Origin of the sequence: Allobosea sp. BE125 (assembly GCF_031456075.1) — a bacterium.
GTDB lineage: Bacteria > Pseudomonadota > Alphaproteobacteria > Rhizobiales > Beijerinckiaceae > Allobosea.
On sequence record NZ_JAVDTY010000004.1, the window covers coordinates 336,217 to 390,576 of the forward strand.

Here is a 54,360-nt window from a genome sequence, read left to right on the forward strand (position 1 = left end):
CGTTTGGCAGGCTGAGCGTGGTTTCGTCGACATGCACTGCCTCGCCCGTGGCGGGCACCTCATGGATTCCCTTGTCGCCGGCATTGGCGGCCTGCGCCTGCGTGATCGCGGCCTCGAAGGTGGTGAGGCGGTTGATCGAGGCGACATATTGGGCGATCGTCTGATAGCGATCGATGAAGAAGGACATCGCGGTCTGGACACGGTCGAAGGCCGAGGCGACCTGCGTCATGATGCCGAGCGTGATTGTACCGGCGAAGTAATGCGGAGCTAACAGGATATAGGGGACGACGACGTTAGCTTGGCCGAATGAGTAGATGAAGCTGTTCAGTTTAAGTCGCGCCCAGACCAGCCGGTAGAAATTGGAGACGATGTCGCCAAAGCGCTGGCTAAGGTGGCGCTGCTCCGAGCCCTCGCCGCGCATCAGCGCGATCTGTTCAGAGTATTCGCGCAGGCGGGCCAGCGAGAAGCGAAAATTCGCCTCGCGTCGCTCTTGTTCGAACTCCAGCCCTATCATCGGTCGCCCGATCATGTGAGCGATCCAGGTCGCGGCGACGGAATAGATCAACGCCATCCAGAAGATGAAGCCCGGAAAAGCGATGTCGGTGCCTGGCACCTTGCTTGCCACAGGGATCGACCAGAGGATGATCGAAAACGAAACCAACGTGGAAACTTGCGTGAGTAGGGGAAGAGCGAATTGATAGGTCTGGTTGACGAAGGAGCGCGTGTCTTCGGCGATGCGCTGGTCGGGGTTGTCGGCGCTGCCGGCCAGCGCCACCCGATAGTGGGTGCTGTTGTGCAGCCAGGCAGCGCTGAACTTCTCCGCCATCCAGCGGCGCCAGCGGATCAGCAGCGTGTAATTGGCGAAGAGCTCGATCAGATTCGAGACGACTGAGATTGCTGCCCAGACGCTGAACACCCAAATGAGCTGATACCAGAAGCTCGCGGCATCCTTCTCCTGAATGGCATTGTAGAAATCGCGGTTGAAGAAGGAGAGCCGCAGCGAGATGCCGACCTGTGCCTGGTTCAGGACAATGAGGAAGACGAAGAGCAACACACCGAGTAAGCCCTGTCGGATTCGAAACTCGCCGATGGGCCATAGCTTCGCGACTGTCGTCTCGTCGGATTCGAAATAGGGTGAGGCGAGACGCGAGATTCGTCGGATCGCGGGAATGAAGGATATCGCATAGATCAGTACGCCGAAGACGGCCACGGTCGTGGCGAGGCTGATCGGCGGCGCGATCGCTCCCCAGGCAGACGGCCAGATGCCAAGCGCGGCGGCAGATGCGCCAGCGCTAAACAGCACATACTCGATGCCGAAGATGACTAGGAACATGCGCAGAAAGTAGCCGATGCCGGCCGAGCGGAAGGTAGCGAAGGCGAGCAGTAAGCCCATCACACCCATGCCGATGATGCCGGTGCTTTCGAGACGCTGGCCCACGATGAGGGCGATCACGGCAAGCACGGCGACGGCGATGCTCAAGGGGCGCATGGGCGAGGATCCTGCGGAAATGGCTGGGGATGACGAGATGCCATCGCGATTCTGACCATGTCGCAGAGGATGCGGCCATTCAATGGCGGCACCGGAAGATCAGCAAATTGTCATCTGCCGGACATGAAAAAGGCCCGGCTTGCGCCGGGCCTTTCCCATTAACAGTTGGATGGAGGCTTGGATCAGAAATCCATGCCGCCCATGCCGCCGCCGCCCATCGGGGGCATCGGGGCGTCCTTCTTCGGCAGCTCGGCGATCATCGCCTCGGTGGTGATCAGCAGGCCAGCGATCGAAGCCGCGTCCTGGATGGCCGTACGCACGACCTTGGTCGGGTCGATGATGCCGGCCTTGACCAGGTCGCCGTAGACGCCGGTCTGGGCGTTGTAGCCGAAGGCGTAGTCCTTGGACTCGAGCAGCTTGCCGACCACGACCGCGCCGTCATCGCCAGCGTTGTCGACGATCTGCTTGGCCGGGGCCATGATCGCCTTGCGGACGATCTCGACGCCGGTCTTCTGGTCGTCATTGGCGGTCTTGATCGCCTTGACGGTCGAGAGGGCGCGCAGGAGGGCGACGCCGCCGCCCGGCAGGATGCCTTCTTCGACCGCAGCGCGGGTCGCGTTCAGGGCATCGTCGACGCGGTCCTTCTTCTCCTTGACTTCGACTTCGGTCGCGCCGCCGACGCGGATCACCGCGACGCCGCCAGCGAGCTTGGCCAGACGCTCCTGGAGCTTCTCACGGTCGTAGTCCGAGGTGGTCTCCTCGATCTGCGCCTTGATCTGCGCGACGCGGCCCTCGATGTCCTTCTTCTTGCCGGCGCCGTCGATGATCGTGGTGTTCTCCTTCTCGATGCGCACCTTCTTGGCGCGTCCGAGCATGGCGAGCGTCACGGTCTCGAGCTTGATGCCGAGGTCTTCCGAGATCATCTGACCGGCGGTCAGGATCGAGAGATCCTCAAGCATCGCCTTGCGGCGATCGCCGAAGCCCGGAGCCTTGACGGCCGCGACCTTCAGGCCGCCACGGAGCTTGTTGACGACGAGCGTGGCCAGAGCCTCGCCCTCGACGTCCTCGGCGATGATCAGCAGCGGCTTGCCGGTCTGAACTACGGCCTCGAGGATCGGCAGCATCGCCTGGAGCGAAGACAGCTTCTTCTCGAAGATGAGGATGTAGGGATCCTCGAGCTCAGCGACCATCTTCTCGGCATTGGTGATGAAGTAGGGTGAGAGATAGCCACGGTCGAACTGCATGCCCTCGACGACGTCGAGCTCGGTCTCGGCGGTCTTGGCTTCCTCGACGGTGATGACACCCTCGTTGCCGACCTTCTGCATGGCGGTCGCGATCATCTTGCCGACCGACTCGTCGCCGTTCGCCGAGATGGTGCCGACCTGCGCGACTTCCGCGTTGGACGTGACCTTCTTGGAGTTCTTCTTGAGGTCGGCGACGATGGCTTCGACAGCCAGATCGATGCCGCGCTTCAGATCCATCGGGTTCATGCCGGCGGCAACCGACTTCAGGCCTTCGCGCATGATGGCGGCGGCCAGAACGGTGGCGGTCGTGGTGCCGTCGCCGGCGGCGTCGTTCTGCTTCGAGGCCACTTCGCGCACCATCTGGGCGCCCATGTTCTCGAACTTGTCGGCGAGCTCGATCTCCTTGGCGACGGTGACGCCGTCCTTGGTGATGCGCGGGGCGCCGAACGACTTGTCGATCACGACGTTACGGCCCTTGGGACCGAGCGTGACCTTGACGGCGTTGTTGAGGATTTCGACGCCGCGCAGCATGCGGTCACGTGCGTCGGTGGAGAACTTGACGTCTTTGGCAGCCATAAGAGCTACTCCTTACATGAAAACGGGGATGGGCGGTCGCTTGGCGTTCAGCCGATGACGCCCATGACGTCGGATTCCTTCATGATCAGGAGATCCTGGCCATCGATCTTGACCTCGGTGCCCGACCACTTGCCGAACAGGACGCGATCGCCCTTCTTGACGTCCAGCGGGGTCAGCTTGCCGGCTTCGTCGCGGCCACCGGGGCCGACGGCGATGACTTCGCCCTCTTGGGGCTTTTCCTTGGCGGTATCGGGGATGATGATGCCACCCTTGGTCTTCTCTTCGCCATCAAGGCGACGGACCACAACGCGGTCATGCAGCGGACGGAACTTCATGGTTCTGTCTTCCTCTTGGATCTAATTTCGATGCGGGCGTCATCTAGAGAACCCGCGATGGGCACCTGTTAGCAGTCTCGGGTATCGAGTGCTAACCGATGGCGCGGAGATAGGCGCGTCCCCCCGGAGAGTCAAGAAATCATCCAGCCATAAAGTGAATGCGGGCGTGACGCCGGGGGCTTGCTGCCAAAGCTGGTTGAACACGCTAGCATGGCGAAATGACGACAAATGCGCCCGATCCCCGGCTCGACGATATCGCCCGCTCCTGCGTGGCGCTGCATGTGCGCATGACGGCGCGGGCCGTGACGCGCGCCTATGACGAGGCGATGCGCCCGAGCGGGTTGAAGATCACGCAGTTCGTGTTGCTCTCCGCGCTCAGCACCGGCGCCTGGCGCTCCGTCACCGAATTGGCCGAGCGCTTCGCCCTGGAGCGCACCTCGCTGACCCGCAATCTGCAATTGCTGGCAGCCGAGGCGCTGATCGTTCCCGTCGCGTGCAAGGGCCGCGCCTCGGTCTATGCCGTCACCGAAAAGGGCAGGGCGGCGATCGAGGCCGCCATCCCTTATTGGCGAGCGGCGCAGGAGCGGATCGAGGGTGGGCTCGGCAAGGAGCGCTGGAGCGAAACCCGCGAGGGGTTGAAGGCGCTGCGCCGCGTGGCGCGCCTGGCGGACTGAGGCGAGGCTTGACCGGCAGTCCTCAAGCCACTTAACGTGTATCTACACAATAAGTGAGGGGCGGCGATGGCGCGCAAGTTCGGAGTGGTGACGCGGGACGTGCTGCTCGCCGAGGACGGGCTCGGTTTCCTGCGCGGCATAATCGAGGGCCGCCATCCCGGCCCGCCCATCGCGGAGGCGATGGATCTCGATCTCGTCGAGGTCGAGGAGGGCCGCGTTGTCTTCGTCGGCAAGCCCTCAGTGCGCTTCTTCAATCCGCTCGGCACGATCCATGGCGGCTGGACGGCGACGATCCTCGATTCCGCCATGGCCTGTGCCGCGCACAGCACGCTGAAGCTGGGCGAGGGCTACACGACGCTGGAGATGAAGCTCAACTATGTCCGCCCGGTCATGCCCGAGACCGGCACGCTGCGCTGCGAGGGCAAGCTGATCCATCGCGGCGGCACGGTCGCGACGACCGAGGGCCGCCTTGTCGACGAGCGCGGCAAGCTGCTCGCGCATGGCACCGAGACCTGCCTGATCTTTCCGGCGAAAACGCTCTAGCTAGGTCACCTTGGCTGCCTCATCGGGGCCTGGCCGGAAAGGGCGTGCCTTTTGCGTTGAAGCGGCGGCTTGAGCATCGGCGATCAGTTTCATTGCGAACCGACGCAACCATACGGCTGCAGGGCAGTTGGGAGGAGGCAACCTGGAGCTGCCATGTCCACCCCCGTCGTCCTTGTCGTCGAAGACGACACCTTGATCCGCATGGATGCTGTCGCGATGATCGAGGACGCGGGCTACGAGGTCATCGAGGCGATTGGCGCCGATGAGGCCGTCATCCTATTGGAAACCCGCTCGGACATCCGGGTTGTCTTTACCGATATCGAGATGCCCGGATCCATGGACGGCCTGAAGCTGGTCCACGCAATTCGGCAACGCTGGCCACCTATCGTCCTGATCGTCGCATCAGGACGCTCGCGGCCTGCGCCTACCGATATGCCTCAAGATACCGTGTTTCTGCAAAAGCCCTATCGGGCGGCGCAGATTTTGGAGGTCCTGGCGGGCATCAAGTAGAAACACGGCTTATTTCGCGAGTTTGGTCGTTCCCATCTCGAGGGTCACGATGACCCCCTCAGTCGACCAGTCATAGCTGATGGAACCGCCGAGCTGGCTCGATATGCTTCGAATGACGAGCTTGCTGCCGTACCCGCCGGCTCCATTGGGAGGCTCGACGGAAGGCCCGCCCCGTTCCGTCCAGACGATCGTGGTTTCGTCGTCGTCGGAGGAACCTGACACGTCGAGCGTACCCGTATCGGCTGAAAGCGCGCCGTATTTAAGCGAGTTTGTCGCCAGCTCATGAATGATCAGGGATAAGGTCGTGGCGGCTCCCTCGCTGACCCCCATGCGAGGAACGGCGACGCGGATCCGCCCGCTGAAGGCCCCCATGTCCTCATAAGGCGAAAGCAGGATCGAGAGCAGGTCGCGCAGAAGCGCTGCCGTGCCCTGATGGCCAGGCAGGGGGCGAAGCAGGTCATGAGCCCGGCCGAGCGCCGCCAGACGCCCATCGCGAACCCGTCATCGTCGACGTTCCACGACCACAGAGCAACGCCGGCGGCGCGAACCGCCCGGCGCAGGCTGGCGGCGTCCCACTCGAGAGAGGTGTCTCTTGGCGCGGGCGAACTCATTGAAGGATGACGGTTACGCTGATCTCTGAATCCGTCTCTCATCAAAAAGTTAGAGCAGGATCGGCGCGAAAGACCGGTTCCCACTTTTCGCGCAATGTTTTAGGCGGCGCGGCTACCCCGACGATAGGCGCTGGGGCTTTTGCCCATCGCCAGGCGGAAGTGGCGATTGAAGGTCGAGAGATCGCCGAACCCGCAATCGAAGGCGATCTGCGCGACCCCAAGCTCCGAGCGGTGCAGCAGGAGCGCCGACCGGTTCAGGCGCGTCCTGAGCAGGAACTGGTGCGGCGTCATGCCGATCAGCGCCTTGAACGTCCGCAGGAAATGATACGGGCTCATCGCCGCCTCGCCGGCGAGCTGGGTCAAGCTCAGCGTCTCCTGGGAGCGCGCCTCGATGCACCGCAGGGCCCGGGTGATGCGGCTGGTGTCACGCGCTGTCGGCGCGGCGGTTGCGGGCGGCTCGTCTGCGAGCCTTGCCGCCACGGCGCCGGCCAGCCGGACGGCGAGCTCCTCATAGGTGGCAGTGCCGCCGTCACTGGTCGCCATCTCGGCCATCAGGTCCGCAAGCGCCGGGGAGGGCGGCAGATGGGCGCGCGAGAAAGCAAGCCGCCGCACGCCCGGAACGCCGGCAAGGATGTCTTCCAGATAGGCCGGGTCGAACTGGAAGGCGAGGCAGCGGTCGCCGGCCGCATGGTCGTGGCCGCACTCGAAACAGGCCCCTTGATTGCCGAGCAGGAGCGCGCCCGGCGCGAGCAGCGCAGCGCCCTGGGCGGAGCGGTAGCTGAAGCTGCCGCTCGTCACCGCCGCGATGCAGCAATGTGCGTGTTGTTCCTCGAAGGCGCGGTCGCCCGGCCCGGCGGTGCAGATGATGTCCCGCACGCGCCAGCCGGGACCCGAGGCCAGAAGATGCGAGGTCGCAGTCATTGCCGCAGTTTAGCAATTTTCCCCAAGCGCCGGGAGGGGTGGGGGCTCTATCTCGGGAAACATGTCCTCAGCGGGAGCCCGAACATGGCAGCAGCGTCAGCGCCCTTCCTCGACATGCTTCACGCGGGTGCGCCCGCGCCTGACGGGGTCGGCGGGAGGGCGCTCTATGGCTGGCTCATCGGTGCCTGGACGATGGACGCCGTCATTCATGCCGATGATGGCGCCCGGCACGAGGCCAAGGGAAGTATCGGCTTCGGCTGGGTTCTGGAGGGCCGCGCGATCCAGGATGTCTGGATCCTGCCTGGCTTCTTCCACGGCACGACGCTGCGGGTCTACGACCCGGCGCTCGATGCCTGGCACATCCTTTGGAGCGACCCGCTGAAGCAATATTACGCGCGCCAGATCGGCCGCGCCGACGGCTGTGACATCGTCCAGCACGGCAAGACCGGGGAGGGCGTCGCGATACGCTGGCGCTTTACCGAGATCGCGCGCGATTCCTTTCGCTGGCTTGGCGAATCTTCGCCCGATGACGGTGTGAGCTGGAGGCTGCAAGCCGATGTCCAGGCACGCCGTACGACTCCCTGATCCGCTCTGAAAAGGAGATGACCATGCTTGATCATGTTTCCATCGGCGTTGGCGAGATCGCCCGCTCGAAGCGCTTCTACGATGCCGCGCTCGGCGCGCTCGGCTATCGCTGCCTCAGCGAGGACGAGGCCTCATTGGGCTATGGCCGGGACGCCGTCGCCTTCTGGCTCGGCGCGGTCGCGATGCCGGTGCCTCCCGACCCCGGCTCGAACCTGCATTTCTGCTTCATTGCACCGACGCGGCAGAGCGTGGATGCGTTCCACGCCGCCGCGATCGCGCAGGGCGGAGCGGATAACGGCCGGCCCGGCCTGCGGGAAGCCTATGGTCCCAACTACTATGCGGCTTTCGTGGTCGACCCGGACGGCTATCGCATCGAGGCTTACTGCGCCGCTGCTTGAAGTCGAGATCGCCGGCCTCAGCGCCGGCTGACCGCGATCGCGCCCGCGACGATCAGCAAGGCGCCGGCGAAGGTCGTGAACAGCGGCACCTCGCCGAACATCAGGTAGCCGAGCAGGCTCGCCCAGATCAGCGCGGTGTATTCGAGCGGCGCCAGACGTGACGCCTCGGCGCGGGCATAGGCTGAAACCAGCATCAAATGCCCGCCGACGCCCAGTGCGCCGGCCAGGGCGTAGCTCCCGATGTCGGCCCAATTCATCGGCACGAAGGCGAGCGCGGCGGGAATGGCGAGGCACAAGGCCGGCCCGCCATTTTGGAACAGCACGATGATCGCCGGATGCTCCTTCTGCGCGATGCGCCGAAGCAGGACCAGGTTGAAGGCATAGGCCACGGCTGAGAACAGGGCGGCCGCGACACCGAGCTCGGCGTTGGTGACATGGCCCTGCAGGCGCGGCCAGACCATGATGAGCATCCCGGCGAGGCCGAAGCCGAGCGCCTGGTAGACCCGTCCGCTGAGCTTTTCCTTGAGCAGGAGGGCGCCCAGCAGCGCGACGAAGACGGGCGCCAGGAAAGCGAGCGTCAGCGCCTCCGCCAGCGGCAGCAGCGAGACCGAATAGAAGAAGCTGCCGGCGGTGAGCACGACGATCGGCACGCGGATCGTATTGCCGATCACGCTTGCCCGCGTTGGGCGCGGCGGGCGGGCGATCGCGACGAAGATGAGCGCGAACAGGCTGCCCATGGCAAAGCGCATGAACAGTGCTGGGAAGAAGGGGTGCTCGCGCATCTGCCCCTTGACCACCGCATCCATGGCGGTGAGCAGCGCGATGCCGAGAATGCCGCGGAGCGCCGTTGGAAGCGTCATGCCGAGACGCCGGTCAGGCGCTTGCGGAAGTGGTATTCCCAGGTCTCGGAGACGTCGGCGAGATAGCGCGCGGCCGGCCAGCGCACGAAGCCGAGCTTCTCGTAGAAGCGGTGGCCGCGCGCGAAGCGCGTATCGGACCACAGCATCATCTCATCATAGCCGCCGGCCTGCGCGAAGCGCAGCGCCTCGGTGAACAGCGCCTGCGCCAGGCCGGAGCCGCGAAAGGCGGGGTCGGCATAGACCTTGGTGATCTCGACCGCGTTCTGCTCCGGCACGGGCGTGACGCCGAGCGAGCCGGCGATACCGCCGCCGGGCGCCTCGGCGATCCAGAGCCGGCCGCCTTTCCCGGCGAAGTGGCTGGCGGGCGCGCGCAGTTCGGGAAATTCCGACCATTCGAAAAAGCAGTTCGGATATTCCGCAAAGCTCGCGGCGATGAGGGTGGCGAGCGGCTCGGAATCGGAATCGCGGGCGTCGCGGATGGGCGGGAGCAGGGCGGTCATGGCGATCGCTTACGGCTTATGCGGCTGCACGAATAGAGTGCAGTCCCGCAAGTCGGCATTCCCTCAGCGCAACAGCGCCAGGGCCGCGTCGACCGAAAGCTTCGCGGCGGCGACCGCCAGCAGGCCGTAGCACCAGATGAACAGGGTTTTCTGGTCGAGCTTGCGATGCACGACATGCCCGAGCCAGATACCGATCGGCACGGCCGGCGCGAGTGCGAGCGCGCCCCACAGGGCCTCGGTATGTTTCAGCCCGAGCGCGAAATAGGGCGGCAGCTTCAGCCAGTTGCCGAGCGTAAACAGCGCGATGGTCGTGCCCACCAGCGTGCTCTTGGGCAGGCCGCGCCCGAGCAGATACATCGCGACCGGCGGCCCGCCCGCATGCGCGACGAAGGTGGTGAAGCCCGAGGCCGTGCCGGCGAGCAAAGCGAGCTTGCCCGAGACCGGGCGCGAGCCCGGAGCCGCGAGCCGCCCCTTCAGGAACCATTGCGCGGTGAAGGCGAGCGTCGTCAGCCCGATCACAAGCGTGACGATGCGCGGATCGATCCGGACGAAGACGAGATAGCCGATGCCGATCCCGGCGACGAGGCCGGGCAGGAGCCAGACGAGATCGGGCTTCGACCAGGTCGAGGCGCCGAAGCTGCGCAGCGCCATCATGTCCATCAGCGAGACCAGCATGGCGACCATGATCGCGGCATCGAGCGGCTCGGTGACGATCGCCAGCAGCGGAATGCCGAGAATGGCGAGTCCGCCGCCAAAGGCGCTCTTGCCGATCGCGATCACGAGCGTCGTCGCCCAGCCGACGAGGTAGAACAGCGGTTCGCTCGGCATCAGGCGGACTCGAGGCCTCGTTGCGCGGCTTCCGCTTGGAAAACCGCCCCCGGCCCGCTAGGCCAGTGAGACGGCATGATTCCGGCGCTTGCCTGAGTCGAAGGACCCTTGCCGCATTGGCGCCGAGACCGAGACGACATGACCGTCCTGCTGCCCTTCGTCATCAATGCCGGGCTGAACTTCGTCCTCGGTCTGCTCATCGCCTTCTTCCTCGGCCCGGCCGAGTTCGGCCGTTACGCCATAGGCGCGGCCATCATCGTGCTGGTCAATACGGCGCTGCTCGACTGGCTGAAGATATCGGCCTTGCGTTTCTACTCGCTGAAGACGCGCGAGACCCAGCCCGAGATCCGCGCGACGCTCGACCTGCTGGTCGCGGGCATCAGCATCTCGCTTTGCGGCCTGCTCGTCGTCGCCGTCGCGGTTGGCATCGACTTCAAATTGCCCGCGATGCTGCTCGCGGCCGCTGTGCTGGCCGGGATCGGCGCCGGGCTGTTCGACTATCACGGGGCGATCGCCCGGGCGCGCTTCCTCGACGCCGCCTATGCCCGGTTGGTCATCGTCAAGAACGTGATGGCACTGATCCTGATGGTCGGCGGGGCCTGGCTGACGCGGGATCCGACCGTGGTGCTGCTCGGCGGACTGCTCAGCGCCGCAGTCTCGCTCCTGGCGGTGCGCCGCGCGCTTGCCGATGCGCCGCTCTCGTTCGCCGCCGCGCGCAAGGACGTCGCCTGGAGCTTCTTCGTCTACGCGCTGCCGCTCGTCGCCGGCAATGCGATCTATTCCTTGATCCCGCTGCTCAACCGTTCGCTGCTCGCCGATGCGCAGGGCTATGCCGAGGCCGGCTATTTCTCGCTGGCCTCCGATATGGGCTTGCGCCTGTTCGGGACGCTGGGGGCGACGCTCGAGATCGTGCTGCTGCGCGAGATCATCCGCCTCGACGAGACGCGTGGCCGGATCGCTGCGCAAAAGCGCATCGCCAAAAACGTCCTGCTCGTGCTGATGGTCGCCTTGCCGATCGCGGTCGGCCTGTGGATGGTGCTGCCGGCCTTCGACCGGTTGATCGTGCCGCCGAGCTTCCAGGGCAGTTTCGCCAACTATATGGCGATCCTGATCCCGGGCTTCGCGGCGATCACGATCTTCCAGGCGGCCTTCTATCCGGTCTTCCTGATCGGCAAGCGCACCGGCATCGCGACGCTCGCCGCATTGCTTGGGCTTGGCGTCAATCTCGCGCTCGGGCTCGGCCTGGCGTCGACGATCGGGCCAGCCGCCTATGCCTTCGGCCAGACGGCCGCCTTCCTCGTCGTGCTCGCGGTGATGGCGACGGCGGCCTTGCGCGTGCTGCCGGTTTTGCCGCCGCTACGCGATTGCGCCCTCGTCGTTCTGGCGGCAGCTGTGATGGCGGCCGTGATCTGGCCGCTGCGACGGCAATTCTCCGCCCCGGTCGAACTGGCCTTGCAGATCTCCGTTGGTGTTGCGGTCTATGGCGCACTCATCCTTGCCTGCGATGTCGCGCGCTGCCGCACGACGGCGCGGCTCTGGTGGGCGACCCGGCGAATCGGGCGCAGCTGAGAGGCCCCTTGGACGCTTGAAGCGAGAGCGAAGCGTACAGCGCAACGTGGCGTTGCGCCGCGTTTATAAAAAGCCGGAGAACATCAAATTCGATGGCACCTCGCTCGAGATCGGCGGCGTCATCGCCAAATTGTCGTCGGCCGTGAGCCTTTACGCTGCAGGCGGCTACACAACTGCGCTGGACGGCAAGGACCGGCGCTCGGTGCAGGGCAATCTCGGTCTGCGCGTGACCTGGTGAGGAAGGCTTTCAGACGCAACGTCGCCGCGTTCCCGGTCAAGGCAAAGCAACGCTTCGTTCACCCTGTCCCTTGCCGGATCGCTAAGGTTAATTCGTTGATTTAACAGAATTAACCGCCCGCCGCGCGCCGCAGAGTCAACGATTCACCATTCCTTCTCCTGCTGCTCGGCAGGCTCTCCGGCAGGTTGATGTCGAGAGAGTTGCGTCATGCGTCCAGTCCTTCTCCTGCCGCTCGCCGCCCTTGTGCTGAGCGGGCCGGCCCTGGCCCAGAACTATGCCCAGCCGCTGCCGGGCGATCCGATGGCGACCGCCGCCTCGGGGCGGGGCAGTTACGGCGGCGGTTTCATCGAGATGCTGATGACCGGCCGCGATCCGACGCCGATGGGCCGGGGTGGGGCGGTCTATAATCGCCCGGGCGCCTACGCCACCTATGGCCGCGGTACCCAGTCGTCGGCCTATCCCGCCGATCCCTTCGAGCCTGCGGCCCAGCCGCGAGCGCCCGGCCGCCGCATGGCCGCGCTCGGCGAGCCCGCCGAGATGGAGCGCCCGATCGAGCGCGTCGTCGATCCGCGCTTCCGCAAGCAGGAGGTCGCCTATGACGGCCCGCACAAGCCCGGCACGATCATCATCGACACGCCGCAGCGCTTCCTCTTCCTGGTCCAGCCGGGCGGGCGCGCCTTGCGCTACGGCATCGGCGTCGGCCGCCCCGGCTTCTCCTGGGCGGGCATGAAGACGGTCAGCCGCAAGGCGGAATGGCCGAGCTGGACGCCGCCGGCCGAGATGCTGAAGCGCCGCCCCGACCTGCCGCGCTTCATGCAGGGGGGGCCTGAGAACCCGCTGGGCGCGCGCGCCATGTATCTCGGCTCCACGCTCTACCGCATCCACGGCACCAACGAGCCATATACGATCGGCCAGGCGGTCTCTTCGGGCTGCATCCGCATGACCAATGACGATGTCACGGATCTCTATGAGCGCGTCCGCGTCGGCGCGAAGGTGCTGGTGATCTGAGGCGCACTGCCTTCGAAGGTTAGGAAAAAGCGGAAGCCCGCCCGGCGCGAACCGGGCGGGCTTCCATTTTTATCGACGCTGCGCTTCAGCGGCGCGCGCGATCAGGTCCAGCTATCGTCGTCGTCCCCGGCGAAACTGGAGCCGTCGTCATAGCCGTCATCGGCCGGTGTGTCGGTGCTGGCGTTCTGGTAGTTCGCCGGGTCGGACGAGCCGTCATTATAGTTGGCGTTGTCGCCGGCATTCTGCGTGCTGGCGGCATCGTTGCCCTTGGTGGCGTCGGGCGTCGGCGGGTTAAGCTTGGCACTATCCGAGATCGAGTTCAGATCACCCGCCTTGGCCGCTCCCGCGCTCGCGCCGTGACCGCCGAAGGCGTTGGTCAGGACATTACCCAGCACCATGCCGCCGGCGACGCCGGCTGCGGTCGTCAGCGCGCTGGCCATGAAGCCGCCGCCACGCGCAGCGGGAGGTTGCTGCGCCGCCTGGCCGGCCCAGGGACCGGGCTGCTGCGGCTGCATTCCAGGCTGCATCGGAGCAGACTGCATCGCATTGGGCTGGGGACTGTTCCAGGCCGGTGAAGGCTGCCCGGCTCCGCGTTGCGGAAAGGCGGGAACGGAGCCAGGGCGCTGCGACGCATCCGGGGGCTTCGTTCCGCTGCCGAAGATGCCGGAGAGGAACCCGCCGGATTGCGGCGGAGCCTCTGCTGGCCGGTTCTGCAGATCGCGGATTTGCGCCTGCAGATCATCGACCTGCGCCTGCAGGTTGGTCAGCGCTTGTTCCTGCACATAGACGGCCTGCGCCATGGCGTAGGGCGCATAGGGCTGCTCGCGCAGGCGGTCTGAGATGAAGCGCTCAGCCTCGGGGTCGCGGGGCTGGTTGGCCGCCTGTTTCAGGCGGTCGAAAATCCCGGCGATCACGTCGCGTTCTTGCGGCGTCATCGTCATCTCCTCTCGTTCTGGGCGGCGCGGTCGCGCCGCCGCATCAAGAGGTGGTGGGTGCGTGTGACGGTATCAAGGCGGCGCCGGAAACCGTCATCTGGAGAGCCTTCGAGCGAAGTCGATGCCGGTCTCGTGAAGAAAGCGCGTCAAGGTGAAGTCTGGTGGCAATGTCCGATCCGGTTTGATCGGACATTGCCCTCGCCTCACATCGTGTCGGAGGTGAACTCATCGAAGTTCTCGCCGGGTTCCGGCGTCAGCAGAGTGCCGCGGTTCAGCACGACGACGGTCGTTCCCGTCGGCACGCGGCTATGCAGGTCGATGATGTCCTGGTTGAACATCCGGATGCAGCCGCTGGAGACCGACTGGCCGATCGACCAGGGCTCCGAGGTGCCGTGGATGCGGTACATCGTGTCGCGGTCGCCCTGGTAGAGATAGAGCGCGCGCGCGCCGAGCGGGTTGTCGAGGCCGGCCTGCATGCCGCCGGCCCAGGGGCGGTTCTTTTCCGGGTCGCGCGCGATCATCGCGGGCGTCGGGGTCCAGCGCGGCCAGGTTCCCTTGCGGCCGACGGTGGCGCGCCCGCGCCAGGACATGCCCTGCTTGCCGACGCCGATGCCGTAGCGGATGGCGCGACCGTTCTCGCGGACGAGATAGAGGAAGCGGTTGTCGGTATCGACGACGATCGTGCCGGGCCGTTCGCGGGTCGGATAGGACACCTCCTGGCGCAGGAATTTCGGATCGACCTCCGAAACATCGGTCGCCGGCAGCGGATAGGTCTCATCGGGCTGTTCGCCATACATGGCGAGGTATTCGGGGCTGACGCCGGGCGCGTGCGCCGCCTCGAAGGGCTCCTGCCGCGTGCTCACGCAGGCCGCGAGCAGAAGGGGCATCAGCAGCGCCGCGAGGCGCTTCAGGGGGAGGCTGGCGAAGGCGGAGGGCACGAAGGACATGGATGGGGGCTCGATGCGTGAATCTGGCGGGCGGCGACGGAAACCTAGAGCATTGCGCAAAAAAATGGGTACCGGTTTTTCGCGTGAGCAATGCTCTAAACTTTTAGAATCGATCACGTTTTCTCGCCTTCGGGCGGAACCGTCCGAATGCGACCTGATCTAGGAGCGACGCGAAGTTCCACGCCATACCCCGATGCCTCTTTCAAGGTGTGCGAGATGGCCGTGGGGTGAACAGTGCGTGGCGAAATTGTGGCGGATACGAGCTGTGACGAATCAGCAACAATCGCAGTCTCTATGCGGGTGGCGCAGAACGTCGCGCACTCATTGCGGGAAATTGCTGACCGTAAACGGTTTCATCGGGCTTCGAACAGGGGGAAGAGCTCTGATTTTAAGCGTTTGTTTAGCGATTTCACCGCGAATCCTAATGATGTCGCAACGTCACGGCGGCGATCGATGCTCCGGCTTCCGCCACAGAGGCGGGGGGTCGCGCATGGCTCGGATCTCCTGGACGCATTGCGGCAGCGACCATGCCGATGCCTAACCATCTCAAAAAATCCGGCTGGGTCAGATGCGCCAGAGATGCGCCCCGATTCAGCGGACCAACAGGCCGGGGAGGCCGGGTCCTTGAAGTCCATTCGCATCAAGATCGTCGCGATGCTGGCGATCGTCGCAGCCGGCGCCATCGCCTCGGCCGGGCTCAGCCTCTACGCATTGTCGCGGGCCAACAACCTCAACCAGCGCTCGAGCGTACAGGGCGACATCGCGCTGCTGACCGAGAGGCTCAACGGCCTCGTCACCGGCGTGGTGATGGATGCGCGCGGCATCTACATGTCGAAAACCGCGGCGGAGGCAGAGCCTTACGCCAAGGGCATGGAGAGCCGCTTTGAGCCGTTGCGCAGGCTGACTGTCGATCTGAGACGGCTTGCTTCCGCAGATGAGCGTGTGGCGCAGATCGAAAAGGCGATCAGTGAGTTCATCACCTTCCGCTCGGAGACGATCCGCCTTGGCCGCGAGGTCTCGACGACGGCGGCGAATGCCCAGGGCAACAACGAGCTCAACCGCGCCAACCGCAAGGCGCTGAACGACGTCCTCGTCGCGTTCGGCACGCAGAATGAGACGGTCGGCAATGCGCTCGGACAGGAGGCCGATGCCTTCACCAAGCAGGTGCAATGGATCTTGCCGACCGTGCTGCTGTCGGCGCTGCTGGCGTCACTGGCCGCGGCGTTGCTGTTCGCACAGCGCTCGATCACACGGCCACTGGTTGATCTGAGCGGTGTCATGCAGCGCCTGACCGCCGGCGACACCAAGGTCGATGTGCCTCATGTCGTGCGCCAGGACGAGATCGGCGCGATGGCGCGCGCGGTTTCCGTGCTGCGCGAGAGCACCGAGCAGGTCGCGATGCTTCAGGAGCAGGAGCGCTCGGCTTCCGCTGCTCGCCTGGCGCGGGCGCAGTCGATGGAGGCGGTGGTCTCCGATGTCGGCGATGTGGTCGCGGCTGCGGCGTCTGGCGATTTCTCGGCGCGGCTCGAGATCGAGCATGCCGATGAGCAGATGCAGAAGCTCGTCGCCGGCATCAACGAGATCAATGCGGTGGTGGATTCAGCCACATCCGAATTCGCGGCCGCCCTGCAGGCGGTGGCCGGCGGCGACCTGACCTCCCGGATCGAGACCGCCTATCGCGGCAAGTTCGCCGAGCTCAAGGGCGCGATCAACGAGACGGTCGACCGGCTGTCCACGACGGTGCGCACGATCCAGACGACCTCTGCGGATGTCGGCTTGGCGGCGCGCGAGATCACCATGGGCGCCGACGACCTGTCGAAGCGCACGGAAGAGCAGGCCTCGTCGCTGGAGGAGACCGCGGCCACGACCGAGGAGCTCGCAGCCTCGGTGAAGGCCTCGGCCCAGGCCTCGAAGCAGGCGGCCGCGATCGCGACCGAAGCGATGCAGGCGGCGCAGTCGGGCGGAACGATCGCGACTGAAGCGGTCGCCGCCATGGCGCGCATCGAGAGTGCCTCGCAGAAGATCTCCGACATCATCCGGGTGATCGACGACATCGCCTTCCAGACCAATCTCCTGGCGCTGAACGCGGCGGTGGAAGCGGCGCGTGCCGGCGATGCCGGCAAGGGCTTTGCCGTGGTCGCCTCGGAAGTGCGCACCTTGGCGCAGCGCTCGGGCGCCGCCGCCAAGGACATCTCCGGCCTGATATCGTCCTCCAACATGGAGGTCGGCGAGGGTGTCAAGCTGGTGCGCCAGGCCGGCGATGCCCTGACCCAGATCCTGGCGGCTTCGCAAAAGGTCGCGGCCACCATCGCCGAAATCTCGGCGGCCTCGGGCGAGCAGGCCAATGGCATCGACGAGATGAGCCAGGCCGTCGCCCATCTCGACGAGATGACGCAGGCCAATGCGGCGCTCGCCGAACAGAGCGCGGCCTCGGCCGGGTCGCTCTCGGGCCGCATCGTCCAGCTCAACGAGCTGGTCGCCGCCTTCAGGACCGGCCCTGAGGGCGCGACCGCCTCATCGGCCAGCTACGCCCCGGCGCCGCGCCCGGCTGCCAGGGCAAACGCTACCCAGGCTCATGAACCGGCCTCCGAGCCCGCGCGCCTGCGCAAGCTCGCCGAGGCCGCCTTCGGACAGGTCAGGGCGGCGACGCCGGAGAGACCTGCTCCGGCGAGGAAAGCCGTCAATGGCCGCGCCAGCGACGCTGGCTGGGAAGAGTTCTGAGACAGAAAGGACCGGCCTATGACGGCCGGCGCCTCCTCGTTCACTCCGCGTGGCTCGCAGCGATCATGACGTTGGCGATATCGGTGTAGAGCTGCGTCCAGGCGCGCTCGAGGCGCGGCGTGAACTCGTCGCCCAATGAGGTCCGGAGCGTCCAGATCAACGCCTCTCCGACACTGTCGTAGTGGCTGTCCTTGACGCCATAGCCCTTGTGCTGGCGGCCGAGCTTGCGCAGCAGGATGGCGAGCCCCTCCCGGTCCTTGAGCGTGGCGATGGCGACCGTCAGCATCTCCATCAGCTTGACGCTCTGCGCCTTCATGTCACCCTTGAACAAGGGCCTGACCTCGGGCGCGATCTCGAAGAGCCGGTTGTAGAAGATCTCTCCGGTCTCGGCCTTGCGGCGGTGGAGATGGGCGAAACTGTCCCGGATGCGTTGAACGTCGTCGTCCTTGTACATGAGCTGCCCCCCAAGGCGGAACGTGCGACGCAGTGATGATAGCACGGATCGCGCCGATGCAATCAGGGGGTGGTGACGAGGCCGAGCCTGTCGCGGGCCCGCCAGCGGCCGAGCATCAAGACCGCGACGATGGCGAGCGCGATCGCAAGCCCGATCCAGATGCCGATGCCGGCGAGCGGCGTGAAGAAGCCGAGCGCGATCGAAAGCGGCAGCCCGATCGCCCAATAGCCGAGCCCCGCGAAGAGCATCGGCACCCGCGTGTCGCCGAGTCCCCTGAGGAGGCAGGAGCCGACGACCTGCGCCCCGTCGGCGATCTGGAAGATCGCGGCATAGAGCAGGAAGGACGCCGCCAGCGCCGCGACTTCGGCTGCGCCGGGCTTCTCGACATCGAGGAAGGGAACGACGAGCCATTGCGGCGCGAACAGCATGACGAGCGCGGTCAGGGCCATGAAGCCGATGCCCAGCACGAGCGCCGTCGCGCCGGCCCGCGAGACGCCGTCCCTGTCGCCGGCGCCGAAAGCCCGGCCAACCCTGACCGTGGCCGCCTGGCCGATGCCCATCGGCACCATGAAGGTCAGTGAGGCGATCTGGATCGCGATCGCATGGGCCGCGAGCGAGGCCGGGCCGATCAGCCCCATCAGGAAGGCCGCGCCATTGAAGATCGCGACCTCGAAGGCGAGCGTCGTGCCGATCGGCAGGCCCATCCGCCAGAAGGCCCGAAAACGCGGCCAGTCCGCCACCCAGAAACGGCCGAACAGGCGGTAGCGGCGGAAGCGCCGGTCGAAGCTGACGACCAGGCCCAGGCCGAGCATCATCAACCCCGAGGACAAGGCCGTCGCCAGCCCCGAGCCCGGCAGGCCGAGCGCGGGAAAGCCGAGCCGGCCGAACATCAGGCACCAATTCGCCAGCGCGTTGAAGCCGACGGCGAGCAGGACGACGACAAAGGCCGCGAAGGGGCGTTGCAGCGAGGCAACGAAGCCGCGCAGCACGAGAAAGAGAAAGAACGGCAGCAGACCCCATTGCAGTGTCCGCACATAAGAGGCTGCAGCCTTTGCCAGCGCCGCGTCTTGGCCCATCGCGCGCAGGATCGCCTCGGCCTGCCAGAGGAACAGCCACATCGGGCCGACCAGCGTCACGGCAGCCCAGAAGCCCTGCCGCACCGTGCGGCGCAATTCGCGCACGGCGTGGCGGTTGCGGCCAAGCTCGATCGAGATCATCGGCGACACGGCTGCCATGACGCCGATGCCGAAGATCAGCACGGCCATGTAGAGATTGGAGCCGAGCGCGCCGGCGGCCAGGGCATCGGGGCCGAGATGGCCCATCATCATCACATCCGTCGCCGTCATCGCCGTCTGCGCGACATTGGTCAGCACCAGCGGCCAGCTCAGCGCAAGCATGGCCCTGGCCTCGGTGAGCCAAGGGGCCGTCTGGCGGAGCGGGAGGGCGAGGTCTGACATGGGGCGTCGCTTTTAGCCGCCTTGGTCGTTGGGGAACAGCCGCCTGCACGCCGGGCCGTCCCGCGTGATGCGCCCTCCGCACAGGCTCTGCCCGGAAACGCCGCTGGCGGGGTGCGCGGGCTGCGGCCATCATTGGCGCGATTCTTCCGGGCAGGAGACAGGCCAGGCATGCCAGATACAGTCAGCAGTGCGGCGACCGGCGATATCGTGGCGCTGGATGCGGTCGCGCTTTCGCAGGCGATCCATGCGCGAAAGCTCTCCTGTGTGGAGGTGATGGCGGCTTTCCTCGACCAGATCGAGCGGCTGAATCCGCGCGTCAACGCGATCGTGGCGCAGCGCGAGCGCGGCGATCTGCTGAAGGAGGCGGCGGTGCTCGATGCCGAGCTCGCGGCCGGCCATTCGCGCGGCTGGATGCACGGCTTCCCGCAGGCGATCAAGGACCTCTCCGCCGCCAAGGGTTTTGCGACCACGCAGGGCTCGCCGCTGTTCAAGGACATTATCGCGCAGACCGATGCGATCTTCGTCGAGCGGATGAAGGCCGCCGGCTCCATCATCATCGGCAAGACCAACACGCCCGAATTCGGGCTCGGCTCGCAGACCTTCAATCCGGTCTTCGGGGCGACGCGCAACGCCTATGACCAGAGCAAGACCTCGGGCGGCTCCAGCGGCGGGGCTGCGGTGGCGCTGGCGCTGCGCATGCTGCCGGTGGCCGATGGCAGCGACCATGCCGGTTCGCTGCGCAATCCCGCCGCCTTCAACAATGTGCTGGGCCTGCGCCCGAGCTATGGCCGGGTGCTGTCGGGCACGGATGAGGTCTTCATCCCGCAACTGGGCGTCGCCGGGCCGATGGCGCGTAAAGTCCGTGATCTCGCGGCGCTGCTCGCGGTTCAGTCCGGCTATGATCCGCGCGTGCCGATGTCGCTGCGGGAGGATCCGGCGGTCTTTCTCGGGCCGCTGGAGCGCGACGTCGCGGGGTTGAGGATCGGCTGGCTCGGCGATCTCGGTGGCCATCTGCCGATGGAGGAGGGCGTTCTCTCCCTGTGCCGGCAAGGCCTGGCGGCGTTCGAGGGCATGGGCGCGGTTGTCGAGGACGTCGCGCTCGGCTTCGATCCGGAATCGATCTGGCAGGCCTGGCTCAAACTGCGCGCCTGGCAGGCGGGCTCGGGCCTCGCCCCCGTCTATGCCGAACCTGCCAGCCGCGACCTGCTCAAGCCCGAGGCGCGCTGGGAGGTCGAGCAGGGGCTCAAGGTCTCCGCCTTCGAGGTGATGCAGGCGTCTAATCTCCGCTCGCGCTGGTACCAGCATCTCCATGGGCTCTTCGGCCGCTACGATATCCTGGTCCTGCCCAGCGCCCAGGTCTTTCCCTTCGCGGTCGAGACGCCATGGCCCAGGGAGGTCGCGGGCCGCGCCATGGACACCTATCACCGCTGGATGCAGGTGGTGATCCCGGTGACGATGTCGGGCTGCCCGGCGCTCAGCGTGCCCGTCGGCTTCAATGCGGCGGGCCTGCCGATGGGCATGCAGCTCTGGGGGCCGAACCAGTCCGAATTGCTGCTGCTCCAGGTGGCGCAGGCCTATGAGGGCGCGACCGGCTGGGTCGACAGGCGCCGGCCCGGCTTGCTCGGCGGGTGAACGGCTTGCATCAATAGCGTTTTCGAGCGAAGTGGACACCGGTTCGCGTTTAGAAAACGCGTTAAAACAAGGAGATAGAGTAATTGAACGATCCGATTGGATCGGAAATTGCTCTTGCCTGCCCGGCGATGGCCTTCACGGAGATTTGAGACGAATGAGCAGCAACCTGCGGATCGATGGCGCGCGGCTGGTGTCGCGCCTGACGGCGCTCTCGATGATCGGCGCGACGCCCGAGGGCGGCTGCCGGCGCCTCGCCTTGACCGATGAGGACAAGCAGGGCCGCGATTGGCTGGTCGGGCAGATGCAGGCGCTCGGGCTCGAGGTGAAGATCGACGCGATCGGCAACATCGTCGGCATCCTGAAGGGGCAGCAGGAAGGGCCGGCCGTCATCATGGGCTCGCATATCGACACGGTCGGCACTGGCGGACGCTTCGACGGCGCGCTCGGCGTCATCGCCGGCGTCGAGGTGCTGGCGGCGCTGCGCGATGCCGGGCTCATGCCCAAGCGCGACATGGCCGTGATCGCCTTCACCAATGAGGAGGGCGCGCGCTTCCATCCCGACATGCTCGGTTCCTATGTCTGGGCCGGCGGCATGAGCGTTGCGGCGGCCCATGCGGAAACCGATTCCGAGGGCGTTGGCCTCGGCGCCGAGCTCAAGCGCATCGGCTATGAGGGGCAGGAAGCGCCGGGCTTCCTGAAAGCCCATGCCTATCTCGAAATGCATATCGAGCAGGGGCCGGTCCTCGAGAGCGAAGGTGGCGGGCTTGGCGCGGTCACCGGCATCCAGGGGATCTGCTGGCTCGAACTGACGCTGAAGGGCCGGCCGAGCCATGCCGGCACGACGCCGATGGCCTATCGCAAGGATCCAGGCCTGGCGGCGGCGCGGATCAACATCTTCGCCAATGAGTTGACCAAGACGATCCCGGGACAGCTCGCCAATTCCGGCGTCATCCGCGTCCAGCCCGGCAACGTCAATGTCGTGCCCGAAACCGTGGTGATGTCGCTCGACCTGCGCAATCCGCTCGACGCACCGCTGGCGCAGGCCGAGGCTGCGGTACGCAAGTTCTGCGCGGAGCTTGCCGAGCGTGATGGCATCGCGATCAGCTTCCGCGATCTTGCCCGCTTTCCGGCGACACCCTTCGCAGAGGAGCTGATCGCCAGCGTCGAACAGAGCGCGGCCGAATTCGGCCTGCCGATCCGCCGCATGATCTCGGGCGCGGGGCATGACGCGCAGATGATGTCGCGCCTGTGCCCGACAGCCATGGTGTTCATCCCCTCGATCGGCGGGCTCTCGCACAACCCGGCCGAATTCAGCACCGACGACGACATGGTCGCCGGCGCCAATGTCCTGCTCAGCGCCGCCTGGCGCGCGGCGAATGCGTGATGTCGAACTTTTCCGTCATTGCGAGGAGCGTGAGCGACGAAGCAATCCAGGAGGGCTCGCGCGAACCTCTGGATTGCTTCGCTGCGCTCGCAATGACGGCGTTTCGACACTGAATGACGAAGACATAAAGGAAACGACCGTGACCGACATCTCCTCTTTGTCCGCCGCCGAACTCCAGCCCCTCTATGCCAGCGGCGCGCTCTCGCCCGTTGAGGTGACGAAGGACGCGCTTGAGCGCATCGAGCGCTTCGAGCCCGAGGTCAACGCCTTCACCGTGCGCGACGACAAGGTCACGCTCGCCATGGCGGAGGCCGCCGAGGCCCGCTATCTCAGGAAAGAGCCGCTCGGCCCGCTCGACGGCGTGCCCGTTACCATCAAGGACAATATCGGCGTCGCCGGCTGGCCGATGCGGCGCGGCTCGGCCGTGGCCTCGGGCGCGCCCTGGCCCGAGGATGCGCCCGCCACCGCCCGGCTGCGCGAGGCGGGCACCGTCTTCCTCGGCAAGACGACGATGCCGGAATATGGCTGGAAGGGCGTCGGCGATTCCCCGCAATCGGGGATCACGCGCAATCCCTGGGGCACGGGAACTGGCCCTGGCGGCTCGTCGTCAGGCGCCGCCGTTTGCGCCGCGCTCAATCTCGGCTGCATCCATATCGGCTCGGACGGCGCCGGCTCCGTGCGCATCCCCGCCGCCTTCACCGGAGTGGTCGGCCTCAAGCCGACTTTTGGCAGGGTGCCGGCCTTTCCGGTTTCGACGATGGGCTTCCTCGCTCATCTCGGCCCGCTGACCCGCACCGTGACGGACACTGCGCTTGCCATGAACGCGATCGGCCGGCCCGATGCCCGCGACATGACGGCCGTGCTCAGCGAGACACTGGACTATGTCGCCGGCCTCTCCGGCGGGGTGAAGGGGTTGCGCCTCGCCTGGTCGCCGAAGCTCGGCGGCGATGTCGCCGTCGATCCTGAGATCGCGGCGCTCACGAAAGCGGCAGCAATGGCGTTCAGGGAGCTTGGCGCGACGGTCGAGGAGGTCGATCCGGGCTTTGCCGACCCGATCGAGACCTTGATGACTCTGTGGGGGGCGGGAGCAGCGCTCGCCTTGCGCAATGCCGGCCCGGACGACCGCAAGCGGATGGATCCCGGTCTCGTCGCGGTGGCGGAAGCCGGCGAAAAGGTGTCGGGCACAGCCTATGTCGATGCGCTGCTCAACCAGCGCAATGCGCTTGCGCATCGCATGGCGCAATTTCATGCACGCTTCGATCTGCTGCTGACGCCGACGCTGCCGCTGCCGGCCTTCGAGGTCGGGCGGGACACGCCTGCCCATGGCGGCTATGGCGAGGACTGGACGCGCTGGACCCCGTTCACCTACCCCTTCAACATCACGCAGGCACCGGCGATTTCGCTGCCTTGCGGGTTGACGAAGGCGGGCTTGCCGGCGGGCCTGCAGATCGTCGGCGCTTTCGGTAGGGATGCGCTGGTTTTGCGCGCCGCGGCGGCCTTCGAATTTGCAAGGCCTTTTGCGCGGGTCGATGCGCCGATCAAAACGATTTAATCCTTTAATTCGCAATTTTCTGCCTGCAACGCTGCGGAGCGGGCAGAGATTGCCGAATTCCATGCGCTTCCAGCGGTTCAGTCCCGTTTGGCACGAAGTCTGCAAGCTGCCCGCCGGCCAAGAAGGGCCGGTCAAGCGTGTTGTCAGGGCAGACGTTTTCTGCCCAAACTCGCGCCAAGGTCGCCCGCGCAGAGGTTGCCGTTTCAGGGGAGAGTGAGTGCATGGACCGCAGGACATTTTTGAAGACCGCCGTGGGGACGGGCGCCCTGGCCGCCTCCGGCGGGCTGGCCATGCCGGCCCTGGCGCAAAGCGCGGCAGCCAAGACCCTGCGCTTCGTGCCGCAGGCCAACCTCGCCAATTTCGATCCCATCTGGGGCACGCAGTATGTCGTGCGTAACGCCGCCGCCCTGGTCTGGGACACGGTCTATGGCATCGATTCGAAGTTTCAGCCGCAGCGCCAGATGGTCGAGTCGGAGACGGTCTCCGCCGATGGACTGGTCTGGACCTTCAAGCTGCGCCCGGGTCTCAAATTCCATGACGGCGCGCCGGTCACCTCCAAGGACGTCGTCCAGAGCCTGAAGCGCTGGCAGGCCCGCGACCCGATGGGCCTGATGATCAAGGCGATCGAGGTCGAGCTCGCCCCGATCGACGACATGAGCTGGAAGTGGACGCTCAACAAGCCTTACCCGAAGATGCTGCTGGCGCTGGGCAAGAACAACGCGCCCTGCACCTTCATCATGCCAGAGCGCATCGCCAAGACCGATCCGTTCACGCAGATCACCGAATATATCGGTTCGGGCCCGATGAAGTTCATGCGCAGCGAATGGGTGCCCGGCGCCAAGGCGGTGTTCGAGAAGTTTGCCGATTACGTGCCGCGCTCGGAGCCGGCTGACTGGCTCGCCGGCGGCAAGAAGATCCTGGTCGACCGGATCGAATGGGTGATCATCCCCGATCCGGCGACGGCTTCGGCCGCCCTGCAGAACGGCGAGGTCGACTGGTGGGAGACCCCGCTGTCGGACCTCGTGCCGGTGCTCAAGGCCAACAAGAACGTTAAGGTCGATATCGGCGATCCGCTCGGCAATATCGGCGCCTTCCGCATGAACCATCTCTTCCCGCCCTTCAACAATGTGAAGGTGCGCCGCGCGGTGCTGACCGCGCTGAACCAGGAAGACTACATGCGCTCGATCGTCGGCGACGACGACAAGCTCTGGAAGAACTTGCCGAGCTATTTCACCCCCGGCACGCCGCTCTACACCGAAGAGGGTGGCGACATCCTGAAGCAGCGCAATGTCGACGCGGCCAAGAAGCTGCTGGCCGAATCCGGCTATAATGGCGAGCCCGTAGTCTGCGTCGTCGCGCAGGACATGGCTGCCACCAAGTCGATGGGCGACGTCACCGCCGAGCTGCTCAAGAGCATCGGCATGAAGGTCGATTTCGTCGCCACCGACTGGGGCACCGTCGGCGCACGCCGGGCCCAGAAGACGCCTCCTGGCCAGGGTGGCTGGAGCATGTTCCACACCTGGCATGCCGGCGCCGACTGCATCAATCCCGCCGCCTACACCGCCATCCGCGCCAATGGCGACAAGGCCTGGTTTGGCTGGCCCAATATCCCGGCTGTCGAGACCGAGGTGACCAACTGGTTCGACGCCAAGGACATGGCCGAGGAGAAGACTGCGATCGCCAAGCTCAACAAGGCTGCGATGGAGGAGGTCGTCTACGCCCCGACCGGCTTCTATCTCGGCTACCAGGCCTGGCGGTCGAATCTCTCCGGCGTCACCAGCGGCCCGCTGCCCTTCTTCTGGGGCGTGTCGAAGGCCTGACGGCAGGGGTAGCCCGTGAGGCTGCCTCGTTCCGGACGCGCGGCAAAGCCGCGCTGGAGCCGGATGGACTTATCGCAGAGTGCCGGCGCTCCCCGGGAGCCCGGCACTCCCCGGCACGTAAGCCGCCGGAATGGCGGCTCGCGTTGCAACAGTTCTGATCGACCATAACCAAGGCTAAGCGCCAGAATGCTCGCTTTCATCGTCAGACGGATCATCACGACCATACCGGTGATGGCTTTCGTCGCCCTGTTCGTCTTCTCGCTGCTTTACATCGCGCCGGGCGACCCCGCTGCGGTGATCGCCGGCGACCAGGCCTCGCCGGCCGATGTCGAGAGGATCCGGGCCAGTCTGGGTCTCGACCGGCCCTATCTCATCCGCTTCGGCGAATGGTTCTACCATGTGCTCCAGGGCGATCTCGGCACCTCGATCTTCACCTCGCTGCCGGTGACGCAGCTCATCGCCCAGCGCATCGAGCCGACGGTCTCGCTGATGCTGCTGACGCTGATCTTCGCGGTCGTCGTCGCCGTGCCGATGGGCGTGATCGCGGCCTGGAAGGCCGGCAGCTGGATCGACCGCTGCGTCGTCGGCTTTGCCGTGTTCGGCTTCTCGGTTCCGGTCTTCGTCGTCGGCTACATGCTCGCCTATGTTTTCGCCCTGAAGCTCGATTGGGTGCCGGTGCAGGGCTATACGCCGATCTCGCAAGGCCTCTGGCCCTGGTTCAAGAACCTGATCCTGCCCTCGATCACGCTCGGCTTCGTCTATATCGCGCTGATCGCGCGCATCACCCGGGCGACCATGCTCGAAGTGTTGCAGCAGGACTATGTCCGCACCGCCAGCGCCAAGGGCGTCGAGCAGCGCAACGTGCTCTTCGTGCACGCGCTCAAGAATGCAGCGGTTCCGGTGATCACCATCATCGGCATCGGCGTGGCGCTCCTGATCGGCGGCGCCGTCGTCACCGAGAGCGTCTTCGCCATTCCAGGCCTGGGGCGGCTGACGCTGGATGCGATCCTGCGACGCGACTACCCGGTGATCCAGGGCGTCGTGCTGATCTTCTCCTTCGTCTACGTCCTGGTGAACCTGCTCGTGGACCTCATCTATACTCTGGTCGATCCGAGGATACGGTATTGACAGCTCAATCCAACACCATTGCCGCACCGCTTGCGGCCCCCGCCGGCAGCGAACCGGTTTCGCCGCCCGACACCGTCTTGTCGCCCAAGAAGCGCTCCTATCTGCGCAAGCATCCTGCCGTCACGGTCGGCGGCGTCCTGCTGCTGCTGATGATCCTGATCGCGATCTTCGCGCCCTTGCTGTGGACCGTCGATCCAACCGCGATCTCGACCTCGCGCCGGACGCGCGTGCCCTCCGAGCTCTACTGGTTCGGCACCGACATGCTCGGGCGCGACATCTATTCGCGTGTCACCTATGGCGCGCGGGTCTCGCTTCTGGTCGGCTTCAGCGTGGCCTTCCTGGCCTCCGTCATCGGGTTGGCGGTCGGCCTCTTCGCCGGCTTCGTGCGCTGGGCCGACGGCATCGTCATGCGCATCATCGACGGCATGATGTCGATCCCGCCGATCCTGCTCGCCATCGCGCTGATGGCGCTGACGCGCGGCTCGGTCCAGAACGTCATCATCGCCATCACCATCGCAGAGATTCCGCGCGTCGCCCGCCTGGTGCGCAGCGTCGTGCTGTCCCTGCGCGAGCAGCCCTATGTCGAGGCGGCGATCTCGCAGGGGGCGCGCGTGCCGCGCATCATCTTCCGCCACATCCTGCCCAATACGGTCGCGCCGATGATGGTGCAGGCGACCTATATCTGCGCCAGCGCCATGATCGTCGAGGCGATCCTGTCCTTCATCGGCGCGGGCGTGCCGCCCTCCACCCCGTCCTGGGGCAACATCATGGCCGAGGGCAGGGCGCTCTGGCAGGTCAGGCCGCATATCATCTTCTTCCCGGCGCTGTTCCTCTCGATCACCGTTCTCGCGGTCAACCTGCTCGGCGACGGCTTGCGCGACTCCCTCGATCCGCGCCTGGCCAAGAGCCTGTGACCGGATCGTCGGTTTGTTGTTCAGGCGACGAGGTCGACGACCTCGTCGCCGGATACCGCATCGGTGACGCCGAGGCCGCCCCCGAGATCCTCCAGCGTGTCGCGGAAGCTGTCGAGCGTGGCGATCATCTCGGCGCGAGCGGCCTTGATCGCCGCAGCGTCAGCCCATTCGCCGATCAGGCAATAGGATCGCTCGCCGGTCTTGATGATGTGTCCCGCGACCAGTCCAGGCCACCGCGCCTTGCCGTCGCGATGGGCTGCGAGGAACTCCTCCTCCCGGCCGGCCTTGATGCGGAAGCGGACGACGTTGAACGTAGTCATGGCTTTCCTCCGTCGCACGAGCGCCAGGCAGCGGGTGCGAGCCGCCTAGGCGGCCAGCAGTGGGATGCTACCCTTACGTTAGGTCGGGTGCAACAAGCGCGGCCGCGATGCGATTTTTTCCGCGCTCCCGCTGAGATGGAAGCGATTGGGCGAAAGCACTGATGCCATGACCCGCATTCTCACCATTGCCGCAGCCCAGCTCGGGCCGATCCAGCGCGACGAAAGCCGCGCCTCGGCGGTTGCCCGCATGATCGAACTGATGCGCCAGGCCAAGGGCCATGGCGCCGATCTCGTGGTTTATCCCGAGGCCGCTGACCGCCTTCTTCCCGCATTGGTGGATCGAGGACGAGGACGAGATCGACAGCTATTTCGAGAGCGCGATGCCCGGCAACGAGACCGCGCCGCTCTTCGCCGAAGCCCAGCGCCTCGGCATCGGCTTCCATCTGGGCTTCTGCGAGCTTGCTTTCGAGGAGGGTCGCAAGCGCCGCTTCAACACCGCGATCCTGGTCGACAAGACCGGCGCGATCATCGGCAAATACCGCAAGATCCATCTGCCCGGCCATCCCGAGCATCGTCCCGACGCGCCGTTCCAGAATCTGGAGAAGCGCTATTTCGAGACCGGCAATCTCGGCTGGCCGGTCTGGCGCGCGATGGATGCCAATCTCGGCATGATGATCTGCAACGACCGGCGCTGGCCCGAGAGCTATCGGTCGATGGGCCTGCAGGATGTCGAGCTGATCGTGCTCGGCTACAACACGCCCAAGCACAACCCGCCGGCCCCCGACCATGACCGGCTCGGCAACTTCCACAACCAGCTCGTAATGCAGGCCGGCGCCTATCAGAACGCGGCTTGGGTCGTCGGCGTCGCCAAGGCGGGGCTGGAGGCCGGCGTCGACCAGATCGGCGGCTCCTGCATCATCGCGCCCACCGGCGAGGTCGTGGCGCAGGCCGTGACCGAGGGCGACGAACTCGTCGTCGCCCGCTGCGACATGGATCTCGGCAAGAGCTACAAGAACTCGACGTTCAACTTCGCCAGGCACCGCGAACCGCAGGCCTATGGGCTCATCGTCGAGCGCAAGGGTGCTGTGGGACCAGTGTGATCTGATGTCGGACGATGAGATCCTGTTGCTCGGCGCAGCATCTGGGGATCATTTGAAACTCGGTCCGATCATCGGAATGGACGCCTGCGGCTATGGGCAAATGACGGTGGTTGCGCAGAGCGGACAGTTCTCGGCAACTCTGATTTGCCAGACGTCGCGCCATGACTTGTCTGCGCTGAAAGAAGCGCTCATTGCGCAACGCGCAAACCCCGCCATGTGTCAGAGTTGGGTGTCGGGCGACGTGGAAGTCGGCCTTGATTTCAGCGGCGATGTTCGTGGGGGAGTCCGTATTGCGGCGAAGGTTGCTGACATCGGAAGCCACGAACGAAGCCTCACATTTAGCCTTGATCTCGATCAGAGCTATCTCTCGAACGCGATCGAACAATTGACGAAGATGATCGCCAAAGCGCCGGAGACCGCATCTCATGACCCATGATCTCATCCTCAAGGGCGGTCGTGTCATCGACCCCTCTCAGAAGCATGACGGCGTGCTCGACGTCGCCTTCACCGACGGCAAGGTCTCCGGCTTCGGCAAGGATCTGAAGGGCGCCAAGGAAATCCGCGACGTCTCCGGCTACATCGTCACGCCGGGCCTGATCGACCTGCACACCCATGTCTATTGGGGCGGCACCTCGCTCGGCATCGACGCCGACGAGTTCTGCCGGGCGTCGGGCGTCACCACCTCGGTCGACACCGGCTCGGCTGGCCCCGGCAACTGGCCCGGTTTCCGCAAGCATGTCATCGAGAGGAGCCAGGCCCGCATCCTGGCCTATCTTCATGTCTCGCATGCCGGCATCTACGGCTTCGATCATCGCGTCATGGTCGGCGAGAGCGGCGATCTGCGCCTGATGAACCCGATCGACGCCGTCGCGGTCGCCGACGCCAACCGCGACCTGATCGTTGGCATCAAGGTCCGCGTCGGCCTGCACGCCTCGGGCGATCAGGGCACGGTGCCGCTCAACATCGCGCTGCAGGTCGCCAACGAGGTCGGCATGCCGTTGATGTGCCATATCGACCATCCGCCTCCGTCCTATGAGGAGGTCGTGAACATGCTGCGGCCGGGCGATGTGCTCACTCACGCCTTCCGCCCCTTCCCGAATGCGCCCTGCACCGCGCAGGGCACGGTCAAGCCCGAGGTGCTGGCGGCCCGCAAGCGCGGCGTCATCTTCGACATCGGCCATGGCAAGGGTTCGTTCTCGTTCAAGACGACGCGCGCCATGCTGGCCAACGGTTTCGAGCCGGATGTGATCTCCTCGGACGTGCACAAGCTCTGCATCGACGGCCCGGCCTATGACCAGGTCACCACCATGTCGAAGTTCCTGCTGATGGGCATGAGCCTGAACAACGTCATCGCCGCCTCGACCGTGAATGCGGCGATGGCGCTGAAGCGCCCCGAATACGGCTCGCTCAAGGTCGGCTCGCTCGGCGACGCGACGATCCTGACCGTCAAGGAAGGCAAGTTCGACTATGCCGACGTCACCGGCGAGCACATGACCGGCGACAGGAAGATCGTCTCCGAGGGCGTGGTGCTGAAGGGCGCCTGGTGGCACCCCAAGCGCACAAACAAGTTCAAGAAGGTCGCAGCCTGAGCACGGGCTCTCGCCGCGGCACATCGAGAGCGTTTGCGCGGAGAAAACGCGTTGAAACAAAGAGCAGGAGCTGTTGAACGATCCAATTGGATCGAAAACGGCTCCAGAGCATTGCGCTCTTTCACATTCGGACAGTTCCGTCCGAATGCGACGTGATCTATGGGTGTAACGTCTCTCGGAGCCGACGGAGGATTCTGATGCCAAGGAATCGAAGTGGCCTTGCTGTCGTGACCCTGTTTCTGTTGTCCACCCCGGCCGGGGCGGACGACCTTGATGTTCTGCAAGGGAAATTTGCGTTCAACTGGCATGCAAATCCTGGTCGCCAGAAATGCGTCAAGGTGGCGGGGCCGTTGTTGACCAGTTTCAAATCGACCGGGTATCGTTGTGATCTGACCGCGCAATCGAATACCTCCTCCGGTGCAAGCGCCCGCACATGCACCGAGGTGAAAGGTCAAAATCCAAAAGAATATCTGGTTTTCGACACGCTGCGAGCCTGCGAGCGCGAGCGGAAGACACAAGAGTCGAATGGCGAAGGTTGATTTCCTCTCTGCGAGGAGAAGGCGCCCTTCGGCCGGACTGCCTGCGTTTTCAGCGCGAGGGCCGTTCTTGCGCCGGTCTGAGTCCGTCTTCGGTGTCGGGTGACCCACCTGTTCCCACCACGCTGGCGGGTGATGGCGCCTGCCGACCTGGCGTCCGTCCTGGCGGTCGCGGCGCAGGTTCATCCCGGTTATCCCGAGGACGAAGCGGTCTTCATCGAGCGCCTCGCGCTGTCCGCGCAAGGCTGCCTCTGCCTGGAGGAGAGCGGTAGCGTCGGCGGCTATGTTGTGAGCCATCCCTGGCTGCTCGGCCAGGTTCCGGCGCTCAACAGCCTGCTCGGTGCGCTGCCCGATCCGGCCGACACCTACTACATCCACGATCTCGCCCTGTTGCCGCAGCTGCGCGGCAGCGGCGCGGCCAACGAAATCCTCGCGCAGCTGGTACGGCATGCGCGCGGATCAGGCTTCGCCAGCATGGCGCTGGCCGCCGTCAACGGCTCGGCCGGCTTCTGGCGGCGTCACGGCTTTCGCGAGACGCATGACGCATCGCTTGATCGCAAGCTCGCGAGCTACGACGATGCGGCCCGCTATATGGTCCGCGATCTTGCGACCGACGAGGGGAAACCAGAATGAGTGCCGAAGACAAGCTGAAGGAGTTGGGACTGACGCTGCCCGACGTGCCGACGCCGGTTGCCACCTATGTCAGCTTCAAGCAGGTCGGCGACCTCGTCTACCTCTCCGGCCAGGGCCCGAAGCGGGCGGACGGCACCTATCCCACCGGCAAGGTCGGCAAGGACGTCACGATCGAGGATGCCTATGAGCACGCCAAGCAGACCGGCCTCGGCCTGCTCGCGGCGATGAAGAAGGCGACTGGCTCGCTCGACAAGGTCGAGGTCGTCAAGCTGCTCGGCATGGTCAACGGCGCGCCGGATTTCGCTGATCAGCCCAAGGTCATCAATGGCTGCTCGGACCTGTTCGTGGCGGTGCTCGGCGAGCGCGGCCGCCATGCCCGCTCGGCCGTGGGCATGGGCTCGCTGCCCAACAACATGACGGTCGAGATCGAAGTGATCATCAAGGTGTTGCCATGACCGCGCTGGCCGAGGAAATCGCCCGCGTCTACGGCACGCCGGCCGTCGTCATCGACCTCGACAAGGTCGAGGCCAATATCGCCCGGCTCCAGGCCGTCTGCGATGCGAAGGGCGTCGCAAACCGCCCCCATATCAAGACGCATAAATCGCCCGAGCTCGCCCGCCTCCAGGTCGAGGCCGGCGCGCGCGGCATCACCTGCCAGAAGCTCGGCGAGGCCGAGATCATGGCCGATGGCGGCATCGACGACATCATGATCAGCTACAACATCCTCGGCGAGGAGAAGCTCGGCCGGCTGGGCGCGCTGCAGCGCCGCGTGCGCATGATCGTCGCGGCCGATAATCCGGTCACCATCGCCGGCCTGCCCAACGCCGCCGAGATCGCGGGCCGCAATCTCGAAGTGGTCGTCGAATGCGACACCGGCCGCAAGCGTGCCGGCGTCGAGACGCCGGGCGAGGCGGTGGAGCTTGCCAAGCTGATCGCGGGCTCCAAGGGCCTGACCTTTGCCGGCTTCTTGATGTATCCGCCCGAAGATGGCTGGGAGCGCACGCAGATCTTCCTCGATACGGCCAATGCCGGCTTGCGCGAGGCGGGGCTGGAGGCCGGCATCGTCTCGACCGGCGGCTCGCCCAACATCCCCAATATCGGCAAGCTCAAGGGCGCGACCGAGCACCGCTCCGGCACCTCGATCTTCAACGACCGCATGCAGGTCGCCGCCGGAGTGGCGACGCTGGAGGATTGCGCGCTTTCAGTCTACGCCACGGTGGTCAGCCGGGCCGGGCCTGAGCGCGGCATCCTCGATTCCGGCTCGAAGACGCTGACCAGCGACACAGGCGGCCTCGACGGCCATGGCTACATCCTCGAATATCCGGCGGCGAAGATCGGGAAATTCGCCGAGGAGCACGGCTTCCTCGACCTCGCCGCTTCGAATGAACGGCCCAATGTCGGCGAGGTCGTGCGCATCATCCCCAATCATGTCTGCGTGGTGGTGAACATGGTCGACCGCTTGATCACCGTGCGCGGCGACAAGCTCATCGGCGAGATGCCGGTGGCGGCGCGCGGCAAGCTCACCTGATCGCGGCGCAAGCTTACTTGATCGCGGCGTTTGTGCATCTGGTCCTGTTGAACCTCAGTTCTGCAGGACCTTCGCGCCTTTGATCACGACATCGCCGCTGCCCTTGACGTCGATCTTGCCGCTGCCCTTGATGTCGATGTCCCGACCTTGGACCTTGATCGAGCCGTCCTTCTTCATGTCGATCTCGGCGTCGCCGGCCTCCAGCGCCACTCGGTCGCCGGCGGCGATGGAGAACGTCTTTCCGACGCTGACATCGACATCCTTCATCAGCGACGCGCTCAGTGTGTAGCCCGCCAGCGAGATGGCGTGAGAGCCTGCGATGGTGATCGCCGCGGCTGCCCTGACATCGAGGGCAGCCGAGGTCTTGAGCGAAAGAGAGGAGCTGGCGCTGATCGTGGTCGCGCCGCCGGAGGTGATCTGCACCGCGCCTCCCGCCGTGATGCTGAGCGAGCCGTCTGTCCGGATCTTCAGGCCGGACGGGCTGACGTCGATGACCTGCCGCAGTGCCTGCAGCTGGGCTTCGAGGCTCGCGATCCTGCGGGCGAGCATGTCGCTTTCGCCAGGTGCCATTGCTCTGTTCCTTCCCCATGCGATGCCCGGCGCGGCGCGTTGGGTGTGCCGGCCGAGACCGCCGGCTCAATCGCGCCAGAGTGGCGGCCGCTTGTCAATCATCCGGATGCGCCGTGTTCCAGGCCGCCGCCTAGAGCCGGATGATTTCAGACGGAGTCACAATGTGACTCCGTCTGAAATCTGAATCCGTCTCTCACCAAGGAGTTAGAGCAGGATCAATGCGAAAAACCGGTTCCCACTTTTTCGCATCCTGCTCTACGGCGGTGCAGAGCTGGTCAGATCTGTCCGATGCCGCTGAGTCCGGCCAGGGCGCCGAAGGCGAGCAGCAGCAGCGGATGCAGGCGCGTCGTCAATGCGGCGATGGCGCAGGCTGCGACGATCGCGGCCAGGATCCATTGATGCGCGGAGGCCTGGGTGATGACCGCTGCGCTCGCCGTGACGAGGCCGACTGTCATCGGCACCAGCCCGGCCTGCACGATGCGGCGCCAGGGCCGGTCCTTGAAGCGCTCCCAGAGCCGCATGGCGATGCCCGTCAGCAGGGATGACGGACCGAACTTCGCCAGCGTGGTGACGAGGACGCCGGGCCAGCTCGCGACATGCCAGCCGACCAGCGGCACGATCATCATGTTAGGTCCCGGCGCAGCCTGGGCGAGGGCGAACATCGCCCCGAATTGCTGCGCCGTCATCCAGTGATGGATCTCGACAACCTGCCTTTGCATCTCCGGCAGGATGGTGTTGCCGCCGCCGAAGGCGAGCAGCGAAAGCTGCGTGAAGATCAGCGCCAGCGCGATCAGGACCGAGCTCATGGGATGGTCTCCCCCTTGTCCAGCGTCCAGCTGGCGAGCACGCTGATCGGCGCCAGGACCAGCATCGTCGCAAGCAGGGGCAAACGCAGGATCGCGATGGCGAGGAAGCAGAGCAGGGCAATCGCGATGGCGAGGGGCTTGCGGCGCAAGGGCAGAGCGATCTTCACCGCCATCGAGACGAGCAGGCCGGCGGCGGCCGCCGCCAGCCCGGCGAAGAGATGGCGGATATGCGGATCGTCCTGGTAGTGGTCGTAGAGGATGCCGAGCCCGATCACGATTGCCGTGGGCGCCGCGATCAGGCCCAGCAGCGCGGCGAGCGCCCCAAGCGGGCCGCGAAATTTCAGGCCGATCGCCACCGACATGTTGATGATGTTCCCGCCCGGCAGGAACTGGCAGAGGCCGAGCAGGTCGGTGAACTCCTTGCCGCTCATCCAGCGGCGCTGCTCGACGACCATGGTCCTGGCCAGCGGCAGGACCCCGCCGAAGCCGATCAGGCCGAGGAAGAGAAAGCCGCTGAAGAGCTGGGCGACGCTCGGCTCCGTGCGGGCGATTTCGGGATCCGCGAGGCTCGTTGGCGTGCTCATCGTCTGTTCCAGGCCGTCCACCGATGCTGAACGGGACGGCCGGGCATCCATATGCTTTCAAGGACCGTGCGTCTAATATATGAAATACCCATGATCCATACTTACAGAATATGGCCATGATCGAGCTGCGCCATTTCCGCTATTTCGTTGCGGTCGCCGAAGAAGGCCATGTGACCCGGGCTGCCGCGCGCCTCGGAATTCAGCAGCCGCCGCTCAGCCAGCAGATCCACGCGCTGGAGAAGGAGGTCGGTGCGCAATTGTTCCGCCGCCTGCCGCGCGGCGTCGAGCTCACCGATGCCGGCCGCACGCTGTTGGAGAAGGCGAGGCTGGTCCTCTCCGATGTGGATCTGGCGCTCGATGCCGCGCGGCGTACGGCGCGCGGCGAGCAGGGCGGGCTCGTCATCGGCTTCACCAGCTCGGCTGCGTTTCATCCGCTGGTGGCGTCGGTGGTGCGCTTGCTGCGCCAGACCGTGCCGGGCGTCACCCTGGCGCTGCGCGAGGGCAATACCAGCGACCTGATCGGCGAGTTGCGCTCCGAGCGCCTCGATGCGGCTTTCGTCCGCTCGCCGGTCGAGCGCCCGGTCGGGCTTGTGGTCGAGCCGCTGCTGGCCGAGGAGATGCTGGTTGCGCTGCCCGACCAGCACGCGATCGCGGAACGCCTCGCAAGGCGCGCGCGCGGGGGGACGCTGGAGGGGCGCATTGCTCTGGTCGAACTGGCTGAGGAGACCTTCATCCTCTATCGCCGCCCCTCGGGCCCGGGCCTCTATGACAGCATCATCGCCGCCTGCCGCGCCGCCGGGTTCAGCCCCCGGATCGGCCAGGAAGCGCCGCAAATGGTGTCGACGCTGAGCCTCGTCGCTGCCGGACTGGGCGTCTCGATCATTCCCGCATCGATGGCGCGCCTCGAGACGAACGGCATCGCTTATGCCCGCCTCGATGACCTGCCCAAACTGACCGCGCCGCTGCACCTGGCCTATCGCGAGGAAAAGCCGTCCGGCGCGCTGGAGCGCTTCATCGACTGCGTCAGGAGCAGCGGCGATGTGATCTAGGTTTCAGTACCTTCCAAGCCGTCATTGCGAGCACAGCGAAGCAATCCAGGGGGACGTCGAGCTCTGCCGCTGCTGGATTGCTTCGTCGCTTTGCTCCTCGCAATGGCGGTGCGGGTCAGGCTTAAATCAGCTCCCGGAGCCTTGCGCGAAAAACGTGATCGAGCGCCGGCCGGGCCGGTCTCACCCCTCCGGATGCCGCGCGTTCCAGGCCGCCGCATAATCGGTGCAGAGCCGGTCGAGCTCGGCGCGGTCGGTGACGCCGGCTGGCCGGGCGCGCGAAGGCGAGGCCTGCTGGAAGGGCACATAGCGCTGATGCGCGATGCGCCAGAGCCGGCGTAATTCGGCGAGCGGATCGGCATGGTCGTCGACGCGGATGTCGAAGCTCGGCATCGGCTCGCCCGCCCAGATGCGGATGGCGCAGGATTGCCGCCCGCGCTTGTCGCCGCCGGCCTTCTCGCCGGCCTCGAGCGCGACCAGCAGGCGTTCGTCGAAATCGAGCGCCGAGGCCGCGATATAGGCCTTCAGCGTCTCCTCGACCACTTCCGGCCCGGCCAGCATGTTGCCGGCGACGGAGATCTGCGGCCCGTGCACCGCCCCGCACCAGTCGATGCAGGCTGAGCCGGTATGGGCCGCGATCTTGCCCTCGCGATCGATCAGATGAAGCTGGCGATGCGCGCGGCCGTCATCGGCGGCCGTCAGCGTCGCGATGATCTCGACGGCGGAGCGGCCCTCCTGCAGCAGCCTGAGGCCGTCGACCCCGTAGAGCGGGTTGACGAAGGCCTGGGTCGCGATCGCCCCGATGCGCCCGCCGCCATAGGGCACGCGCGAACCCACGGCGAAGGCGCAGGTCGAGACGGCGACGCCATAGGCGCCGGTGGCGGCGTCACGGGCGACGATGGACCATGTCATGCGTGCAGCCCCTTCAGCGTCCGGCAGCGTAGGCTTGCATCAGACGCGGGGTGGCCGCCGCGCGCAAGAGGCCGTTGCGGCTCTTCTCGGCTGCGGTCAGGCGTCCGACCGTCCAGGCCGGGGCGCGCTCCAAGGCGTGGCCACGCCGGACGAGATCGGCGAGCGCCGCCTCGCCGATGCTCTCCTCGACCATCAGATGTCCCGGCCGCGCCTCGCGCGGATAGAAGGAGGATGGGAAGTGCTGGGTGTGGAACAGCGGCAGGTCGATCGCCTCCTGCAGGTTGAGGCCGTGATGCACCCGGCGCAGGAACATGCCGAGCTGCCACTGCTCCTGTTGGTCGCCGCCCGGCGTGCCGAAGACGAGGCGCGGTTCGCCATTCTCGAAGGCGAGCGTCGGCGTCAGCGTCGTGCGCGGCCGCTTGAACGGGGCGAGCGAGGCCGGCAGCCCTTCCTCCAGCCAGAACGCCTGCGCCCGCGAATTCAGCGGGAAGCCGAGAGAAGGGATCACCGGTGAGGATTGCAGCCAGCCGCCCGAAGGCGTCGCCGCGATCATGTTGCCCCATTTGTCGATGACGTCGATATGGACGGTGTCGCCGCGCCGCCCGGCTGCGACCATCGAGGCCATGGTCGGCTCGCCGACACTGGCGCCGCCCATGCCCGACTGGCCGGCGATGCGGACGCCGGCGAGCATGCGCCCGACCTGCTCCTCGTATCCGGGTACCGTGCCGGGCCGCAATTCATGCGAGGCCTGCTCGCCGATCAGCTTGCGCCGGCCGCTGGCATAATCCTCGGAGAGCAGCGTCGCGAGCGGCACGGTCACGAAATCCGGGTCGCCGTAATAGGCCTCGCGGTCGGCGAAGCCGAGCTTCATCGCCTCCGTGACATGGTGGACGAATTCCGGGCTCGTCGGCCCCATCCCGGCGATATCGAGGCCCTCCAGGATCTTCAGCGTCTGCAGGAAGACCGGACCCTGACCCCAGGGACCGATCTTGAAGACCTCCCAGCCATGATAGGTCACTGATGCCGGCGTCTCGTAGCTCGGCTGCCAGCGCGCCATGTCGTCGGCGGTGAGCAGGCCTTTATGGCGGCGGCCTGACGAATCCATCGCCTCCGTCGTGCGGCAGAACTTGTCCATCGCCTCGGCGACGAAGCCCTTGTACCAGGCGTCATAGGCCGCCTGGATCTGCTCCTGCCGGTCCGAGCCGGCGGCTTCCGCCTCGCTCAGGAGGCGCTTATAGGTGTCGGCGGCGGCCTGGTTGCGGAAGAGCTCCTTGGCCTTGGGCACATTGCCGCCGGGCAGATAGACCGCGCCCGATGTCGGCCATTCCCCGGTGAAGAGCTCGGTCAGTTCCGCGATCGAGTGCGAGACGCGCGGCAGCATCGGGTGGCCGTTCTCGAAATAGCCGATCGCCGGTTCGAGCACCTCGCGCAGCGTCAGGCGGCCATGGTCGCGCAGCAGCGTCATCCAGCCGCCGAAGGCGCCGGGCACCACTGTGGAGAGCAGGCCCGAGCCCGGGATCAGGTCGAGCCCGAGCGCCTTGAAGGCCTCGATCGTCGCAGCCTCGGGAGCGGGCCCCTGGGCGCAGAGAACCTCGACCTTCTTCTTTTCGGCCGAATAGAACACCGCCGGCATGTCGCCGGCCGGGCCGACGAGATGCGGCTCCACCACCTGCAGCACGAAGGCGGCCGCCGCGCAGGCGTCGAAGGCGTTGCCGCCCTTTTCCAGCATCGCCATGCCCGAGGCGGTGGCAAGCCAGTGCGTCGAGGTGACGACACCGAAGGTGCCGAGGATTTCGGGGCGGGTGGTGAACATGAGGGTATCCAATATGTCGGTTATGAGGATGGCCGGGTAACTCGGGATATCAATCTCTCAGCCCTCATCCTGAGGAGCCGCGAAGCGGCGTCTCGAAGGATGCTCCAGTAGGTGTGGATAGCGCCCATGCTGCTGAAGGCCTGAGCGGATCATGTCTTGCGCCTGGCAAGTTCGGGCAGTTTCTCCCACTGGCCGTCGATCATGACTTGCTTCTTTCGGCGAGACCAACCCTTGACGCGACGTTCCATCGCGATCGCGTCGGTGATGCTGGGAAAGTGTTCGGCAAAAACGAGGGTGACCGGACGACGCTTGAATGTGTAGCTCTCCGGGAACATGCCCGCATTGTGCTGGCCGATGCGGGTTTCAACATCCATGCGAGTCGTGCCCGTGTAAAAGCTGCCGTCGCTGCATTTCGCGATATAGAGCCAACATCCGTCATGTTGTCGCATTGGCTCACCCGGGTTCGACCACTCGGCGGTCCTGCGATGATACCGCTGACCGAGCCTTCTGGAGCATCCTTCGAGACGCCGCTGCGCGGCTCCTCAGGATGAGGGCTGAGGGGAAGAGAGGTGAGTGGTTGAGCCACATCACCCCTCCTTCGGATCGAGCGCGTCGCGCAGGCCGTCGCCGAGCAGGTTGAAGCCGAGCACGGCCAGGAAGATGGCGATGCCGGGCGCGACCGACATCCAGGGCGCCTGCTCCATGAAGTTCTTGGCGACGTTCAGCATCTGGCCCCAGGAGGGCGAGGGCGGCTGCTGGCCGAGGCCGAGGAAGGAGAGCGAGGCTTCCAGGATGATCGCCTGCGCCATGAACAATGTCGACTGCACCACGATGGGCGACATCGTGTTGGGCAGCACATGCACGAACATGATGCGCAGGTCGCGCGCGCCCACGGCCCGCGCCCCTTCGACGAAATCCTCGGCCTTCACACTCATCACCTGCCCCCGCACCAGCCGGATGAAGATCGGCACGGCGGAGAGGCCGATCGCGATCATCGCATTGGTCAGCGAGGGGCCAAGGATTGCGGCAAAGGCGATCGCCAGGATCAGGAAGGGGCAGGCGAGCATCGCTTCGGTCACGCGCGAGATCGCGATGTCGATCCAGCCGCCATACCAGCCCGAGAGCAGGCCGAAGGGGATGCCGATGGCGAGCGCGATCAGGACCGAGACGATGCCGGCGAGCAGCGAGGTCTGCGCCCCGTAGAACAGGCGCGAGACCTGATCGCGGCCAAGCTCGTCCGTGCCGAACCAGTGGAGCTCCGAGGGCGGCTTGCGGATGGCGAGGAAGTTCGACTTCAGCGGGTCGGCGAGCGGCAGCAGCGGAGCGAGCACAGCCATCAGCACAAAGACGAGCACGATCGCGCCGCCGATCAGCGCCGAGCGGTTGCGCAGGAGCTTGGCGAGCGCGCTGCGGCGCGGGCGCGGAGCGGGCTCGATGGGGCTCGCTTGCGTAGCCGTTTCGAGGATCACATCCGCCATCAGCCGCTCCTCAGGCGCGGGTTGACGAGGACATAGAGCACATCGGCCAGGAGGTTCATCAGGATGAAGCCGATCGCGGTGCAGAGCACGACGCCCTGGACCACGCCATAGTCGCGGTTGAACACGGCGTCGATGATCAGCTTGCCGAAGCCTGGAATGGTGAAGACCTGTTCGGTCAAAACCGCACCGGCCAGCAATTCGCCGAAGAGCAGCGTCGAGAGCGTGATGATCGGCACCAGCGCATTGCGCAGCGCATGCCGGTTCACCACCGTGTCCTCGTCGAGGCCCTTGGCGCGGGCGGTGCGGACATAGTCGGAGCGCAGCACCTCCAGCATCGCCGAGCGGGTATGGCGCATGATGAAGGCCGCGAGCCCGCCGCCGAGCACGAAGGCCGGCATGATCAGGCGCTCGATCGAGGCTTTCGGATCGACGAAGATCGATTCGAAGCCCGAGGCCGGCAGCCATTTCAATTCGACCGAGACCACCAGGATCAGCATGATCCCGAGCCAGAAATGCGGGATCGACAGGCCAAACAGGGCAACCGCGCTCGCCGTGTAGTCGGCCAGCGTGTCCTTGCGCCGCGCCGCGATGATGCCCGCCGGCAGGCCGATGCCGACCGCGACGATCATCGAGGCGACGGCGAGCTGCACGGTGACGCCGAGCTTCTGCCAGATCAGCCCGAGCACCGGCTCGCCGGTGCGCAGCGAGCGGCCGAAATCGCCCTGCACGACCTGGCCGAGCCAGGCGAAGAACTGCACCACGACCGGATCGTCGAGCCGGTAGAGATGGCGCAGTCTCGCTATCACCTCCGGGTCGCGCTCCTCGCCGGCGATCACGAGGAACGGATCGCCCGGCAGCGCCCGCTGCAGCGCGAACACGAAGAGCGAGACCAGGAACAGCGTCGGCAGCGCAATCAGGACGCGGCGGCCGATCAGCGCGAGCATGGTGCGCCGCCCGATTGGACTGGAGGATGAGCCGCCACGTCATTGCGAGGAGCGAAAGCGACGACGCAATCCAGGGGGAGGTAGAGCTCTTCAGCCCCTGGATTGCTTCGCGGAGCCTGTCCTCGGGCTTGCCGAAGGCAAGATCCGGGTGCTCGCAATGACGACATGGTCCGGTCCGGTCGCAGAAAGCGTCTCGCCGGTCTCACTGCCGCTTCAGCCCCGACAGCCGGATCATCCCGTCGGGGTTGATCACGAAGCCCTGGAGGTTCGAGCGCATCGCGAAAAAGACCGTCTGGTTATAGAGATAGATGATCGGCAATTCGTCCTCGAGGATCGTCTGGGCGGCGTCGTAGCGCTTCTTGCGCTCGGCGACGTCGTAGACGGTGCGGGCCTCGTCGAGCAGCCGGTCGACCTCGGCGTTGGAGTACTTTCCGTCGTTCTGGTTGCCCTTGGTGGTCACGAACTGGTGGATGTTGCCGTCCGGGTCGATGCGGCCCGACCAGCCGATGCGGCTCATCTGGAACTTGCCCTGCTGCTGGTCGCGGAGCTGGCTGGCGAACTCCGTCGAGCGGATCTGCACGTCGATGCCGGCCTCCTGCGCCATCGCCTGGACGACCTGGCCGAGCTGGGCGTCGACCGGGTTGTTGGTGACGAAGAGTTCGACCGAGACCTTCGACAGCCCGGCCTCCTTGAGCAGCGCCTTGGCCTTGGCGACGTCGCGGGCCGGCACCGGGAACTCGGCGCTGACATAGGGGTTGCCGGGGTTGAAGGGCTGGACCATCGGCTCATAGAGCCCCTCGAACACGACCTGGCTCAGCACCTTGCGGTCGATCGACAGCGAGAGCGCCTGGCGCACGCGCTTGTCCTTGCCCATCGGCTGGTTGGCGGCCTCGCCATTGCCGGTGTTGATGGTGATGCCCTGGTAGCCGAGATTGGCGGTGCTCGCGACCTTGAGCGTTTTGTCGGCTTGCGCCGACTTCACATCGGTCGGCGCGAGCCGCTCGAGGATGTCCAGTTCGCCGGCGCGCAGATTTGCCAGCCGCACCGTGGTGTCGGGGATCGAGCGATAGATGATGCGGTCGAAATGGTAATTCGCCGCCTCCCAATGCTCCTTGAACTTCTCCAGCACGATGCGGTCGTTCTGCACGCGTTCGACGAATTTATAGGGGCCGGAGCAGACCGGCTTGGCGGCGACGTCGCCGCTCAGGCTCTTGGGCGCCAGCATCATGCCGGCGCGGTCCGTGAGCTGCGCCAGGAGCGTTGCGTCAGGGCGCTTCAGCTTCATCACGATGGTCGAGGCGTCGGGCGTCTCGATGCTGTCGACCGAGGCGAGCTCGGATTTGCGCAGCGAGTCGGGCAGGGTCCGGGCGCGTTCGAGATTGGCCTTGGCGGCCTCCGCGTTGAAGACGTCGCCATCATGGAATTTCGCGTCGGTCCTGAGCTTCATCGTCAGCGTCAGCCCGTCCGCCGAGAAGCTCCACTCGGTCGCGAGCCTCGGCACCAGCTTCAATTCGGGCGTGATGTCGAGCAGCTTGTCGCAGAGCCCCTTGAAGACGATGCGGCCGACGAAGGTGCGCGCCTTGTGCGGGTCGAGCATGTCGGGGTCTTCCTGCAGCCCGACGCGCAGGGTCGAAGGCGCCTGCGCCGCGACAGGGAGCGCCGCCAGCGCCAGCAGGCCGGCCGAGGCCAAGGTGGTCAGGAGCTTCATGCGGTGGTCCCCTCTCTCGTCTCGTTCGGTCTATGTCTTGTTCGGTCTCATGGCATCGCTCTCCCGTTCCGTCGCGAGCCGGGTTCTGATGACCCTTGCATCGCGTCTGTGGTGAACGGCAGCGGCGCCTGATTTCGTTCCACTCGGTACTAGGCTGGCGCAATTTCGTCGCGGCGTCGATGGCTATCCTGTCGCCCGTGCCGCAATCCTGCATGCTTTCGCAGCGCGTCCTTGCATGCAAGTTGACGGCCAAGGAAGCTGCCAAGGAACCAGCCATGTCGTGGACACGCCATGCGTCCGCATCTGTCGTCGGAGCCGCGATCTCTGGTAACAACACGGCAAGGATGGCGCGAAGCGCACCATGGTGTGACTTACCATGTTGTAATCTGGGAATGGAACGAAGCCGATGCTGCTGGGTGTGATCGCCGACGACATGACGGGCGCGACCGATGTCGCGCTGATGCTGAACCGCGCCGGCATGCGCACCGTCCAGGTCATCGGCGCGCCAAGCACCGGGACATCAAGCGCCGGCGCGTCGCTTCCCGATGCCGATGCGGTCGTCGTCGCACTGAAATCGCGCACCAACCCGGTCGCTGAGGCGGTGGCGGATTCGCTTGCCGCCTGCGAGGCGCTGCTGGCTGCAGGCGCAAAGCAGATCCTGTTCAAATACTGCTCGACCTTCGATTCGACGGCTGAGGGCAATATCGGCCCGGTCGCGGATGCGCTGATGCGGCGGCTCGGCGCGGAGATGGCGATCATCTGCCCGGCCTTCCCCGCCAATGGCCGCTCGATCTACCAGGGTTATCTCTTCGTCGGCGCGGTGCCGCTGCATGAAAGCTCGATGAAGGACCACCCGCTGACGCCGATGCGCGATTCGAACCTGATGCGGTTGATGGGCGCGCAGACCAAGGCGCCGGTCGGCCATGTCGGCTATGCCACGGTGCTGGCGGGTGCCGAGGCGGTGAAGGCGCGTTTCGCCGCGCTGGCGGGGGAGGGCGCGCGCTATGTCGTCACGGATGCACTGACCAATGACGACCTGATGGTGCTGGGTGAGGCTGTTGCCGGCCATGTCCTGCTGACCGGCGGCTCCGGTATCGCGATGGGCCTGCCGCAGAATTTCCGCGAGGCCGGGCTGCTGCGGCAGCGCGCCGCGCCTGTGAGCCTGAGCGCGCCGAAGGGCCGCGCGGGCATTATCTCCGGCAGCTGCTCGACGGCGACGCGCGGGCAGATCAAGGTGGCGGTCGCGGCGGGCTTCCCCGCTTTGAAGGTCGACCCGCTGGCGCTGGCCGCCGGCACCCAGACCGCGGCGCAGCTTGCCGCCTGGGCGCTGGCGCAGCCGCAGGACAAGCCTTTCCTGCTCTATTCCAGCGATGATCCGGCCGAGGTCGCCGCGATCCAGGACAAGCTCGGCCGCGACAAAGCGGGCGAGACGGTGGAGCATGCCTTCGCCGAGACCGCGCGGCTCCTCGCCGCTGGCGGCGTCTCCAAGCTGCTCGTCGCCGGTGGCGAGACCTCTGGGGCCGTCGTCCAGGGACTCGGCATCGGGACGCTGGAGATCGGTCCCGAGATCGATCCGGGAGTGCCCTGGACGCGCGTCGTCGCCGGACCCGATCTCGTGATCGCGCTGAAATCCGGCAATTTCGGCACGCCAGACTTCTTCCTCAAGGCCTGGGCCTTGCTGGATTGAGGGTTTCGATCCGATTTTGGAGCGGCAGCTTTCCCGGCGCGCGGTTCCGGTCCCGCGAAACTCGTATAGGATGCCTGGCGTTCAACTGGAGGTCCGCATGGACATGGCGTTTCTCGGAGACCTTCTGACCAGCGTGGCGGATCGCGGCCGGGCGCTGATCGGCTTCGAACGCTTTGCCGGGCGCAACCGGCCGATCGACCGGCTCTGCGAGGATCTGCTCTCGGGGCGCGGCGAAGCCTCGGGCATGGCGCTGGCGCAGGCTGTCCTGAACGCCTGGGAAGGGCTCGACCGGCAGGGCCGGCAGGCCTTCTTCATGATGCTCCAGGAGCGTTTCGGGCCGGATCAGGAGCGCTTGGGCAAAGCGATCGAGGCCTATCGCAAGGAGCCCGGCACGGCTGCGATCGCTGCCCTGCATTTCGCCTCCGAACCACGCCGGCAGGAATTGCTGCGCCGGCTCAACCTCGCGCCCGACGGCACGCATGTTCTGGTGCGGATGCGCGAGGCGCTGTTCGAGGCGATGGAGGCCGAGCCCGAGCTCAAGGCCGTCGACAGCGATTTCCGCCACCTCTTCGGCTCCTGGTTCAACCGCGGCTTCCTGGTCCTGCGCCGGATCGACTGGCGCAGCCCCGCCAACGTCCTGGAAAAGATCATCCGCTACGAGGCGGTGCATGAGATCCAGGGCTGGGACGATCTGCGCCGCAGGCTGGAGCCGGCCGACCGGCGCTGCTTCGCCTTCTTCCATCCGCAGCTCGTCGACGAGCCGTTGATCTTCGTAGAGGTCGCGCTGACCGGTGCGATTCCGCACAGCATCGGCGAACTCCTGAGCGGCGAGCGCGAGGTGCTGTCCGCCCAGGCGGCGACGACGGCGGTGTTCTATTCGATCTCGAACTGCCAGGAGGGGCTGCGCGGCATCTCCTTCGGCAACTTCCTGATCAAGCAGGTGGCCGAGGACCTGAAGCGCGAATTGCCGGGGCTCGACACCTTCGTCACACTCTCGCCGGTGCCGGGTTTCGCGCGCTGGCTCGACGGCATCATTGCCGATCCCGGAGATTTCCACCTGAGCAATGAGGAACGCTCGGAGCTCGCGCGCCCGGCCAGCGAGACGGGCCTGCTCGACGATCCGGCCAAGGCAAGGCGCGACAAGCTGCTTGGCCAGATGGCGGCGCAATATCTGCTGCGGGCCCGCACGGCCTCGGGACGGGTCATCGATCCCGTCGCGCGCTTCCATCTCGGCAATGGCGCCAGGCTGGAGCGCATCAATGTCGGCGGCAACCTCTCGGCGCGCGGCTTGCGCGAAGCCCATGGCGTGATGGTCAATTATCGCTATGACCTCGACGATATCGAGACCAACCACGAAGCCTTCGCCACCCGCAACACGGTCGTCGCCTCCCCGGGCGTGCGCAAGCTGCTGCGGCCGGCCGCAAACTGAATTCCGACTGACCGGAAACGCCTGAAAGGACCCGAAATCATGGGCAACCACCTTTTCGACCTCATCAGGTCGCGTATCCCTGCGCAGGCTGCGCCTTTCGCGACGCTCGATGACGGTCGCAGCTACAGCTATGCCGACATGGTCGCGGTCTCCGCCCGCTTCGCCAATGCGCTGGTCGCTCTCGGCGTAAAGCCCGGCGACCGCGTCGCGGTGCAGGTCGAAAAGAGCATCGAGGCCTTGATGCTCTATCTCGGCACGGTGCGCGCGGGCGCGATCTTCCTGCCGCTGAACACCGCCTATACCCCGGCCGAAATCGAGTATTTCCTCGGCGATGCCGAGCCCGCCGTCTTCGTCTGCGATCCCGCCAAGGCCGCGGCGCTGAAGCCTTATGCCGACAAGGCCGGCGCGAAGCTGGAGACGCTCGGCGTCTGGCGCTCAGTCGATGTCTCGGCCGGCACGCTCTCCGACAAGGCGCTCGCGGCTGCGACCGATTTCGCCGATGTCGCGCGCGGGCCCGATGATCTCGCCGCCATCCTCTACACTTCGGGCACGACCGGGCGCTCCAAGGGCGCGATGCTGAGCCATGACAATCTGGCCTCGAACGCGCTCGCTTTGGTCGACTACTGGCGCTTCACCAAGGACGACGTGCTGCTGCATGCGCTGCCGATCTTCCACACGCATGGGCTCTTCGTGGCGACCAATGTCGTGCTGTTCTCGGGCAGCGCGATGATCCTGCTGCCGAAATTCGATCCCGACCAGGTCTTCAAACATCTGCCCCAGGCGAGCTGCATGATGGGCGTGCCGACCTTCTATGTCCGGCTCCTCCAGGATAACCGGCTGAACAAGGCTTCGACCGCCCATATGCGCCTCTTCGTCTCCGGCTCGGCCCCCTTGCTCGCCGAGACCCACCGCGAATGGCGCGAGCGCACCGGCCACGCCATCCTCGAGCGCTACGGCATGACCGAGACCAATATGAACACCTCCAACCCCTATGAGGGCGAGCGGGTGGCGGGCACGGTCGGCTTCCCGCTTCCGGGCGTCTCCGCCCGCGTCACCGACCCCGAGACGGCCAAGGTGCTGGGCGCCGACGAGATCGGCATGATCGAGGTCAAGGGCCCCAACGTCTTCAAGGGCTATTGGCGCAACCCGGAGAAGACGGCGGCCGAGTTCCGCGCTGACGGCTTCTTCATCACCGGCGACCTCGGCAAGATCGACCCCGCCGGCTATGTCCACATCGTCGGGCGCGGCAAGGACCTGATCATCACCGGCGGCTACAATGTCTATCCCAAGGAGGTCGAGACCGAGATCGACGAGATGCCAGGCGTGGTCGAAAGCGCCGTCATCGGCTGTCCGCATCCCGATTTCGGCGAGGGCGTCACCGCCGTCGTGGTGGTCAAGCCCGGCGCGACGATCACCGCCGCCTCGATCGCCAAGACGCTGGAGCAGCGCCTGGCCAAGTTCAAATTGCCCAAGCAGGTCTTCATCGTCGACGACCTGCCGCGCAACACCATGGGCAAGGTCCAGAAGAACCTGCTGCGCGAGACCTATAAGGACATCTACGCCAAGCAGATGAAGGCGGGAGAGTAGCCGCCGCTCGTTCGCCCGGCATCGGAGCCACACCGTCATCCTGGACAAGCCGCGCAGCGGCGCAGCTCCGGGAGCCATCGGAGGGCTCCGGAGCTCTATGATGGATCCCGGGACTTCGCTGCGCGAAGCCCAGGATGACGACGTGGTTCCGAGGATAGACTCTGAGCTCTAAGCCTTAAGCCGCGCCGCTGGCCCGCAGGTCGATCGTCTCGCCATCCCGCGGGATCAGCAGGCGCTCTGGGCCGATGCCGCGTGCCTGTGCGGCCTGCCGCAGGGCGACGCGGCTGACCGTGGCGTGGTCGAGCGCTTCCATATGGGTCGCGATCACGGTCGCGCGCGGCGCCGCCTCGCAGAGGTCGAGCGTCTGCCCGGCATCCATCACGATCAGCGTGCCGTCCCAGAGCGCGCCGCAGGAATGCGTCACGATGATATCGGGGTCGGTCGCCTTCAGGGCGTCGAGCAAGGGCGGGTAGAGCACGCTGTCGCCGCACCAGTAGAAGGCAGGCTCGCCCGGCGCCTCCAGGCCGAAGCCCATCACGGGGCCCATCGTCTCGACGACTGCGCCGGTGCCGTGCTGGGCTGGATGCGATTTGAGGATGATCGGGCCGAGCCGGAGATAGCAGTCGAGCGGTGTGATCGCGCGGAAGCCGGCCTTGGCGATGGTCTCCTCGTCGCCGGCGCGGCAGATCAGCGGCAAGTCCTTGGGCAGGCGTTCCTTGGCGACCTCGTCGAAATGGTCGGCATGCAGATGCGAGACGATGACGAGGTCGACCCCGGCGAGGATGTCCTCGATCGGTAGCGGCAGATCGACCATGGGATTGTTCGAGCGGCCGGCGATGGAGCGCCGGCTGTGGCGTGCCCCGAGATCGGGATCGACGAGGATCGTCCTGCCGGCATAGCTGAGCTTGAGTGCGGCATTGCGGAGAAGTTGTAGCTGCATAGTCGCTCTGGTTCCTGTGGCGATGGCATCTTTCCGCCATCGCCGGCCCGGCAACCAGTTCGAATTTGTGCGGCTATGGCCACAGATCCGTGAAGTGACGGCGCTGGTTTCAGGCTGCGAATTGCCCGTAAGGCACGCTGTTTCGGGCGTTGCGCAGGGCTGTGGCCCACCAATGCAATTGCGCCAGCATGGTCGCCATCGCCTTCTCCGGCTGGTCGGCATCCAGGAGCCTGCCCGACGCATCGAAGCGGCTCCAGACATTGGCGAAGCAGACGCCATCGCGGATCGTCATGGCGTGGAGCTCGGCGAAGACGAGGCGCAATTGCTCGACGGCGCGCAAGCCACCCGAGACGCCGCCATAGGAGACGAAGCCTACCGGCTTGCCGCGCCACTCCTCGCCGACGGAGTCGATCAGGAACTTCAGCGCAGCGGTATAGCCGCGATTATATTCCGGCGTCGCGATGACGAAGCCGTCGGCATTGCCGATGCGCTGCCTCAGCGCTTGCACGGCGTCGTGCTCGCCGCGCTGATGTCGCTCCGGCAGGCCGAGCGTGACGGGGTCGATGATGTCGAGATCGAAGGGGCCGTCGCCTTCGATCTGCGCTGCGGCCCAGCCGGCGACCTTGTCGCAGAGGCGGCCTTCACGGGTGCTGCCATAGATCAGCGCCAGCTTGATCCTGGGTTCGAGCCTGCGATGCATGGGGATGTGCTCCAGTTTGCGTGTCGGGAGCCAGTTGTATAGAACCTCAACTATAGTTGAGGTCAAGAGCATCGATGGCGAACGGGCATGCATCTCCCCTGGACGAATTGAGCGTCGGCGAGGTCGCGCGCCGCACCGGGCTCGCCGTCTCCGCGATCCATTTCTATGAGGCGAAGGGCCTGATCCGCAGCAATCGCAGCGCCGGCAACCAGCGGCGCTATCCGCGCGAGGTCCTGCGGCGGGTTTCGATCATCAAGGTGGCGCAGCGCACCGGCATGCCACTGAAGACGATCCGCGAGGCCTTCAAGGCGCTGCCGGCCGAGCGCACGCCGACTGTCGCCGACTGGGCGAAGCTGTCCTCGCTGTGGAAGGCGGAGCTGGAGCGGCGCATCGACCGGCTGACGCGGTTGCGCGACCACCTGACCGACTGCATCGGCTGCGGCTGTCTCTCGGTGAAGGGTTGCCCCTTGCACAATCCCTGGGACAGGCTGGCCGAGCAGGGGGCAGGGCCGCGCTTGCTCGATCCGGATTGAGCTGTTCAGGGCATAGGTTCAACCCCGTCATTGCGAGCGCAGTGAAGCAATCCAGAGGTTTGCGCGAGCCCTCCTGGATTGCTTCGTCGCTGACGCTCCTCGCAATGACGGCTGCCGCGCCTCAATCGGCCTCGTGCAGCTTCGCCAGCGGAAATCGGGCGACATCGGCCATAAGCTCGGCAAAACCCTTCGCCTGGAAGGCCGACGTCGCCTTGCCTTTCTCTGCCGTGGCGAGGCTGGCGTCGCCGGCTGCGCCCGAGGCGTGAACATCCTGCGCCATCCAGGCGAAGGCGTGCAGCCCGGTCGGTCGCAACCAGGTGTAGCCCTCGCTCGCCATCGCGACCGTCAACGGCTCGAAGCGCCCGGCCTTGCTCATATCGACGAGGTCTGGCCGGAAATGCAGCATCAGCGAGGTCTCGATATCGCCGGCATGGATGCCGTGATTGGCGTCGAGATCGGCAAAAAGGCCCTGCGGCAGGCCAAAGGCGCGCCAGGCCGTGGTCACGGTGAGCATGCCGAGGCGCACGCGCAATTCGCGCGCGACAACCTTCATCGGATCGACATTGCCGCCATGCGAGGTGAGGATGACGAGCTTGCGCAAGCCTGCACGCCTGACGCTCTCGCCGATCTCGATCCAGGCGCTGGTCGCGGTCTCCCAGGACAAGGTCAGCGTGCCCGGCGAATGCAGGTGCTCGTTCGATTTGCAGATCGCCATGGTCGGCAGCACCAGCACGTCGAGTCCGGCCGGGATGAGCGGCATCGCCTCAGCCAGCATCGCGTTCATGATCGTGGTGTCGACCGAAACAGGCAGATGCGGTCCATGCTGCTCGATCGCCGCCAGCGGCAGCACCGCGACGGTGTCGTCGGCGGACAGCCCCTCGAATTCGGTGGTCTTCAGCTCGCCCCAGAAGCGCGCGGTCATGCTCTCGTCCTTGCAGCCAATCGAGGGCGTAACCCTAGGCCATCGGCCCGAAAAGTGGGAACCGGTTTTCGGGCCAAGCCGATGCGAGAGCAAAAACCTGAGAGCAGCTAGTTCAGCGCGGCTGAGAGAGAAGGCCGCTCCGGCTTCGCGCCGTTTCCGAAACACAGCCCTCATCCTGAGGAGCCGCGTAGCGGCGTCTCGAAGGATGTTCCAGGAGGCTCCGGAGCCATCTGGAGCATCCTTCGAGACGCAGCCTGAAGGCTGCTCCTCAGGATGAGGGCTCAAACTATAGACCGTCAAAGCCGGTTGATGTCGGCATTCTCGATGATGGATTTGGGCGCTCCCTCCCTTGCCACCTTGAGCATCGCCTTGCCGATCTGCTCGGTGGTGGTGATGGAATTCGGCAGCCAGCGCTGCAGCAGGGGCAGCAACGGCGCGGTCAGGTCGTAGATCACGCGATAGAGCCTGGTCTTCGAGCGGATGCCGTGCAGCGGCTGGATCGCGCCCGGGCGGAACATGTAGGAGGCCTTGAAGGGCAGGCGCATGATGGCGTTCTCGGTCGCGCCCTTCACCCGCGCCCACATCCAGCGGCCTTTTTCGCTGCTGTCGGTGCTGGCGCCCGAGACATAGATGAACACCATCGTCGGATTGAGCCGCACCAGCGTCCGGGCGGCGGCGAGCGCGATGTCATAGGTGATGCGGCGGTAGTCGGCTTCGCTCATCCCCGCCGAGGCGACGCCGAGGCAGAAGAAGCAGGCGTCGAAGCCCGTGAGCTGCGATTCGATCGCGGCGTAGTCGGTCAGATCGGCGTGAACGATCTCGCGCAGCCTGGCATGGCTCTGCCCGGTCGCGCTGCGGCCGATGGTGACGACCTCGCTCACGTCGGGATCGAGCAGGCATTCGCGCAGCACGCCTTGCCCGACCATGCCGGTCGCGCCGAAAATCAGGACTTTCACGGATCGTATCCTTGGCTTCAGCGATGGAGTTCGGTCTCAGGCAGTCGTCGCGGCGTCGACGGGCTCGGCGAAACTCACGCCGGTGAGCCGCTCGGCGGCGTCCCAGAGTCGCGTCGCGATAGCGGGATCATTCGCTTGCCCGACCATCTTCGAATGCGACGGTGCGCCTCTCATTTCGTAGAAGCCATTGGGGCCATAATAGCCGCCCTTCTCCGCGTCGGAAGCGGTCGCCGCATAGAGCGTCGGCAGGGCGCCGGCGGCAGGCGATTGGCTGAACAGGGGAGCGAGCAGGCGCGTCACCTGCCAGAGCAGCGCCGGCCCGCTTTGGGCGGGACCGTTCGCGATCAGGTCTGTCGTCGCCCAGCCGGGATGGCTCGCAAGGCTGGTCAGGCCCCAGCCCTGGGCGTCGCTGCGACGCTGCAGCTCCAGCGCGAAGATCAGCATGGCGAGCTTGGACTGGCTATAGGCCTTCCAGGCATTATAGGGCCGCTCGCCCTGGAGATCGTCGAAATCGATCGTGCCGCGGCGATGCGCCAGGCTGCTCAATTGGATCACGCGCGGCGCGGCGCTTTTGCGCAGCAGCGGTAAGAGATGCGCCGTCAGTGCGAAATGCCCGAGGAAATTGGTGCCGATCTGCATCTCGAAACCGTCGGCCGTGATCGCCCGCTTTGGCAGCGCCATCACCGCGGCATTGTTGATCAGGATGTCGAGCCGGTCGTGCCTGCTGGCGAAGGAAGCCGCGAAAGCCTGGATCGAGGATAGCTCGGCGAGATCGAGCAGGCTGAAGGAGATGGTCGTGCCCGGGACGGCGGCCTTGATCCGCGCCACCGCCTCGCTGCCCTTGCCAGCGTTGCGGCCGGCGAGGACGACCTCTGCTCCAGCGCGGGCGAGCTCGATCGCGTCTTCATAGCCGAGGCCGCCGGTGCCGGTGACGATGGCGAGCTTGCCGGCTTGCGAAGGGATATCGGCAGTGGTCCAGTTGTCTTTCATGGCTCTTTCCAGGCGTGGGATGGCGGGAGCGCTGGCGGATGCTAACTTGGATGCAGATATTTGCATCAAGTGCAAAATTGCAAGAGATGAAATTAAAGAGTTTTCCGATGCCTGATCAAACGCGCGGCGCGCCCTTGCGCAACACGCCCAAGCCAGGACTGCGCGAGCGCAAGAAGCTCCAGACCCGCGAAAGGCTGACGAATGCGGCCATGGCGCTGTTCCTGGAGAAGGGCTTCGAGGCGACGACACTGGACGATATCGCCGCAGCCGCCGAGATGTCGCGCCGCAGCTTCTTCCACTATTTCGCTTCCAAGGAGGAGGTCGTCTTCGCCTGGAAGGATGCCTTCGGCGACGGGCTTGTGGCTGCGCTGGCGCAGCGCCCACAAAGCGAGCCGCTGCTGCTGGCGGCGGAGCGGGCGCTGATCGCCAGCATCAGCAGCTATGAGCGCGAGGAGGCGATCGCCCTCTCCCGGCTGGTGAAGGAGACGCCGGCCCTGCGCGCCTATGATCAGGTCAAATACGAGAAGCTGGAACGTGTGCTGGCGGCAGCCCTGGCCGAGCGCACGGCCCAAGGCGGCGATCCGTTGCCGGCGCGGCTCGTCGCCATGGTCACGATCGGGGCGCTGCGGGTCGCGAGCGATCTCTGGCTCGATCATGCCGGTGCCGAGCCCCCGGTGGATTATGCCAGGCGCATCTTCGCGGATCTGCGCAAGCTGATCTGCGGCTGAGGCGCAAGCTCACTCGGCCGCTTCCGTGGTCTTCGCATCCGAGGCTTGGGCCTCCCAGTCCAGCAGCTTGCCCGGGTTCATCAGCCCATAGGGGTCGGCGAGGCGCTTGAATTCCGGCTGCGGCGCGTCGGTGCGCTTCCAGCCAGCATTGTTCAAGACCCATGTATGCGGGTTCGAGGCCTGGATGCCGGCTGCCTCGGCTTGCCGCATGATCTCGTGCAGGCGCTCCGCCGTGCTGAAGCGCACCAGCGGCAGGCTGGAATGATAGACCTTGCCCTGCCGGCGCTGGAACTCGATGTGGAAGATCACGTCGTCGCGGAAGGCCTCCTCTGCCCAATCGAGCAGCTCGAGATTGCGGCCGGGTGGAAAGCGAAGCTGCAGATAGGTGATCGTCGGATCGAGCTTGAGCGCATGCAGCGTGGTGTGGTTCCAGGTGTATTCGTAGAGCGGGCCGGGCGCGCCTTTCTCCCGGTGCTCGCCGAAGGCGG

Annotated in this window: 56 protein-coding genes and 1 pseudogene (2 of these 57 cut by a window edge); 28 read left to right on the forward strand and 29 right to left on the reverse strand. The window is 65.8% G+C overall.

Features of this window, described 5'->3' with window-relative positions; genetic code table 11:
• The 3 genes from J2Y55_RS12325 to groES all read right to left on the reverse strand — a co-directional run.
• On the reverse strand, window positions 1-1,489 hold the 5' portion of the coding sequence (locus J2Y55_RS12325; protein WP_310152968.1) for an ABC transporter ATP-binding protein/permease. It extends 605 nt beyond the left edge of the window; only the first 1,489 of its 2,094 coding nucleotides appear in the window; it begins with the start codon at window positions 1,487-1,489; the stop codon falls past the left edge of the window.
• Between the two features lie 182 nt (window positions 1,490-1,671).
• Window positions 1,672-3,309: a chaperonin GroEL gene (gene groL, locus J2Y55_RS12330; protein WP_103721417.1), complete on the reverse strand. Its 1,638-nt coding sequence runs from the start codon at window positions 3,307-3,309 to the stop codon at window positions 1,672-1,674.
• A 47-nt stretch (window positions 3,310-3,356) separates the two neighbouring features.
• A complete protein-coding gene (groES, locus tag J2Y55_RS12335; RefSeq protein ID WP_069690314.1) occupies window positions 3,357-3,644 on the reverse strand; it encodes a co-chaperone GroES in 288 nt (95 codons plus the stop codon).
• 218 nt (window positions 3,645-3,862) lie between these two features.
• Here groES and J2Y55_RS12340 point away from each other — a divergent pair, with 218 nt between their 5' ends.
• From J2Y55_RS12340 to J2Y55_RS12350, 3 genes are all read left to right on the forward strand, one after another.
• Window positions 3,863-4,318 carry a MarR family winged helix-turn-helix transcriptional regulator gene (locus J2Y55_RS12340; RefSeq protein WP_310152976.1) on the forward strand — a complete coding sequence of 152 codons (456 nt, stop codon included), beginning with the start codon at window positions 3,863-3,865 and terminating at the stop codon, window positions 4,316-4,318.
• A gap of 66 nt (window positions 4,319-4,384) precedes the next feature.
• A complete protein-coding gene (locus tag J2Y55_RS12345; RefSeq protein WP_310152979.1) occupies window positions 4,385-4,861 on the forward strand; it encodes a PaaI family thioesterase in 477 nt (158 codons plus the stop codon).
• A gap of 153 nt (window positions 4,862-5,014) precedes the next feature.
• Window positions 5,015-5,371, forward strand: coding sequence for a response regulator (locus J2Y55_RS12350; RefSeq protein WP_310152984.1), 357 nt, complete (start codon window positions 5,015-5,017; stop codon window positions 5,369-5,371).
• Window positions 5,372-5,380: 9 nt separating this feature from the next.
• Here the strand turns inward: J2Y55_RS12350 and J2Y55_RS12355 are convergent, their stop codons facing one another.
• The gene (locus J2Y55_RS12355; protein WP_310152986.1) at window positions 5,381-5,743 is read right to left on the reverse strand and encodes a sensor histidine kinase; all 363 of its coding nucleotides are present in this window, start codon (window positions 5,741-5,743) and stop codon (window positions 5,381-5,383) included.
• A 338-nt stretch (window positions 5,744-6,081) separates the two neighbouring features.
• Window positions 6,082-6,903 (reverse strand): helix-turn-helix domain-containing protein, encoded by an 822-nt coding sequence (locus tag J2Y55_RS12360; RefSeq protein WP_310152988.1) that lies wholly within the window; start codon window positions 6,901-6,903, stop codon window positions 6,082-6,084.
• 84 nt (window positions 6,904-6,987) lie between these two features.
• Between J2Y55_RS12360 and J2Y55_RS12365 the strand changes: the two genes are divergently transcribed.
• Window positions 6,988-7,488, forward strand: a complete 501-nt coding sequence (locus J2Y55_RS12365; protein WP_310152991.1) for a hypothetical protein — start codon at window positions 6,988-6,990, stop codon at window positions 7,486-7,488.
• 23 nt (window positions 7,489-7,511) lie between these two features.
• Window positions 7,512-7,886 carry a VOC family protein gene (locus J2Y55_RS12370; protein ID WP_310152996.1) on the forward strand — a complete coding sequence of 125 codons (375 nt, stop codon included), beginning with the start codon at window positions 7,512-7,514 and terminating at the stop codon, window positions 7,884-7,886.
• 17 nt (window positions 7,887-7,903) lie between these two features.
• Here the strand turns inward: J2Y55_RS12370 and J2Y55_RS12375 are convergent, their stop codons facing one another.
• From J2Y55_RS12375 to J2Y55_RS12385, 3 genes are all read right to left on the reverse strand, one after another.
• Entirely contained in the window at window positions 7,904-8,746 is an 843-nt protein-coding gene (locus J2Y55_RS12375; RefSeq protein ID WP_310152999.1) for a DMT family transporter, read from the reverse strand.
• A complete protein-coding gene (locus J2Y55_RS12380; RefSeq protein ID WP_310153002.1) occupies window positions 8,743-9,246 on the reverse strand; it encodes a GNAT family N-acetyltransferase in 504 nt (167 codons plus the stop codon). The genes J2Y55_RS12375 and J2Y55_RS12380 overlap by 4 nt, the downstream gene beginning before the upstream one ends.
• A 63-nt stretch (window positions 9,247-9,309) precedes the next feature.
• Window positions 9,310-10,074 carry a sulfite exporter TauE/SafE family protein gene (locus J2Y55_RS12385; protein ID WP_310153005.1) on the reverse strand — a complete coding sequence of 255 codons (765 nt, stop codon included), beginning with the start codon at window positions 10,072-10,074 and terminating at the stop codon, window positions 9,310-9,312.
• Window positions 10,075-10,212: 138 nt separating this feature from the next.
• Between J2Y55_RS12385 and J2Y55_RS12390 the strand changes: the two genes are divergently transcribed.
• The 3 genes from J2Y55_RS12390 (at window position 10,213) to J2Y55_RS12400 (ending at window position 12,889) form a co-directional block, all read left to right on the forward strand.
• The gene (locus J2Y55_RS12390; RefSeq protein ID WP_310153008.1) at window positions 10,213-11,643 is read left to right on the forward strand and encodes a lipopolysaccharide biosynthesis protein; all 1,431 of its coding nucleotides are present in this window, start codon (window positions 10,213-10,215) and stop codon (window positions 11,641-11,643) included.
• A gap of 52 nt (window positions 11,644-11,695) precedes the next feature.
• The gene (locus tag J2Y55_RS12395) at window positions 11,696-11,881 is read left to right on the forward strand and encodes an autotransporter outer membrane beta-barrel domain-containing protein (RefSeq protein WP_310153011.1); all 186 of its coding nucleotides are present in this window, start codon (window positions 11,696-11,698) and stop codon (window positions 11,879-11,881) included.
• Between the two features lie 207 nt (window positions 11,882-12,088).
• Window positions 12,089-12,889 (forward strand): L,D-transpeptidase, encoded by an 801-nt coding sequence (locus tag J2Y55_RS12400; protein WP_310153014.1) that lies wholly within the window; start codon window positions 12,089-12,091, stop codon window positions 12,887-12,889.
• Window positions 12,890-12,990: 101 nt separating this feature from the next.
• Here J2Y55_RS12400 and J2Y55_RS12405 read toward each other — a convergent pair whose 3' ends face one another.
• A complete protein-coding gene (locus J2Y55_RS12405) occupies window positions 12,991-13,824 on the reverse strand; it encodes a DUF2076 domain-containing protein (RefSeq protein ID WP_310153017.1) in 834 nt (277 codons plus the stop codon).
• A gap of 203 nt (window positions 13,825-14,027) precedes the next feature.
• A complete protein-coding gene (locus tag J2Y55_RS12410) occupies window positions 14,028-14,771 on the reverse strand; it encodes a L,D-transpeptidase (protein WP_310153021.1) in 744 nt (247 codons plus the stop codon).
• Between the two features lie 624 nt (window positions 14,772-15,395).
• On the opposite strand from J2Y55_RS12410, the gene J2Y55_RS12415 reads away from it, so the two are divergent.
• On the forward strand, window positions 15,396-17,492 hold the full coding sequence (locus J2Y55_RS12415; RefSeq protein WP_310153024.1) for a methyl-accepting chemotaxis protein: 2,097 nt from the start codon (window positions 15,396-15,398) through the stop codon (window positions 17,490-17,492).
• 40 nt (window positions 17,493-17,532) lie between these two features.
• Here the strand turns inward: J2Y55_RS12415 and J2Y55_RS12420 are convergent, their stop codons facing one another.
• Both J2Y55_RS12420 and J2Y55_RS12425 read right to left on the reverse strand, forming a co-directional pair.
• Entirely contained in the window at window positions 17,533-17,946 is a 414-nt protein-coding gene (locus tag J2Y55_RS12420; RefSeq protein ID WP_310153027.1) for a globin family protein, read from the reverse strand.
• 62 nt (window positions 17,947-18,008) lie between these two features.
• On the reverse strand, window positions 18,009-19,403 hold the full coding sequence (locus J2Y55_RS12425) for an MATE family efflux transporter (RefSeq protein ID WP_310153030.1): 1,395 nt from the start codon (window positions 19,401-19,403) through the stop codon (window positions 18,009-18,011).
• 168 nt (window positions 19,404-19,571) lie between these two features.
• On the opposite strand from J2Y55_RS12425, the gene J2Y55_RS12430 reads away from it, so the two are divergent.
• From J2Y55_RS12430 to J2Y55_RS12455, 6 genes are all read left to right on the forward strand, one after another.
• Window positions 19,572-21,035, forward strand: coding sequence for an amidase (locus J2Y55_RS12430; RefSeq protein WP_310153033.1), 1,464 nt, complete (start codon window positions 19,572-19,574; stop codon window positions 21,033-21,035).
• Window positions 21,036-21,189: 154 nt separating this feature from the next.
• On the forward strand, window positions 21,190-22,419 hold the full coding sequence (locus J2Y55_RS12435; RefSeq protein WP_310153036.1) for a M20 family metallo-hydrolase: 1,230 nt from the start codon (window positions 21,190-21,192) through the stop codon (window positions 22,417-22,419).
• A 139-nt stretch (window positions 22,420-22,558) separates the two neighbouring features.
• On the forward strand, window positions 22,559-23,971 hold the full coding sequence (locus J2Y55_RS12440; protein WP_310153039.1) for an amidase: 1,413 nt from the start codon (window positions 22,559-22,561) through the stop codon (window positions 23,969-23,971).
• A gap of 221 nt (window positions 23,972-24,192) precedes the next feature.
• A complete protein-coding gene (locus J2Y55_RS12445; protein ID WP_310153042.1) occupies window positions 24,193-25,791 on the forward strand; it encodes an ABC transporter substrate-binding protein in 1,599 nt (532 codons plus the stop codon).
• A gap of 186 nt (window positions 25,792-25,977) precedes the next feature.
• A complete protein-coding gene (locus J2Y55_RS12450; protein WP_310153045.1) occupies window positions 25,978-26,919 on the forward strand; it encodes an ABC transporter permease in 942 nt (313 codons plus the stop codon).
• Window positions 26,920-26,996: 77 nt separating this feature from the next.
• Entirely contained in the window at window positions 26,997-27,833 is an 837-nt protein-coding gene (locus tag J2Y55_RS12455; protein WP_310153353.1) for an ABC transporter permease, read from the forward strand.
• Window positions 27,834-27,853: 20 nt separating this feature from the next.
• Here the strand turns inward: J2Y55_RS12455 and J2Y55_RS12460 are convergent, their stop codons facing one another.
• Together J2Y55_RS12460 and J2Y55_RS12465 are read right to left on the reverse strand one after the other, a co-directional pair.
• Window positions 27,854-28,153, reverse strand: coding sequence for an antibiotic biosynthesis monooxygenase (locus tag J2Y55_RS12460; protein WP_310153047.1), 300 nt, complete (start codon window positions 28,151-28,153; stop codon window positions 27,854-27,856).
• A 73-nt stretch (window positions 28,154-28,226) separates the two neighbouring features.
• Window positions 28,227-28,433: a hypothetical protein gene (locus J2Y55_RS12465; protein ID WP_310153359.1), complete on the reverse strand. Its 207-nt coding sequence runs from the start codon at window positions 28,431-28,433 to the stop codon at window positions 28,227-28,229.
• On the opposite strand from J2Y55_RS12465, the pseudogene J2Y55_RS12470 reads away from it, so the two are divergent.
• The 7 genes and pseudogenes from J2Y55_RS12470 to J2Y55_RS12500 all read left to right on the forward strand — a co-directional run bounded on the left by J2Y55_RS12470 (window position 28,362) and on the right by J2Y55_RS12500 (window position 33,539).
• Window positions 28,362-29,253, forward strand: a pseudogene (locus tag J2Y55_RS12470) (N-carbamoyl-D-amino-acid hydrolase). The gene J2Y55_RS12465 and the pseudogene J2Y55_RS12470 overlap by 72 nt on opposite strands.
• 4 nt (window positions 29,254-29,257) lie before the next feature.
• Window positions 29,258-29,689 carry a WapI family immunity protein gene (locus J2Y55_RS12475; RefSeq protein WP_310153051.1) on the forward strand — a complete coding sequence of 144 codons (432 nt, stop codon included), beginning with the start codon at window positions 29,258-29,260 and terminating at the stop codon, window positions 29,687-29,689.
• The gene (locus tag J2Y55_RS12480) at window positions 29,679-30,842 is read left to right on the forward strand and encodes an amidohydrolase/deacetylase family metallohydrolase (protein ID WP_103719827.1); all 1,164 of its coding nucleotides are present in this window, start codon (window positions 29,679-29,681) and stop codon (window positions 30,840-30,842) included. Before J2Y55_RS12475 ends, J2Y55_RS12480 begins: the two co-directional genes overlap by 11 nt.
• 227 nt (window positions 30,843-31,069) lie before the next feature.
• A complete protein-coding gene (locus J2Y55_RS12485) occupies window positions 31,070-31,381 on the forward strand; it encodes a hypothetical protein (RefSeq protein ID WP_310153059.1) in 312 nt (103 codons plus the stop codon).
• A 132-nt stretch (window positions 31,382-31,513) separates the two neighbouring features.
• Complete coding sequence (locus J2Y55_RS12490) at window positions 31,514-32,011, forward strand: GNAT family N-acetyltransferase (protein WP_310153062.1); 498 nt, start codon at window positions 31,514-31,516, stop codon at window positions 32,009-32,011.
• Window positions 32,008-32,466: a RidA family protein gene (locus J2Y55_RS12495; protein WP_310153065.1), complete on the forward strand. Its 459-nt coding sequence runs from the start codon at window positions 32,008-32,010 to the stop codon at window positions 32,464-32,466. The genes J2Y55_RS12490 and J2Y55_RS12495 overlap by 4 nt, the downstream gene beginning before the upstream one ends.
• The gene (locus J2Y55_RS12500) at window positions 32,463-33,539 is read left to right on the forward strand and encodes a D-TA family PLP-dependent enzyme (protein ID WP_310153068.1); all 1,077 of its coding nucleotides are present in this window, start codon (window positions 32,463-32,465) and stop codon (window positions 33,537-33,539) included. The genes J2Y55_RS12495 and J2Y55_RS12500 overlap by 4 nt, the downstream gene beginning before the upstream one ends.
• Window positions 33,540-33,593: 54 nt before the next feature.
• On the opposite strand, the gene J2Y55_RS12505 is transcribed toward J2Y55_RS12500, so the two are convergent.
• The 3 genes from J2Y55_RS12505 to J2Y55_RS12515 form a co-directional block, all read right to left on the reverse strand.
• A complete protein-coding gene (locus J2Y55_RS12505; RefSeq protein ID WP_310153071.1) occupies window positions 33,594-34,109 on the reverse strand; it encodes a DUF2345 domain-containing protein in 516 nt (171 codons plus the stop codon).
• 275 nt (window positions 34,110-34,384) lie between these two features.
• The gene (locus tag J2Y55_RS12510; RefSeq protein ID WP_310153074.1) at window positions 34,385-34,915 is read right to left on the reverse strand and encodes a chromate transporter; all 531 of its coding nucleotides are present in this window, start codon (window positions 34,913-34,915) and stop codon (window positions 34,385-34,387) included.
• Window positions 34,912-35,499, reverse strand: coding sequence for a chromate transporter (locus tag J2Y55_RS12515; protein ID WP_310153077.1), 588 nt, complete (start codon window positions 35,497-35,499; stop codon window positions 34,912-34,914). Before J2Y55_RS12515 ends, J2Y55_RS12510 begins: the two co-directional genes overlap by 4 nt.
• Window positions 35,500-35,615: 116 nt before the next feature.
• Between J2Y55_RS12515 and J2Y55_RS12520 the strand changes: the two genes are divergently transcribed.
• Window positions 35,616-36,548 carry a LysR family transcriptional regulator gene (locus J2Y55_RS12520; protein WP_310153082.1) on the forward strand — a complete coding sequence of 311 codons (933 nt, stop codon included), beginning with the start codon at window positions 35,616-35,618 and terminating at the stop codon, window positions 36,546-36,548.
• 180 nt (window positions 36,549-36,728) lie between these two features.
• Here the strand turns inward: J2Y55_RS12520 and J2Y55_RS12525 are convergent, their stop codons facing one another.
• The 6 genes from J2Y55_RS12525 to J2Y55_RS12550 all read right to left on the reverse strand — a co-directional run bounded on the left by J2Y55_RS12525 (window position 36,729) and on the right by J2Y55_RS12550 (window position 43,400).
• Window positions 36,729-37,457, reverse strand: coding sequence for a DUF1028 domain-containing protein (locus J2Y55_RS12525; protein WP_310153085.1), 729 nt, complete (start codon window positions 37,455-37,457; stop codon window positions 36,729-36,731).
• A 13-nt stretch (window positions 37,458-37,470) separates the two neighbouring features.
• Entirely contained in the window at window positions 37,471-39,270 is a 1,800-nt protein-coding gene (locus tag J2Y55_RS12530; RefSeq protein ID WP_310153088.1) for a gamma-glutamyltransferase family protein, read from the reverse strand.
• A gap of 149 nt (window positions 39,271-39,419) precedes the next feature.
• Entirely contained in the window at window positions 39,420-39,644 is a 225-nt protein-coding gene (locus J2Y55_RS12535; RefSeq protein WP_310153091.1) for a GIY-YIG nuclease family protein, read from the reverse strand.
• Between the two features lie 213 nt (window positions 39,645-39,857).
• The gene (locus J2Y55_RS12540) at window positions 39,858-40,748 is read right to left on the reverse strand and encodes an ABC transporter permease (protein ID WP_310153096.1); all 891 of its coding nucleotides are present in this window, start codon (window positions 40,746-40,748) and stop codon (window positions 39,858-39,860) included.
• Window positions 40,748-41,692, reverse strand: a complete 945-nt coding sequence (locus J2Y55_RS12545) for an ABC transporter permease (protein WP_310153099.1) — start codon at window positions 41,690-41,692, stop codon at window positions 40,748-40,750. Before J2Y55_RS12545 ends, J2Y55_RS12540 begins: the two co-directional genes overlap by 1 nt.
• Window positions 41,693-41,894: 202 nt before the next feature.
• Window positions 41,895-43,400, reverse strand: coding sequence for an ABC transporter substrate-binding protein (locus J2Y55_RS12550; protein WP_310153102.1), 1,506 nt, complete (start codon window positions 43,398-43,400; stop codon window positions 41,895-41,897).
• Window positions 43,401-43,806: 406 nt separating this feature from the next.
• Between J2Y55_RS12550 and otnK the strand changes: the two genes are divergently transcribed.
• The 3 genes from otnK to J2Y55_RS12565 all read left to right on the forward strand — a co-directional run bounded on the left by otnK (window position 43,807) and on the right by J2Y55_RS12565 (window position 48,103).
• On the forward strand, window positions 43,807-45,087 hold the full coding sequence (gene otnK / locus J2Y55_RS12555; protein ID WP_310153105.1) for a 3-oxo-tetronate kinase: 1,281 nt from the start codon (window positions 43,807-43,809) through the stop codon (window positions 45,085-45,087).
• Between the two features lie 97 nt (window positions 45,088-45,184).
• The gene (locus tag J2Y55_RS12560) at window positions 45,185-46,516 is read left to right on the forward strand and encodes a malonyl-CoA decarboxylase (RefSeq protein ID WP_310153108.1); all 1,332 of its coding nucleotides are present in this window, start codon (window positions 45,185-45,187) and stop codon (window positions 46,514-46,516) included.
• A gap of 39 nt (window positions 46,517-46,555) precedes the next feature.
• Window positions 46,556-48,103, forward strand: a complete 1,548-nt coding sequence (locus J2Y55_RS12565; protein WP_310153111.1) for a malonate--CoA ligase — start codon at window positions 46,556-46,558, stop codon at window positions 48,101-48,103.
• Between the two features lie 175 nt (window positions 48,104-48,278).
• Here the strand turns inward: J2Y55_RS12565 and J2Y55_RS12570 are convergent, their stop codons facing one another.
• Together J2Y55_RS12570 and J2Y55_RS12575 are read right to left on the reverse strand one after the other, a co-directional pair.
• Window positions 48,279-49,043, reverse strand: coding sequence for an MBL fold metallo-hydrolase (locus J2Y55_RS12570; protein ID WP_310153114.1), 765 nt, complete (start codon window positions 49,041-49,043; stop codon window positions 48,279-48,281).
• 109 nt (window positions 49,044-49,152) lie between these two features.
• Window positions 49,153-49,743 (reverse strand): NADPH-dependent FMN reductase, encoded by a 591-nt coding sequence (locus J2Y55_RS12575; RefSeq protein WP_310153117.1) that lies wholly within the window; start codon window positions 49,741-49,743, stop codon window positions 49,153-49,155.
• Window positions 49,744-49,817: 74 nt separating this feature from the next.
• Here J2Y55_RS12575 and soxR point away from each other — a divergent pair, with 74 nt between their 5' ends.
• The gene (gene soxR, locus J2Y55_RS12580; RefSeq protein ID WP_069690358.1) at window positions 49,818-50,276 is read left to right on the forward strand and encodes a redox-sensitive transcriptional activator SoxR; all 459 of its coding nucleotides are present in this window, start codon (window positions 49,818-49,820) and stop codon (window positions 50,274-50,276) included.
• A 121-nt stretch (window positions 50,277-50,397) separates the two neighbouring features.
• Here the strand turns inward: soxR and J2Y55_RS12585 are convergent, their stop codons facing one another.
• The 3 genes from J2Y55_RS12585 to J2Y55_RS12595 all read right to left on the reverse strand — a co-directional run bounded on the left by J2Y55_RS12585 (window position 50,398) and on the right by J2Y55_RS12595 (window position 53,144).
• Window positions 50,398-51,198 (reverse strand): creatininase family protein, encoded by an 801-nt coding sequence (locus J2Y55_RS12585; RefSeq protein ID WP_310153122.1) that lies wholly within the window; start codon window positions 51,196-51,198, stop codon window positions 50,398-50,400.
• A gap of 296 nt (window positions 51,199-51,494) precedes the next feature.
• On the reverse strand, window positions 51,495-52,154 hold the full coding sequence (locus J2Y55_RS12590) for an NAD-dependent epimerase/dehydratase family protein (RefSeq protein ID WP_310153125.1): 660 nt from the start codon (window positions 52,152-52,154) through the stop codon (window positions 51,495-51,497).
• 36 nt (window positions 52,155-52,190) lie between these two features.
• The gene (locus J2Y55_RS12595) at window positions 52,191-53,144 is read right to left on the reverse strand and encodes an oxidoreductase (protein ID WP_310153128.1); all 954 of its coding nucleotides are present in this window, start codon (window positions 53,142-53,144) and stop codon (window positions 52,191-52,193) included.
• 107 nt (window positions 53,145-53,251) lie between these two features.
• Here J2Y55_RS12595 and J2Y55_RS12600 point away from each other — a divergent pair, with 107 nt between their 5' ends.
• Entirely contained in the window at window positions 53,252-53,872 is a 621-nt protein-coding gene (locus J2Y55_RS12600) for a TetR/AcrR family transcriptional regulator (RefSeq protein WP_310153130.1), read from the forward strand.
• Between the two features lie 9 nt (window positions 53,873-53,881).
• Here J2Y55_RS12600 and J2Y55_RS12605 read toward each other — a convergent pair whose 3' ends face one another.
• Window positions 53,882-54,360, reverse strand: the final stretch of a protein-coding gene (locus J2Y55_RS12605) for an FAD-binding oxidoreductase (protein WP_310153133.1). Its footprint extends 970 nt past the window's final position; 479 of the gene's 1,449 nt are visible here — the last part of the coding sequence; the start codon falls outside the window, past its right edge; it ends in the stop codon at window positions 53,882-53,884.

Excerpts from the sequence above, each read along its gene's own strand:
- J2Y55_RS12410 (WP_310153021.1), bottom strand. The coding sequence starts at position 14,771 with ATGTCCTTCGTGCCCTCCGCCTTCGCCAGCCTCCCCCTGAAGCGCCTC.
- J2Y55_RS12460 (WP_310153047.1), bottom strand. The coding sequence starts at position 28,153 with ATGACTACGTTCAACGTCGTCCGCTTCCGCATCAAGGCCGGCCGGGAG.
- J2Y55_RS12585 (WP_310153122.1), bottom strand. The coding sequence starts at position 51,198 with ATGACCGCGCGCTTCTGGGGCGAGCTGAAGACCACCGAATTCGAGGGG.
- J2Y55_RS12490 (WP_310153062.1), top strand. The coding sequence starts at position 31,514 with ATGGCGCCTGCCGACCTGGCGTCCGTCCTGGCGGTCGCGGCGCAGGTT.
- J2Y55_RS12600 (WP_310153130.1), top strand. The coding sequence starts at position 53,252 with ATGCCTGATCAAACGCGCGGCGCGCCCTTGCGCAACACGCCCAAGCCA.
- J2Y55_RS12445 (WP_310153042.1), top strand. The coding sequence starts at position 24,193 with ATGGACCGCAGGACATTTTTGAAGACCGCCGTGGGGACGGGCGCCCTG.
- J2Y55_RS12365 (WP_310152991.1), top strand. The coding sequence starts at position 6,988 with ATGGCAGCAGCGTCAGCGCCCTTCCTCGACATGCTTCACGCGGGTGCG.
- J2Y55_RS12500 (WP_310153068.1), top strand. The coding sequence starts at position 32,463 with ATGACCGCGCTGGCCGAGGAAATCGCCCGCGTCTACGGCACGCCGGCC.
- groL (WP_103721417.1), bottom strand. The coding sequence starts at position 3,309 with ATGGCTGCCAAAGACGTCAAGTTCTCCACCGACGCACGTGACCGCATG.
- J2Y55_RS12565 (WP_310153111.1), top strand. The coding sequence starts at position 46,556 with ATGGGCAACCACCTTTTCGACCTCATCAGGTCGCGTATCCCTGCGCAG.
- J2Y55_RS12540 (WP_310153096.1), bottom strand. The coding sequence starts at position 40,748 with ATGGCGGATGTGATCCTCGAAACGGCTACGCAAGCGAGCCCCATCGAG.
- J2Y55_RS12430 (WP_310153033.1), top strand. The coding sequence starts at position 19,572 with ATGCCAGATACAGTCAGCAGTGCGGCGACCGGCGATATCGTGGCGCTG.
- J2Y55_RS12435 (WP_310153036.1), top strand. The coding sequence starts at position 21,190 with ATGAGCAGCAACCTGCGGATCGATGGCGCGCGGCTGGTGTCGCGCCTG.
- J2Y55_RS12385 (WP_310153005.1), bottom strand. The coding sequence starts at position 10,074 with ATGCCGAGCGAACCGCTGTTCTACCTCGTCGGCTGGGCGACGACGCTC.
- J2Y55_RS12465 (WP_310153359.1), bottom strand. The coding sequence starts at position 28,433 with ATGGCCCTTGGCCTGGCGCATCAGTTCGATCATGCGGGCAACCGCCGA.
- J2Y55_RS12400 (WP_310153014.1), top strand. The coding sequence starts at position 12,089 with ATGCGTCCAGTCCTTCTCCTGCCGCTCGCCGCCCTTGTGCTGAGCGGG.
- J2Y55_RS12345 (WP_310152979.1), top strand. The coding sequence starts at position 4,385 with ATGGCGCGCAAGTTCGGAGTGGTGACGCGGGACGTGCTGCTCGCCGAG.
- J2Y55_RS12380 (WP_310153002.1), bottom strand. The coding sequence starts at position 9,246 with ATGACCGCCCTGCTCCCGCCCATCCGCGACGCCCGCGATTCCGATTCC.
- J2Y55_RS12515 (WP_310153077.1), bottom strand. The coding sequence starts at position 35,499 with ATGAGCACGCCAACGAGCCTCGCGGATCCCGAAATCGCCCGCACGGAG.
- groES (WP_069690314.1), bottom strand. The coding sequence starts at position 3,644 with ATGAAGTTCCGTCCGCTGCATGACCGCGTTGTGGTCCGTCGCCTTGAT.
- J2Y55_RS12520 (WP_310153082.1), top strand. The coding sequence starts at position 35,616 with ATGATCGAGCTGCGCCATTTCCGCTATTTCGTTGCGGTCGCCGAAGAA.
- J2Y55_RS12375 (WP_310152999.1), bottom strand. The coding sequence starts at position 8,746 with ATGACGCTTCCAACGGCGCTCCGCGGCATTCTCGGCATCGCGCTGCTC.
- J2Y55_RS12495 (WP_310153065.1), top strand. The coding sequence starts at position 32,008 with ATGAGTGCCGAAGACAAGCTGAAGGAGTTGGGACTGACGCTGCCCGAC.
- J2Y55_RS12480 (WP_103719827.1), top strand. The coding sequence starts at position 29,679 with ATGACCCATGATCTCATCCTCAAGGGCGGTCGTGTCATCGACCCCTCT.
- J2Y55_RS12405 (WP_310153017.1), bottom strand. The coding sequence starts at position 13,824 with ATGACGCCGCAAGAACGCGACGTGATCGCCGGGATTTTCGACCGCCTG.
- J2Y55_RS12475 (WP_310153051.1), top strand. The coding sequence starts at position 29,258 with ATGTCGGACGATGAGATCCTGTTGCTCGGCGCAGCATCTGGGGATCAT.
- J2Y55_RS12510 (WP_310153074.1), bottom strand. The coding sequence starts at position 34,915 with ATGAGCTCGGTCCTGATCGCGCTGGCGCTGATCTTCACGCAGCTTTCG.
- J2Y55_RS12355 (WP_310152986.1), bottom strand. The coding sequence starts at position 5,743 with ATGGGGGCCTTCAGCGGGCGGATCCGCGTCGCCGTTCCTCGCATGGGG.
- J2Y55_RS12575 (WP_310153117.1), bottom strand. The coding sequence starts at position 49,743 with ATGCATCGCAGGCTCGAACCCAGGATCAAGCTGGCGCTGATCTATGGC.
- J2Y55_RS12390 (WP_310153008.1), top strand. The coding sequence starts at position 10,213 with ATGACCGTCCTGCTGCCCTTCGTCATCAATGCCGGGCTGAACTTCGTC.
- J2Y55_RS12550 (WP_310153102.1), bottom strand. The coding sequence starts at position 43,400 with ATGAAGCTCCTGACCACCTTGGCCTCGGCCGGCCTGCTGGCGCTGGCG.
- J2Y55_RS12505 (WP_310153071.1), bottom strand. The coding sequence starts at position 34,109 with ATGGCACCTGGCGAAAGCGACATGCTCGCCCGCAGGATCGCGAGCCTC.
- J2Y55_RS12545 (WP_310153099.1), bottom strand. The coding sequence starts at position 41,692 with ATGCTCGCGCTGATCGGCCGCCGCGTCCTGATTGCGCTGCCGACGCTG.
- J2Y55_RS12370 (WP_310152996.1), top strand. The coding sequence starts at position 7,512 with ATGCTTGATCATGTTTCCATCGGCGTTGGCGAGATCGCCCGCTCGAAG.
- J2Y55_RS12350 (WP_310152984.1), top strand. The coding sequence starts at position 5,015 with ATGTCCACCCCCGTCGTCCTTGTCGTCGAAGACGACACCTTGATCCGC.
- J2Y55_RS12560 (WP_310153108.1), top strand. The coding sequence starts at position 45,185 with ATGGACATGGCGTTTCTCGGAGACCTTCTGACCAGCGTGGCGGATCGC.
- J2Y55_RS12340 (WP_310152976.1), top strand. The coding sequence starts at position 3,863 with ATGACGACAAATGCGCCCGATCCCCGGCTCGACGATATCGCCCGCTCC.
- J2Y55_RS12530 (WP_310153088.1), bottom strand. The coding sequence starts at position 39,270 with ATGTTCACCACCCGCCCCGAAATCCTCGGCACCTTCGGTGTCGTCACC.
- otnK (WP_310153105.1), top strand. The coding sequence starts at position 43,807 with ATGCTGCTGGGTGTGATCGCCGACGACATGACGGGCGCGACCGATGTC.
- J2Y55_RS12525 (WP_310153085.1), bottom strand. The coding sequence starts at position 37,457 with ATGACATGGTCCATCGTCGCCCGTGACGCCGCCACCGGCGCCTATGGC.
- J2Y55_RS12450 (WP_310153045.1), top strand. The coding sequence starts at position 25,978 with ATGCTCGCTTTCATCGTCAGACGGATCATCACGACCATACCGGTGATG.
- J2Y55_RS12595 (WP_310153128.1), bottom strand. The coding sequence starts at position 53,144 with ATGAAAGACAACTGGACCACTGCCGATATCCCTTCGCAAGCCGGCAAG.
- J2Y55_RS12420 (WP_310153027.1), bottom strand. The coding sequence starts at position 17,946 with ATGTACAAGGACGACGACGTTCAACGCATCCGGGACAGTTTCGCCCAT.
- J2Y55_RS12570 (WP_310153114.1), bottom strand. The coding sequence starts at position 49,043 with ATGCAGCTACAACTTCTCCGCAATGCCGCACTCAAGCTCAGCTATGCC.
- soxR (WP_069690358.1), top strand. The coding sequence starts at position 49,818 with ATGGCGAACGGGCATGCATCTCCCCTGGACGAATTGAGCGTCGGCGAG.
- J2Y55_RS12535 (WP_310153091.1), bottom strand. The coding sequence starts at position 39,644 with ATGGATGTTGAAACCCGCATCGGCCAGCACAATGCGGGCATGTTCCCG.
- J2Y55_RS12425 (WP_310153030.1), bottom strand. The coding sequence starts at position 19,403 with ATGTCAGACCTCGCCCTCCCGCTCCGCCAGACGGCCCCTTGGCTCACC.
- J2Y55_RS12360 (WP_310152988.1), bottom strand. The coding sequence starts at position 6,903 with ATGACTGCGACCTCGCATCTTCTGGCCTCGGGTCCCGGCTGGCGCGTG.